Source organism: Enterobacter cloacae complex sp. P40C2 (genome assembly GCF_014930695.1).
Lineage (GTDB): Bacteria > Pseudomonadota > Gammaproteobacteria > Enterobacterales > Enterobacteriaceae > Enterobacter > Enterobacter pasteurii.
The window spans coordinates 286,277-343,309 of sequence record NZ_JADBRP010000004.1 but is presented as its reverse complement, the minus strand read 5'-3'; the positions used below and the strand labels follow the sequence as shown (position 1 = coordinate 343,309).

Genomic DNA, 57,033 nt, shown 5'->3' with positions numbered 1-57,033 from the left:
ATGCGCGCATCGGCAGTCAGCAGCGAGTAGTCGGTGTAAATACGCGCCGTTTTCTCGTTAAAGTTACCGGTACCGATATGGGCGTAACGCACCACGTCGTCGCCCTCTTTACGGGAGATCAGGAACAGCTTGGCGTGAATTTTCAGCCCCGGCGCGGAGAAGATGACGTGCACGCCCGCTTCCGTCAGGCGGCGCGCCCAGTGGATGTTGGCTTCTTCGTCGAAACGCGCCTGGAGTTCAACCACAACGGTGACTTTTTTGCCGTTGTGCGCCGCGTGGATCATCGCGTCGATGATGCGGGAATCTTTCGCCACGCGATAGATGTTGATTTTAATCGCCAGCACGTTCGGGTCGAACGACGCCTGCCGCAGCAGTTCCAGCACGTGTTCAAAGGTGTGGTACGGATAGTAGAGCAGCACATCGCGCTCGCGGATGGCGTCGAACCCGTTGCGGAACTTATCGAACCAGATATGGCGCAGCCGCGGCAGCGGTTTGTTTACCAGATTGGCTTTGCCGACGTTCGGGAAGCCGATGAAATCTTTAAAGTTGTGGTAACGCCCGCCGGGAATAATGGAGTCGTAGCGGGAGATGGTCAGCTTGTCGCGCAGCATTTCGACCATCGCATCCGGCATATCGCGCTGATAGACAAAGCGCACCGGCTCTGCCGTAAGGCGCTGCTTGAGGCTGGAGGACATCAGCTCCATCAGGCTGGCTTCCATCTCATGAACCAGATCGTATTCGGCGTCGCGGGTCATCTTCATCGAGTAGGCGTTTAGCGCGTCGTAATCGAAGAAGCCTTTGAAGATATCGTCCAGGCAGTAGCGAAGGATGTTATCGAGCAAAATCATCGGTTTGCGTCTGCGCGGGGTTTCCGGCGGCAGGTTCACAAAGCGCGGGACTTTATCAGACGGTATCTCCAGCAGCGCGTAGCTAATATTCTCACCGCGAATGATTTCCACGGCCAGATAGGTGTAATCATCCTTCAGGAACTGCACCAGATCGGTTTCACGGTTGATCAGAATCGGGGTGATGTGCTGGCGCAGATAATGTTTGAAATAGTGGCGCAGCCAGTTTTGCTGGTTCGCGGAAAGCTGGCGTTCGTTAATCAGGAAGATTTGGTTACGCGCCATTTCCAGCAGCAGCTCGTTATAGAGGCCATCAAATTCCTGATCGGCTTTCATTACGCGAGACTGGATTTTGCCCAGCAGGTGGCGCGAATGCGAGTTTAAGCCCTGTTCTTCGCTGATGATGATTCTGCGCTTCAGTTCAGCAAAACGAACCTTATAGAATTCATCCAGATTGTTGGAATAGATGCCTAAAAAGCGCATACGCTCAATCAGCGGGTTGCTTTTATCGGCCGCTTCCTGAAGTACACGTTCGTTGAATGCTAACCAGCTTAGCTCTTTCTCGATGTATAACTTTTCCTGACCCATTACAGCTCACACTCCAGTTCAATCACAGGACGTGGTAAATCCGTCTCGTCCTTATTATGGCGAGCATTTCCACGATATGTCCAACAGTGCCAGAAAAGTATGACAGTTATTTTTTTTGTTGGGGATTTTAGAGGGTTGGAGAAGGGGATATCGGGTAATGCCGCGTGCAGGTCGGGTGAGCGCGGCACCACCCGACACGATAAACTACGCTTCGGCCGCATAGCCCTGCGGGGGCAGCTTCACGCCGTCCAGCCAGGCTGCACCGTCGCGCATTGCCAGACGCCCGTCGACAAACCAGCTTACCACCAGCGGGTAAATGGCGTGTTCCTGCGTCTGCACGCGTTCGGTTACGTCATCTTCGCTGTCGCCCTCGAAGACCGGCACTTTCGCCTGCAAAATCACCGGGCCACCGTCCAGCTCGTCGGTGACGAAATGCACGGAGGTACCATGCTCCTCGTCGCCGTTTTCCAGAACCTGACGATGGGTGTACAGGCCGGGATATTTTGGCAGCAGGGAAGGGTGGATATTGAGCAGGCGTCCGGCGTAGCGTTCAACGAACGCCGGGCTCAGGATACGCATGTATCCGGCCAGCACCACCACGTCGGGCGCGCAGGCGTCAATCTCCTGCATCAGCTCGCGGTCAAATGCCTCGCGGCCGGCAAACTGGCTGGCTTCCAGCGCGTGCGCCGGGATGTTCGCTTCCCGCGCACGCTCAAGGCCGAACGCATCGGCCTTGTTGCTGAATACTGCCCGAATGGTGCCATTGATTTTCTTCTGCCTGCAGGCGTCGATAATTGCCTGCAAATTGCTTCCGTTACCGGAAATGAGCACCACGATGTTTTTCATTCAATGACCACACGCTGTTCGGAATCGGAGGCTTTAATCGTACCGATTTTCCACGCGTTTTCACCTTTTTCAGTCAGCAGCTTAACCGCTTTATCCGCTTCGCTGGCCGGCAGGGCGATAACCATGCCCACGCCGCAGTTAAAGGTGCGGTACATTTCATGAGAGCTTACGTTGCCTGCGGTTTGCAGCCAGTTGAAGACGGACGGCCACTGCCATGAAGATTCGTCGATTACCGCCTGGGTATTGTCCGGCAGCACGCGCGGAATGTTTTCCCAGAAGCCGCCTCCGGTCAGGTGGGCGATAGCGTGAACGTCAACGTTCGCGATCAGGTCCAGCACGTTTTTCACGTAGATGCGGGTCGGGGCCAGCAGGTGATCGGCCAGCGGTTTGCCGTCCAGCTCGGTGGTCAGCGGGTCACAGCCGCTCACTTCGAGGATTTTACGCACCAGGGAATAGCCGTTGGAGTGCGGGCCGCTGGAGGCCAGCGCAACCAGCACATCGCCGTCGGCCACTTTGCTGCCGTCGATAATTTCTGATTTTTCTACCACGCCGACGCAGAAGCCCGCGACGTCATAATCTTCACCGTGATACATGCCCGGCATTTCCGCGGTTTCGCCGCCGACCAGCGCACAGCCTGACTGCAGGCAGCCTTCGGCAATGCCGTTAATGACGCTCGCTGCGGTATCCACGTCCAGTTTGCCGGTTGCGTAGTAATCCAGGAAGAACAGCGGCTCGGCGCCCTGTACCACCAGGTCGTTGACGCACATTGCCACCAGATCGATACCGATCGTGTCGTGACGCTTAAGATCCATCGCCAGGCGCAGTTTAGTACCCACACCATCCGTACCCGAGACCAGCACAGGTTCACGATATTTTTGCGGCAGCGCGCACAGTGCGCCGAATCCACCCAGGCCACCCATCACTTCCGGGCGGCGGGTTTTTTTCACCACACCTTTGATTCGGTCAACCAGCGCATTACCTGCGTCAATATCAACACCGGCATCTTTGTAGCTGAGAGAAGTTTTGTTGGTCACGGCTTAAATCCCCACGCGATTGCATAGCTAGTAAGAAAAATCGGCGCAATTCTAACAGTCCAGGCAAACGTTTGCGAGCCTATTCTCGGCGCGGGGATCTTTTTTTCACTCTCGCTCGTGCGGGCCGACAAACATGACTCTGTTCACGAAAATGAAACCGGTTTCGGCGAACTGCTTGCAACCGTTATCCCCTTTGCACATCATCGAAATGAAACCGGTTTCTGTAACTGTTTTTGCAGAAAATAACGCAGAATGAGGGAAAGCGAATGTCAGGATTTAAAGCAGGTTTTCTGTGGGGTGGGGCCGTTGCGGCGCATCAGCTTGAAGGCGGCTGGAAAGAGGGCGGCAAGGGCGTGAGCGTTGCCGACGTCATGACGGCGGGGGCCCACGGGGTGCCGCGTGAAATCACCAACGGCGTGCTGGAGGGGAAAAATTACCCTAACCACGAAGCCATCGACTTCTACCACCGCTATAAAGAAGACGTCAAACTCTTTGCCGAGATGGGGTTCAAATGCTTCCGCACCTCTATTGCCTGGACGCGTATCTTCCCGAAAGGCGACGAGCTGGAGCCGAACGAAGCGGGCCTCAAATTCTATGACGATCTGTTCGACGAGTGCCTGAAGCACGGTATCGAACCGGTGATCACGCTTTCCCACTTCGAGATGCCTTTCCACATGGTGACGGAATACGGCGGCTGGCGCAACCGTAAGCTTATCGACTTCTTTGTCCGCTTCGCGACGGTCGTTTTTGAGCGCTACCAGCATAAGGTGAAGTACTGGATGACCTTTAACGAGATCAACAACCAGGCCAACTTCCACGAGGACTTCGCGCCGTTTACCAATTCCGGGCTGAAATACGCACCGGGTGAAGATCGCGAGCCGGTCATGTTCCAGGCGGCGCACTATGAGCTGGTGGCCAGCGCCCTGGCGGTGAAGGCGGGGCGCGAGATCAACCCGTCGCTGCAAATCGGCTGCATGATTGCCATGTGTCCAATCTATCCGCTGACCTGCGCCCCGGACGACATGATGATGGCGATGAACGCCATGCATCGCCGCTACTGGTTCACCGACGTCCACGTGCGCGGCACGTATCCGCAGCACCTGCTTAACTACTTTGAACGTCGCGGCTTCGCGCTGGACATCACCGAAGAGGATAAAGCAGCGCTGGCCCAGGGCTGCGTGGACTACATCGGCTTCAGCTATTACATGTCCTTCGCCACCAAAGCGACGGCGGATAATCCGGAGCTGGATTACGACGAGAGCAAGAGCCTGGTTTCCAACCCGTACGTGCAGAAATCCGACTGGGGCTGGCAGATCGATCCGGTTGGGCTGCGCTACTCCCTCAACTGGTTCTGGGATCACTACCAGCTGCCGCTGTTCATCGTTGAGAACGGCTTTGGCGCGATTGACGTGCAGGAGAGCGACGGCACGGTGAACGACCAGTACCGCATTGATTATCTCTCCGCGCACATCCGCGAGATGAAAAAAGCGGTGGTGGAAGATGGCGTGGATCTGATGGGTTACACCCCGTGGGGCTGTATCGATCTCGTTTCTGCCGGCACCGGTGAAATGAAGAAACGCTACGGCTTTATCTTTGTTGATAAAGATAACGAAGGGAACGGCACGCTGAACCGCAGCAGGAAGAAGTCGTTTGACTGGTACAAGCGGGTGATTGCCAGCAACGGGGAGCAGCTATAATTGCCGGGTGGCGCTGCGCTTGCCGGGCCTGCGGGGTTTCCAGGCCGGAGAAGCGTTAGCGCCACCCGGCAGAACCTCGCACCAAAGCCGGAGCCATGTCTCCGGTTTTTTTATGCGTTAATCATTTTGATTGATATACGTCAAGCAAGATGGGTATGGCGCAATCCGAAAAAAGCGGTATAATCCCGCGATTTTTTTGCGGATGCCACCTCAGAGGAGAAAGAGAATGAAGATTGTGGAAGTGAAACACCCACTCGTTAAACACAAGTTGGGCCTGATGCGTGAGCATGACATCAGCACGAAGCGTTTTCGCGAACTGGCTTCTGAAGTGGGCAGCCTCCTGACCTACGAAGCAACCTCCGATCTGGAAACGGAAAAAGTGACCATTGAAGGCTGGAACGGCCCGGTACAGGTTGAGCAGATCAAAGGTAAAAAAATTACCGTTGTGCCAATCCTCCGTGCGGGTCTGGGCATGATGGAAGGCGTGCTGGAGCATGTGCCAAGCGCGCGTATCAGCGTGGTAGGTATCTATCGTGACGAAGAGACCCTTGAGCCAGTCCCGTACTTCCAGAAGCTGGTTTCCAACATCGACGAGCGTATGGCGCTGGTGGTTGACCCGATGCTGGCGACCGGTGGTTCCATGATCGCCACCATCGACCTGCTGAAAAAAGCAGGATGCAGCAGCATCAAGGTGCTGGTTCTGGTCGCGGCGCCGGAAGGTATCGCGGCGCTGGAAAAAGCGCACCCGGACGTTGAACTCTATACCGCATCCGTCGACCAGGGGCTGAACGAGCACGGGTACATCATCCCGGGGCTTGGCGATGCCGGCGATAAGATTTTTGGTACTAAATAATCGAATAACGATAAAGAAGCCGACTTTGATAGTCGGCTTTTTTTTGAATAAAAACCCATAACAATGACACTCAGAGGAAAACACTATGACGCGCCGTGCTATCGGGGTGAGTGAAAGACCGCCGCTTTTACAGACAATCCCGCTTAGTTTGCAGCACCTGTTCGCCATGTTTGGCGCAACCGTGCTGGTGCCAATCCTGTTTCACATTAACCCGGCTACCGTGCTGCTGTTCAACGGCATCGGAACGCTGCTTTACCTCTTCATCTGTAAAGGCAAAATCCCGGCATATCTCGGGTCGAGCTTTGCCTTTATCTCCCCGGTACTGCTGCTGCTGCCGCTGGGTTATGAGGTCGCCCTGGGCGGCTTTATCATGTGTGGGGTGCTGTTCTGCCTGGTGTCCTTCATTGTGAAGAAAGCGGGTACCGGCTGGCTGGACGTGATGTTCCCGCCTGCGGCGATGGGCGCAATCGTTGCCGTCATCGGCCTGGAGCTGGCGGGCGTGGCGGCGAACATGGCCGGCCTGCTGCCGGCGGACGGTCAGTCGCCGGACACCAAAACCATCATCATCTCGCTGGTGACGCTCGGCGTGACGGTGTTTGGTTCCGTGCTGTTCCGCGGCTTTATGGCAATTATCCCGATCCTGATCGGCGTGCTGGCGGGCTATGCGCTCTCCTTCGTAATGGGCGTTGTGGACACCACCCCCATTGCCGAGGCGCACTGGTTCGCGCTGCCAACCTTCTATACCCCGCGCTTCGAATGGTTTGCTATCTTCACCATTCTGCCTGCCGCGCTGGTGGTGATTGCCGAGCACGTCGGCCACCTGGTGGTGACCGCGAACATCGTTAAGCGCGATCTGATCCGCGACCCGGGCCTGCACCGCTCCATGTTTGCGAACGGTTTTTCCACCATTATCTCCGGTTTCTTCGGCTCCACGCCAAACACCACCTACGGTGAGAACATCGGCGTGATGGCAATTACCCGCGTTTACAGCACCTGGGTTATCGGCGGCGCGGCGATCATCGCCATTCTGCTCTCCTGCGTCGGCAAGCTGGCGGCGGCGATCCAGATCATCCCCGTCCCGGTGATGGGCGGCGTGTCTCTGCTGCTGTACGGGGTGATCGGTGCCTCCGGTATTCGCGTGCTGATTGAATCCAAAGTGGATTACAGCAAGGCGCAAAACCTGATCCTGACCTCCGTCATCCTGATTATCGGCGTGAGCGGCGCCAAGGTACACATCGGTGCGGCCGAGCTGAAGGGCATGGCGCTGGCGACCATCGTGGGCGTCGGCCTGAGCCTGATTTTCAAGCTGATCTCGGTGATCCGCCCGGAAGAGGTGGTGCTGGACGCTGACGAAAGCGAAAAAGCGCCACGCTGATCGTAAAGCCGGGCGACGGATCGCCCGGTTCTCTCCTTGCAGGTTCCGTGTTAAACTCCATTCCGATTTTATGTAAGATCTCTGGTTGAGGTATTTCTGAACGGACCGGCACAGCTCTCTCTGCCACTTTATCTCCCTGACGACGAAACTTTTGCAAGTTTCTGGCCGGGTGATAACCCCTCTTTACTGGCTGCACTGCAAAACGTGCTGCGCCAGGAACACAGCGGATACATCTATATCTGGTCACGCGAGGGCGCGGGGCGCAGCCATCTGCTGCATGCGGCCTGTGCTGAACTCTCCGCGCGCGGTGACGCGGTAGGCTACGTGCCGCTGGATAAACGTACCTGGTTTGTGCCTGAGGTGCTCGAGGGCATGGAACATCTCTCCCTGGTCTGCATCGATAATATCGAATGCGTGGCGGGGGACGAGCCGTGGGAAATGGCGATCTTTAACCTCTACAACCGTATTCTGGAGTCGGGCAAAACCCGGCTGCTGATCACCGGGGATCGCCCGCCGCGCCAGCTTAATCTTGGGCTGCCGGATCTGGCGTCTCGCCTGGACTGGGGGCAAATCTACAAGCTCCAGCCGCTGTCGGATGAAGACAAGCTTCAGGCGCTTCAGCTGCGCGCAAGGCTGCGCGGCTTCGAGCTGCCGGAGGACGTGGGGCGTTTCCTGCTGAAGCGGCTGGATCGCGAAATGCGCACGCTGTTCGATACGCTCGATCAGCTCGATCGCGCCTCCATTACCGCCCAGCGCAAGCTGACTATTCCGTTTGTGAAAGATATTCTCAAGCTTTAGCTGCGCCGGGCCTGAGCTCTTCCATCAGGTGCTCCACCAGTAGCGGAATCGGCCTTCCCGACGCCACGCTTCGTCCGTTCTCACGCCACAGCGCCGTTCCGCTGATGTCCAGATGCGCCCACGGGATCGTCGGCGGACAGAAATGGTGCAGCAGCCACGCCGCCGAGGCGCTGATTGCCGCATTGTTGGGGGGCGTATTGCACAGGTCGGCAATGGCGCTGTCGGTCTGCTTTTTCAGCCGCGCATCCAGCGGCAGCGACCATACCTCGTCACCGCTTCGTTTTCCCGCCTGCGTCAGCGCCTCGCGCAGCGGCTCGTCCTGCGTCATCAGCCCGCTCAGCTCATACCCCAGCGCCTTCACGACCGCGCCCGTTAAGGTTGCCATATCAATGATATAGCGCGCCTGAGGGTGCTTCCGGCTGGCCCAGGCAATGGCGTCCGCCAGCACCAGCCGGCCTTCGGCATCGGTATTGTTGATTTCAACGGTGGTGCCGTTGCAGGCCGTCGCCACCGTGCCGGGCTGCATGGCGTCCGGGCCGATGGCGTTTTCCGCCAGCGCCAGCACGCCCATGAGGCGCACGGGGAGCGCCAGCTCTGCAACGGTCAGCATCAGCCCCAGCACGTTTGCCGCGCCGCACATGTCATATTTCATGGTGTACATGCCTGCGCCTTCCTTCAGCCACAGGCCGCCGGTATCAAAGGTAATGCCTTTGCCCACGTAGCAACGTACCGGGCCGTCGTTCGCGCCATCATAATGAATAGCCAGCAGACGCGGCGGGCAGGTCGCCCCTTTGCCAACGGCGTGCAGCAGCCCAAGGCCCTGCCCAACGATATCCTTTTCATTCAGCACCTCGCAGCGCAGGGCAGGGAAGGCGGCGCAGCGTTTTTGCGCTTCCTCCACCATAAGCTGCGGCGTGCAGCGGTCGGACGGGGTATCCGCCAGCCGCCGCGCCGCGACCATGCCGCGGGCGATGGCCTGCTGCTGGCGGAAGAACGTCTCAAGCCTCGCCTGCTGCTCCGGCACGCAGAGGGCGGTGATGCGCGTAATGCGCGCCGCCGAAGGGTCCGTTTGCTTCAGCCCCAGGTCGCTAAGCCTGTGCGCCTGATTAAAGAGAAAGCGCAGCACCTGCGCCAGCACCACCTCATCAATATCCGTTACGTCCAGCACGATGTCGGCGCTGGCCGGAGCGGCAACCAGCGGCCGCAGCGCGGTGAGCAACCCTTCGGTCAGGGCGTCATGCCAGAGCGCGTCCGGCAGCAGGGTGATGCGGGCAAAGGGCGCGCAGCCAAAGCGCGCGTCCGCAATGCTGTGCTGCTGGCGCATTTCAGCGAGAAGCGTGCTGTCCGGTAAATGGGCGCTGGAAGCGGGCGCAATCAGGTGGCCCTGCGGCGCTGCGTCTGCAAGCGTGGTGATAAACTGATAAGCGATCATCATGACTCCTCAATGGGCGCGCGGATGCGTGCGGCATAGGCCTGCATCCACGCCTCGTCCACGGCGTGATAATGGGTTTTCTCCCGCAGGCGTTCGGTACGAAAAACCGTGAGAGGCTGGCGGGCCGTTGCGACCACAAACGAAAAGGTTTTGATGTTCGTCGCGGCACCGAATTCGCCCCGGTTATTCATGCACACCACGGAGAGGTCGCCAACCCGGCCAAAGCGCGACATCAGCTTGTCCTCCAGTTCAAACACCACCGAATCCGCCGCCTGCTGTGGCGTCATGCCCTGCGCCATCCGGCGCACGATCTCATAGCTGGTACAGCCTTTCATCAGATCTTCACCGACGCCCGTCGCGGTCGCCGCGCCGGTTTCGCTGTCGCAGTAAAAGCCGGAGCCGACGATCGGCGAGTCGCCAACGCGGCCGCGTTTTTTCATAAACAGGCCGCTGGTGGAGGTCGCTACGCTCATGGAGCCCTGCATATCCAGACCGATAATGCCGACGGTGTCGTGCCCGTCGTACGGGCTCAGGCCTTTGTCCAGCGTCTCCCGGCAGCGCTTGCGGTAGTGCTGCATGGCGCGGTCGGTAAGCATGGTTTTGTCGCTAAAGCCCTGGCTCAGCGCCCATTCGCGCGCGCCCTGGCCAACCAGCAGGCTGTTGTAACGCTGGCGGCTGAGCGCATGGGCCACGCGCACCGGGTTGGCAATATCCACCAGATTCCCTACGGCGCCGAACGCCAGCGTGTCGCCGTCCATGTACGCCGCATCCAGCTCCACCTCGCCGTTCTCGGTGGGCAGCCCGCCGTAGCCGACGGATTTATAAAGCGGGAAGTCCTCCACGGCGGCGACGGCGTCAACCACCGACGCAGCGGCCGGTTTTCCCGCCGCCAGGGCAGAAGCAGACTCCGTTACCCCTTCAAGCGCCATTCGCCAGGTTGCGATAATTCCCCACATGCTTTACTCCTGTTTTGCAAGGGTGGTGTCGGTTTGCGCCACCGTGGACAGCTCCGCGGCGCGGTACTGTTTATCCACGATACGCATGAAGGGCAGGTACAGCATGGCGCCAATCAGCAGGTTGATCAGCTGCATCACGCTGCCGCTCAGGTGCCCGGTAACGATAAATCCGCTGATGACCGGCGGCAGCGTCCAGGGAATAAATACCCCGGTAGTGACGGCAACCGCGCCAATTTTCATCGCCGCGTACTGCACGGTGACCAGCACCAGCGGCACCAGGTTGAACGGAATGAGCATAATGGGGTTCATGATCACCGGCAGGCCGAACAGTATCGGTTCGTTGATGTTAAACACCGATGCTCCTGCGCCGAGGCGGGCCACTTCGCGCATGTTTTTACTGCGGGCAAAAATCAGCATCGCGATCACCAGCGACAGCGTGGCCCCGGCGCCCCCCATCCAGATCATGTCGAAGAACTGTTCCGTGATAATGTGCGGCGGCGTCGTTCCCGCCTGAATCGCGGCAATGTTATCGGTCTGGTTCTCCATCCACAGCGGGCGAATAATGCCGTTGATCATCGAGCCGGAGTTGATGCCCACCGACCACAGAATGGTGATGCTGAAGACCGTCATCAGCGCGCCAAAATAAGAGGTGCCATAGTGACGTACCGGCGTTGCAACCACGTCATAAATAAACTGGTGGATAGTGTTGTAGTGGGTATTTTCAAACAGGATGCGGATCGCCAGCACCAGAATCATCACCAGCAGGGCCGGGATCAGCGCGGCGAAGGACTCCTGCACCGCCGGAGGTACCCCGTCCGGCATCTTTATAACCAGCTTTTTGCGCTTCAGCCAGCAGAACAGCTCCGTCCACAGCAGGGAGCCGATCATCGCCACGAACAGCCCCTTACTGCCAATCCACTCTACCGGCATGACGGTAATACCGCCGTTTTCCGCCACCCTGATGAAGGGCGTCAGGATCAAAAAGGCGACAAGCGCGAGGATGCCGCAGGAGATGCGGTCTTCGCCATAATGTTCCGCCAGGCGGTAGGCGACCAGAAAGCTGATAAACAGCGACATGGTCGAGAACACCGCGTTGAACGGGATCTCAATAATTGCACTCCAGCTCTCACCAAAGACCTGAGACATAAACTGCTGGTAGGCCTGGTTCGGGAATGAGGAGATCACCAGCAGAATGGAGCCGACAATGATAAACGGCATGAATGAAACGTAGGCACCGCGAATGGCCCCAAGATGACGCTGCTGGGCGGTCTTCGCCGCCAGCGGCATCAGTTTTGCTTCAAGAAATCCCAGAACATTGTTCATTGTGAACTCCGTACAAGATTGAGAGGTGTTGTTTATGTTATGTCTGTGGATTATCAGTGAAGCGCGGCGAGCGAAAGGTGAAATCGGTCACAAAGCATTCGCTGATGCACTATAAATCTCACAAGGTTGGTTTCGGAGATCTTCGCGATGGAAATTAAGCTGCACGCCAATGCCACCACCACGCCGCGCATCCGCCGCTATCTGCAACGGTCGGATAAAAGCGACAGGGAGCTGGCCGTCGAGCTGGGTATTTCGGTCACGACCGTCAGGCGCTGGCGCAACCGCGAGCAGGTTTCGGACAACCACACCACGCCAAAAGTGATACACAAGGCGCTGAGACAGGAGCAGGTTTCGCTGGTAAACGCCCTGCGGGATATTACCGGCGCACCGCTGGATGAACTGCTGATGATGGTCAATGACGGGCTCGGGATCGCCGTTTCCCGCGCCACCCTGAACCGCTACCTCAAACCGGCCCCTGCCAGACAAAAGGGCGCGTCGCTGCAGGGTAAAAAGGCGCTGAAGGCCGGCATCGTGCCGCAAAAGCTGCTGCTGTGGCACCAGCCGCTGTCGCTGCATATGGACGACGGCGGGGAGCAGCATCTGCTCTGGGCGCGTGAACCCGTCAGCGGCTGGTGCTACGCCCGGCTTTATGCGGGCGTTTCCCCGCAGCTGCTAACCCACTGGGTAAACGCGGCGCTGGCTGCCTGTCCGGCTGATATTCATTGTGTTGAGACTTTTGGGCTGGAGGTGAAGCTGCCGGAGCATAGCGTCACTGTAAGAGTGCATTCACGGTACAATCTCGCCGTTCAGGTCCCTGTGCCGCTACGCGAAATCATTCCGCGCGTGAATAGTGAACCCGCGGCGGAGCTGCTGATCCAGCTGTGCGAGTTTTATAACCGGGGAAAAGCGCAGAAAAAACTGGGAGAGAGTACGCCGCAGGCGTTTCTGGAAGCGCTGCGGCGTAACGATTAGACGATTTCGAGCACGTCTTCCGGCGGCCTGCCGATACGCGCCTTGCCGTTCGCAACCACAATCGGGCGCTCAATCAGCTTTGGATTCTCGACCATGGCCTGGATGAGCCGATCTTCGGTGAGATGCGGGTCGTTCAGGTTGAGCGTCCTGTACAGATCCTCTTTCTGACGCATCAGCTCGCGCGCGCTGCCCATATCAAGCATCTTAAGCAGCTGGCGGATCGTCTGCGCGTCCGGCGGCGTCTCCAGATACAGTACCACCTCGGGGTCGACACCGTTAGACTTCAGCAGGCTGAGGGTATCGCGGCTCTTGGAGCAGCGAGGGTTATGGTAAATTTTTACCGCGTCTGTCATGACTTCTCCTTTAATTACATCTTCTCGTACGGCTTAAAGCGCAGCTGCAGGGCGCGCAGCTGGTCGATTCGCGCATCGTAGCGGGCCTGCTGCAGGCTGCCGAGCTTCACCTGCGAACTGGCGCTGCTTAACAGAGAGATGGCCTGATCGAGCCGTCCCGCCAGCGCCAGCCCTTCCGCACGCGCGGCCAGCTCCTGATCGCGGTTACCCAGTTGCCCCTGAGCCTGGGCGAGCAGCTCCCAGCCGTTCTGGTCATCTTTATTGTTAAAGGTGTAGCGGTTCAGAATGGTCACCGCCGCGCCGGGCTTGCCGCCCTGCAGGTACGCGTTCGCCAGGTTAAGCTGCAGTACCGGGTTATTGCGAATGTCTTTCGCCCCTTTCAGGCGATTGATCGCATCGGTTGCTTTTTTCTGACCCAGATCGATATCGGTGGCGAGGTCGAGGTACCACGGATTATTTGGCTCCGACGCCAGCAGCGGCTGTAGCGCTTTACGCGCTTCATCGTATTTGCTGGCCTCCATCGCCTGGAGCGCCTGACCATATTGCGCCGCGTTTTTCTCGCGGACGTTGCCTTTTGCCAGCGTATCCAGCAGATCGCTGGTGAGCTGGTTACGCCCGGAGTTGTACATGCCGAGCGTTCTCACTTTTGCCATGTAGAAGTCCTGCGATGACTGCACGACTACCGGACGCATCTGGTTGGCGCGGTTACGCGCATCCGAAAGTCGGCTTTCCGGCAGCGGGTGGGTCAGCAGAATTTCCGGAGGACGCGACGAGTAGCGCGCCTGATCGAGCAGTTTTTCCAGGAAGCTCGGCATAGCCTGCGGATCAAAGCCCGAACGCTGCAATACCTGAATGCCGATGCGGTCTGCCTCCTGCTCGTTCTGTTGGGTAAAGCTGATCATCCCCTGGCGCGTACCCGCCAGCGTCCCGGTCAGCGCCGCCATCCCGGCCTGCGGGCTGGCCATGGCCAGCAGAATGGAGCCCAGCGCGCCAACCCAGGTCAGCGGGGCGTTACGCTTCTGGTCTTCCATCGCACGCGCCAGGTGGCGCTGGGTGACGTGTGAAATTTCGTGCGCCATGACCGACGCCAGCTGGCTTTCGTTATCGGAATAGCGGAATAACGCCGAATGCAGCACCACGTTTCCGCCAAAGAAGGCGAAGGCGTTGATCTCGTCGTTATTGATTAAAAAGAAGTGGAAGGGGGTTTTTACCGAATCCGCGTGCGCCACCAGACGCATCCCCAGACCGTTGATGTACTGCACCAGCAAAGGATCGTTGATCAGCGGAGCACTGCCGCGCAGCTGGCGTACGTAATAATCCCCCATCTGCATCTCCTGCCCGATGGAGAGCGTGCTTCCTGCCGTGGTGCCCATGTCCGGCAATGAATCGGACGAGTCTGCGAAAGCGGGCAACACCTGACCCACCGTCACTGCGGCAATCAGTGTCGCAACCAGTGTTTTTCTCAACTGCCTGAACATAACCACTGTCCTGTATTTTGGATGTGCTAATTTGACCGATGAACCCGCATAACGTTCATCTCCGCTGCTCTGCGAGTGTAGCCGTGTTAGGAGATGAAGAAAATCCCATTCATCAGGGTTTTGCGAAACCTGACAGTGATACAAAAAGGAAAGTCTTTTTTGTGACAGTTAGATACAATTCGTCCCTCACTCCCGCTATTCGATTCAGGGAAGGGTTGTATGCTCGAAATGTTAATGCAGTGGTACCGGCGTCGGTTCAGTGACCCGGAAGCCATTGCTTTGCTGGTCATTCTGGTTGCCGGGTTCGGTATCCTGTTCTTCTTTAGTGGCCTGCTGGCTCCGCTGCTGGTGTCGCTTGTCCTGGCGTATCTGCTGGAGTGGCCTACGGCGCGTCTGGAACATATCGGCTGTTCCCGCCGCTGGGCCACCAGCATCGTGCTGGTGCTGTTTGTCGGTATTCTGCTGTTAATGTCCTTCGTGGTTATGCCTATCGCCTGGCAGCAGGGGATTTACCTGATCCGCGACATGCCCGGCATGCTCAATAAGCTGTCTGACTTTGCCGCCACGCTGCCGCGTCGCTACCCTGCGCTGATGGACGCCGGGATCATCGACGCGATGGCCGAAAATATGCGCGCCCGCATCATGACCATGGGCGACTCGGTGGTGAAATACTCTCTGGCCTCGCTGGTGGGGCTGCTGACCCTGGCCGTTTATCTGGTCCTCGTGCCGTTGATGGTCTTCTTCCTGGTGAAGGATAAAGAGCAGATGCTGAACGCGGTGCGCCGGGTGCTGCCGCGCAATCGCGGCCTGGCAGGGCAGGTCTGGCAGGAGATGAACCAGCAGATCACCAACTACATTCGCGGCAAAGTGCTGGAGATGATAGTGGTGGGCGTAGCGACCTGGATTGGCTTCCTGATCTTCGGGCTGAATTACTCGCTGCTGCTGGCGGTGCTGGTCGGATTTTCGGTTCTGATCCCGTACATCGGCGCGTTTGTGGTGACCATTCCGGTGGTGGGCGTTGCGCTGTTCCAGTTTGGCCTGGGCACGGAATTCTGGAGCTGTTTCGCCGTATACCTGATTATTCAGGGGCTGGACGGTAACCTGCTGGTGCCGGTGCTGTTCTCCGAGGCGGTGAACCTGCATCCGCTGGTGATTATCTTATCGGTGGTCATTTTCGGCGGGCTGTGGGGATTCTGGGGCGTGTTTTTCGCTATTCCGCTGGCGACGCTTATCAAGGCGGTAGTTCACGCGTGGCCGGATGTGCCGGCGGTGGAAGAGAAGTAGGCTTAGTGCAGCCTGATGCCCCTCTCTCGCGGGGGGAGGGGGCAAACGCAAAAAACGGCAACCAGGGTTGCCGTTTTGCTGTTTATCAGGCGCTTTGTTTGATCCAGTTCAACACCACGTCGTGGTGATTGCTGGTTTTGAAATCATCAAACACGTGTTCAACTTTACCGTCAGCGTCAATCAGGAAGCTGATGCGGTGAATACCGTCGTAGGTTTTGCCCATAAAGGACTTCTCGCCCCAGACGCCAAACTGCTCGCAGACCTGGTGGTCTTCATCGGAAAGCAGCGTGAAGTTCAGCAGCTCTTTTTCCGCAAAGCGTGACAGCTTCTCTGGCTTATCGGTGCTGATGCCCAGCACTTCTACACCGGCTTTTTTCAACTCATCCATGTTGTCGCGTAATCCGCAGGCCTGTACGGTACAGCCCGGGGTCATGGCTTTCGGGTAGAAATAGACCAGAACACGCTGTCCCTGGAAGTCGGTCAAATTTACTTGCTCACCGTCTTGATCCGGCAAGCTAAATTTCGGTGCGAGATCACCGGCTTTCAGTGGGTTCATTACTCAACTCCATCCTGTTCGTGCTGCGAATAATTGACGACGCTTATACTGCCCTGCGCGTGTAATTCTGTACAGAGGGCTTTGAACGCCTGCTCGATATTTGACGCATCCTGCGAGGCAGGGCTGTGCGCGGTAATTTGAATAAACAGCGTCGGGATTGCGTTTTCATCACCCGGCTGCGTGCGGGACACCAGTTCGGCAATGTTCATCTGATGGCTGTCAAACAGCGCCGTAAAACGTTCAATCAGATGGGGTGAATCAGGCACTTCAACCTGCACCCAGACCGTAGCAGGCAGAGCCGGACGCGGGCGCGCGGTGGTGCGCTTCATCACAATCAGTAAATCCAGCTCTGCGCCTTTCAGCGGCAGGGTAGATTCGATAAGGGTAATGGCATTCCATGTCCCGGAAAGCAGCATAATGAACGTGAACTCTTCGCCAAGCATAGCCAGACGGCTGTCTTCGATATTGCAGCCGCAGCTGCTCACGTGACGAGTGATGGTATTCACGATACCCGGCCTGTCAGCACCCAGCGCAGTGATAACCAGGTAATGTTGTGATGAGGTTGTCAAACCTGTTCTTCCTTTGCATGGTTAAGTCTTCCTAAGGAAAGCATAAAAAAAACATGCATACAACCGCCCGAGCGCCTCAGGTCGCTTGCTTTTATTACAGTTCCAAACGTAACATTGAGACTCTTGTTCGCACAGAGGATGGCCCATGTTCACGGGAAGTATTGTCGCGCTTGTTACACCGATGGATGAAAAAGGTAATGTCTGCCGGTCAAGCATGAAGAAGCTGATTGATTATCATGTCGCCAATGGAACCTCGGCGATCGTTTCGGTAGGGACTACCGGTGAATCCGCAACGCTGAGCCACGACGAGCACGGCGACGTTGTGATGCTGACCCTGGAGCTGGCTGACGGACGTATTCCGGTCATCGCGGGTACCGGCGCAAACGCAACGGCTGAGGCGATTAGCCTGACTCAACGTTTTAACGACAGCGGCATTGTTGGCTGTCTGACGGTCACGCCTTACTACAACCGTCCTACGCAGGAAGGGTTGTTCCAGCATTTCAAAGCCATCGCAGAACATACTGACCTGCCACAAATTCTGTATAATGTGCCGTCCCGTACCGGTTGCGATATGCTGCCGGAAACCGTTGGCCGTCTCTCGAAAGTAAAAAATATTATCGGGATTAAAGAGGCGACAGGGAACTTAAGCCGCGTTCATCAGATCAAAGAGCTGGTTTCAGACGACTTTATCCTGTTGAGCGGTGATGATGCGTCCGCGCTGGACTTTATGCAGCTCGGTGGTAACGGCGTGATTTCCGTGACGGCGAACGTTGCGGCGCGCGATATGGCTGACATGTGCAAACTGGCCGCAGCCGGTCACTTTGATGAAGCTCGCGTGATTAATCAGCGTCTGATGCCGTTGCACAATAAATTATTTGTCGAACCCAATCCGATCCCAGTGAAATGGGCATGTAAGGAGTTGGGGCTTGTAGCAACCGACACGCTGCGTCTGCCAATGACACCGATTACCGACCACGGTCGTGAAATCGTCGCTGGCGCGCTGAAGCATGCTGGTTTGCTGTAAAGTTTAGGGAGATTTGATGGCTTATTCAGTACAGAAGTCGCGCCTGGCGAAGGTTGCGGGTGTTTCGCTTGTTATGCTCCTCGCTGCCTGTAGTTCAGACTCGCGCTACAAGCGCCAGGTGAGCGGTGATGAATCCTATCTGGATTCGCCGCCGCTTGCTGAACTTCACGCGCCTGCCGGCATGATCCTGCCGATTCAGAACGGTGATTATAATATTCCGGTCACTAACGGCAGCGGTCTGGTAGGGAAAGCGCTTGATATTCGTCCGCCAGCTCAGCCTCTGGCGCTGGTGAGCGGTGCGCGCACCCAGTTTACGGGTGACACCGCCTCTCTGCTGGTGGAAAGCGCACGCGGCACCACGCTGTGGCCGCAGGTAGTGAGCGTGATCCAGTCGAAAAATTACGCGATTGATAAACGCGACGACGCCAGCCAGACGTTAACCACCGACTGGATTGAGTGGAACCGTCTCGATGAAGATCAGCAGTATCGCGGTCGTTATCAAGTCTCCGTTAAGCCGCAGGGTTATCAGCAGGCGGTTACCGTTAAGCTGTTGAATCTTGAGCAGGCGGGTAAACCGGTTGCCGATCCGGCCGCCATGCAGCGCTACAGCACCGAAATGCTGAACGTGATTGCGGCGGGTCTCGATAAAAATGCCACCGACGCCGCGAACGCCGCGCAGAACCGTAACGGCTCAACGTTTGACGTGCAGAGCGGTGCGGATGATACCGGTCTGCCAATGCTGGTGGTCCGCGCGCCGTTTAACCAGACCTGGCAGCGTCTGCCAGCCACGCTGGAAAAAGTGGGCATGAAGGTGACCGACAGCACCCGTTCAACGGGCAGCATCACAGCGACCTATAAGCCGCTGTCTGAGAGCGCCTGGCAGGAACTGGGCGCGCGCGATCCGCAGCTGCCTTCCGGCGATTATAAAATCCAGGTCGGCGACCTCGATAACCGCAGCAGCCTGCAGTTTATCGATCCGAAAGGACACACGCTGACCCAGGCGCAGAACGACGCGCTGGTCGCTGCCTTCCAGGCCGCATTCAGCAAATAAAAGCGAGGGCTGGTGAATCCAGCCCTTTTTATTTTCGTGCCACGCAAACGTGTGCGTGGCATAATATGCCCAGTTTTGAATACAAATCATCACACCAGGAGTAATGAAGATGCAGAAGCAAGCTGAGTTGTATCGTGGCAAAGCGAAAACCGTATACAGCACGGAAAACCCGGATCTGTTGGTGCTCGAGTTCCGCAATGATACGTCAGCAGGAGACGGCGCGCGCATTGAGCAGTTCGATCGTAAAGGCATGGTGAACAACAAGTTCAACCACTTCATTATGACCAAACTGGCCGAAGCCGGTATCCCGACTCAGATGGAAGCGTTGCTGTCCGATACGGAATGTCTGGTAAAAAAACTGGATATGGTGCCAGTTGAGTGCGTTGTCCGTAACCGTGCCGCAGGCTCCCTGGTGAAGCGTCTGGGCATTGAAGAGGGTATCGAACTGAATCCGCCGCTGTTCGACCTGTTCCTGAAAAACGATGCCATGCACGACCCGATGGTTAACGAATCCTACTGCGAAACCTTCGGCTGGGTGAGCAAAGAGAACCTGGCGCGTATGCAGGAGCTGACCTACAAAGCGAACGACGTGCTGAAAAAGCTGTTTGATGACGCGGGCCTGATCCTGGTCGACTTCAAGCTGGAGTTCGGTCTGTACAAAGGTGAAGTGGTGCTCGGTGACGAGTTCTCACCGGACGGCAGCCGCCTGTGGGACAAAGAGACGCTGGATAAGATGGACAAAGACCGTTTCCGTCAGAGCCTGGGCGGCGTGGTAGAAGCGTACGAAGCGGTTGCTCACCGTTTAGGCGTTAAGCTCGACTAATCTCCTCATTTGCCAAAGGATGTTTGCATCCTTTGGCGTCTTATCCTTGTTTACTATGGTAATCCTTTCATTAACCGCCTACGATCATAGCTATTATTAATGGAATAGTTCGAGGTGGTTATGCGCTGGCAAGGGCGTCGTGAAAGTGACAATGTAGAAGACAGACGCAGCAGTGGTGGCGGTGGTCCGTCCATGGGCGGGCCAGGGTTCCGTTTACCCGGCGGCAAGGGCGGTATTATTCTGCTGGTGGTGGTCCTCGTGGCGGGCTACTACGGCGTCGACCTGACCGGCTTAATGACCGGTGAACCGATGCAACAGCAGCAGTATTCTCAGCGCTCCATCAGCCCGAATGAAGATGAGGCCGCGAAATTTACCTCCGTGATCCTCGCGACCACCGAAGATACCTGGGGTCAGCAGTTCGAGAAAATGGGCCGCACCTATCAGCCTCCAAAACTGGTGATGTACCGTGGCGCAACCCGCACCGGCTGCGGCACCGGGCAGTCCGTTATGGGGCCGTTCTACTGCCCGGCGGACAGCACCGTCTATATCGATCTCTCCTTCTATGACGACATGAAAAGCAAGCTGGGCGCCGATGGTGATTTTGCCCAGGGCTACGTGATCGCGCATGAAGTGGGGCACCACGTGCAGAAGCTGCTCGGCATTGAGCCTAAGGTGCGTCAGATGCAGCAAAATGCCTCGCAGGCGGAGGTGAACCATCTCTCCGTGCGCATGGAGCTTCAGGCCGACTGCTTCGCTGGCGTCTGGGGACACAACATGCAGCAGCAGGGCGTGCTGGAGACGGGCGATCTCGAAGAGGCCCTGAATGCCGCACAGGCAATTGGTGACGATCGTTTACAGCAGCAGAGCCAGGGGCGCGTTGTGCCGGACAGCTTCACCCACGGCACCTCCGAGCAGCGCTACAGCTGGTTTAAGCGTGGCTTTGACAGCGGCAACCCGTCGCAGTGTAATACCTTCGGCAAAGCTATGTGATGCCGGGGTTTGAACGGCTGAGCCATCAGCTTGAGCGTACCGGGCACCGCCGGCTGGTGGTGCTCAGTGGCGATGAACAGTGGACGCTGAGCCAGGCCAGTCGCCTTCGCGAAACGTTGCCGGGAGACTGGCCGTGGCTTTCGGAAGCGCCCTCTAAAGCCATCAGCGGGCTGCTGGGGCGCGAGTACCGGCATGCTGTTTTTGATGCGCGCGCCGGCTTTGACGTCTCGGCCTTTGCCGCCCTCAGCGGAACCCTGCGCGCCGGCAGCCTTCTGGTGCTGCTGGTGCCGCCGCTCTCCGACTGGGCCGACCGGCCCGACAGCGATTCCGTTCGCTGGAGCGACAGCGCCGAGCCGATTCCCACCCCGCGCTTCGTTCACCATTTTTGCCGGACGCTGGCCGCCGATTCGGATGCCATCGTCTGGCGACAGCATTGTCCCCTGTCTCTTCCCGCTGCGCCGGATTTACCCGCCTGGCAGCCCGCCTGCGGTGAGCCGCAGCGCGAGCAGGCTGCGATCCTCGACGCGCTTCTGGCCATGCCAGCGGGCGTGGCTGCCGTTACGGCCCCGCGCGGGCGCGGAAAGTCAGCGCTGGCAGGCATGCTGCTCAACGGCATTCGCGGCAATGCGGTAGTGACCGCACCGGCAAAAGGGGCTACGGACGTCATCGCCCGTTTCGCAGGCGAGCATTTTCACTTTATGGCCCCGGATGCGCTGCTGGCCTCCGCGACGCAGGCCGACTGGCTGATTGTCGATGAGGCGGCCGCTATTCCCGGCCCGCTGCTGGACAAGCTGGCGTCGCGTTTTCCACGCGTGCTGTTGACCACTACGGTGCAGGGTTATGAAGGCACGGGCAGGGGATTTCTGCTTAAATTCTGCGCCCGGTTCAGCGGGCTGCGGCGGTATACCTTATCAACCCCGGTGCGCTGGGCGGCCGGATGTCCCCTTGAGCGAATCGTGGCGAATACGCTGCTGTTTGACGATGCGCTTATCGACCGCAGGCCGGAAGGTGAGGTGCGTTTAACGTCGCTGGCGCCCGGGGTGTGGAAGAGCGATCCAACCCGCGCGGCGGGCGTGTATGAACTGCTGTGCGCCGCGCACTACCGGACCTCTCCGCTCGATTTACGCCGCATGATGGACGCGCCCGGCCAGCACTTTGCGGTTGCCCAGGCCGGCGCGGACATCGCGGGCGCGCTCTGGCTGGTGGAGGAAGGGGGGCTACGTCCTGAACTTAGCCGGGCGGTGTGGGCGGGCTTTCGCCGTCCGCGCGGAAACCTGGTGGCGCAGTCGCTGGCGGCGCACGGCGGATCGCCTCTCGCGGCGACGCTGAAGGGCCGACGCGTCAGTCGCATTGCGGTTCATCCCCATCGCCAACGGGAAGGCATCGGCCAGCGGCTCATTCGCAGCGCCAGCGGTGAAGACTATCTCTCGGTTAGCTTTGGATATACCGACGAGCTGTGGCGCTTCTGGCAGCAGTGCGGTTTTGTGCTGGTGCGGATGGGCAGCCATCGGGAGGCCAGCAGCGGCTGCTACACGGCGATGGCGCTGCTGCCGCTAAGCGAGGCCGGGGAGCGGCTTTGCGAACGGGAACACCGGCGTTTATGCCGCGATATGCGCGTCCTGTCGGCCTGGAATGGTGAAAAGATTCCGGTGGCTGACGCCTGGGAAGCTACCCTTAACGGTGACGACTGGCTGGAGCTGGCGGGGTTTGCCTTTGCTCACCGGGCGTTTGCCACCTCGGTTGCCGCACTGACGCGATTATTGTCAGCCGTGGATGCGCCGCTCCCGGCGCTGCGTGGAAAAATGGAGGGGAGCACGCACGACGTCGGGCGAAAAGCGCTGCTGGCGAAGCTGCGCGAAGAAACTGCACGCGCGCTTGAAGAACTAGACTCTTCCCGCTGCCAGCAGCTGAAAGCCGACATATTGCAATGGCAATTTTTTCAATGACTTCTTCAGTAAAGCGGCATGGTCATTACCCCGCAGAGGCGTAAAATCCTGCTCATCAATTAAGGAGACCGCCATGACACACGATCATTTTGTTGTACAAAGCCCGGATAAGCCGGCTAAACAGTTACTGCTCCTGTTTCATGGCGTTGGCGATAATGCCGTAAATATGGGACAGATTGGCAGCTGGTTTGCCCCCGTTTTCCCACAGGCGCTGATCGTCAGCATTGCGGGCCTGGATCCATGCGGCCCTGACGGGCGGCAGTGGTTTTCCGTTGAGGGCGTGACGGAGGAGAATCGTCAGGCGCGCATCGATGCCGTCATGCCTGCGTTTATCGATACCGTGCGCTACTGGCAGCAGCAGAGTGGCGTAGGGGCCGACGCGACGGCGCTGATTGGCTTCTCGCAGGGGTCAATCATGTCACTTGAGAGCGTTAAAGCGCAGCCCGGGCTGGCGTCCCGCGTGATTGCCTTTAACGGTCGTTTTGCGACGCTACCGCAAAGCGCGACGACGCAGACCACGATCCATCTGATCCACGGTGGTGAAGACCGGGTGATTGAGCTTTCTCATGCGGTTGCCGCGCAGGATACGCTGATCCGCGAAGGCGGGGATGTGACGCTGGATATCGTGGACGATCTGGGGCACGCCATTGACGATCGCAGCATGCAGTTTGCGCTCGATCGTTTACGCTATACCGTACCGAAGCACTACTTTGATGAAGCGCTCAGCGGCGGTAAGCCAAATGACGATGATATCGTAGAGTTTATGTGACTTTTCCCCTCACCCCCAGCCCCTCTCCCCAGAGGGGCGAGGGGGGTTTTGTTCCCTCTCCCCTTTGGGGAGAGGGTCAGGGTGAGGGGTGAGCACAATTACTTCTTCTGGTCCTTCTTCGGCCAGTCGTCCTCATCGTCCCACTTGTCGTTAAAATCACGATGCGGCGGCAGATCCGGCTTGTTGGCAAGAAACTTTTTATGGTCAACGCGCTTGAGATCTTTAATCACGTTAAGCAGCACGCCTACCAGAAACACCAACACCAGAATCCACCAGTACTTTGAAAGCCAGTCCATTCGCTAATCCTCTAAAAGCACCCGTCAGGCGACGAGCTGCTCCATAATACGTTGATACATGCGGGCCAGCAGTTGTAAATCCGCTGCGTTCACACACTCGTTGATTTTGTGAATCGTCGCGTTAACCGGACCCAGTTCGACAACCTGTGCACCCATCCGGGCGATAAAGCGTCCGTCAGACGTGCCGCCCGTTGTCAGCAGCTGTGGCTTAATTTCATTATAGTGCGCAATGGCGTTCACCACCGCATCCACCAGCTTACCGCGCTGCGTCAGGAATGGCTGCCCGGAAAGCCACCAGTCGATGGTATAGCGCAGCTGATATTTCTCCAGCAGCGCAACCACGCGCGCTTTAATCATCTCGTCGGTCAGTTCGGTGCTGAAGCGGAAGTTAAACTGGACGAAGAGATCGCCGGGAATGACGTTGTTGCTGCCGGTGCCGGCCTTGACGTTGGCAATCTGCATGCTGGTTGGCGGGAAGAACTCGTTGCCTTTGTCCCACTCAATGCCTACCAGCTCGTTCAGCATCGGCGCCGCGCGATGAACCGGGTTATCCGCCAGGTGCGGATAGGCAACGTGGCCCTGCACGCCATGGACGGTCAGGTTGCAGGTTAGCGAACCACGACGGCCATTTTTCACTACGTCGCCCACCACTTCGGTGCTGGACGGTTCACCTACCAGGCAGTAGTCCAGACGCTCGTTGCGGGCCATCAGCGCCTCAACGACCTTCACGGTGCCGTTGTGGGCGCTGGCTTCTTCATCAGAGGTGATCAAAAACGCAAGACGGTTTTTATGATTCGGATGCTGGGCCACAAAGCGCTCTGCCGCCACGACCATCGCGGCCAGTGAACCTTTCATGTCAGCCGCGCCGCGTCCAAACAGCATGCCATCGCGGATGGTTGGCTCAAACGGCGGGTTGATCCAGCGGTCCGCGTCACCTGCGGGAACCACGTCGGTATGTCCGGCAAACGCCAGCGTCTCCCCCTGACCGCGCCATGCCCAGAAGTTTTGCGTATCGCCAAAATCCATATGCTCAACGGTAAACCCGATGGCACGCAGGCGCTCAATCATTAATGCCTGACAACCCGCGTCGTCCGGGCTCAGGGAAGGGCGGCGAATAAGCTGCTGAGTCAGCTCAATGACCGGGCATGACATAGACTACACCTCAACGAAAAAATCTGAATAAAGGGTTTCACTGAAACCCAGCAGCATAGGCTGACCTGGCTTGCAGAGCAATGGGCGTTTGATAATTGCTGGCATTTCAAGCATCAGTCGCGCAGCGCTGTCGGCGTCGCCGATCGTGGCCCGCAGGGATTCATCCAGCTTTCGCCAGGTGGTGCCACGGGTGTTCAGCAGCGCTTCCCACCCCAGCTCCTGAATGGCGGAATGCAGAAACGCCGGGTCGAGCCCGTCGGCACGGTAATCATGGAAGCGATAATCAATGTTATGGGCTTCCAGCCAGCGGCGGGCTTTTTTAATCGTGTCACAATTCTTAATGCCGTACATCACAACCATGGTGAATCCTTTTGTTGTTTTGAGGAGTAAACGTTCAATATTTTCGAAGATATATCCTTAAGGGGAATATAACACATTCGGATTTTTTCCTGATTTACAATTCTCCTTAATTCAACGAACAGCTGTAAGCTGAATAGTCTTTCATCTTTTAAGCATAGTTGTCCACCGTGTTTAAATTGCCAGTAAACTCAACGCGAAAAATAAAAGGCTTCCTCTCGTCTGACTATTTCAAAATATTGCTGTAGGTCACATAAAATTTACCCGGCAGCGCTCATAGTGAGGCTAAACCCAACAGCATAGCGGGGCTCAATCACAGCAATCGGATAAAGTGGCTTCACAATGATGATACGTTTTCGTAGAATGCGCATAATAATAAGAGAGGTTGTTATGATTGAACGTGAAATGGGGAACTGGAAAGACTTTATCGAAGGGATGCTTCGTAAATAATTTCCGGTAAGTAATGCAAGAGCACTTATTTAACTAAAATAACCATAGTGTGAAAGAATCACACAATAAAAAGGCGGCCCTCAAAGCCGCCTTTTTTATTTCAGCCGGTTATTCCGGCTTCTCCTTCAGCGGAAAACGGCGACGTACCAGCACAAAGAACAGCGGTACGAAGTAGATGGCCAGCACCGTCGCTGAAATCATTCCTCCCATCACGCCCGTTCCCACCGCATGCTGGCTGCTGGAACCCGCGCCCGAGCTGGTTGCCATCGGCAGGACGCCAAATACAAACGCCAGAGAGGTCATCAGGATCGGGCGCAGGCGCTGGCGACAGGCGTACAGCGTGGCGGCCGTCAGCTCTTGTCCTTTGGCATTCATCTCGTTGGCAAATTCGACGATCAGAATGGCGTTTTTTGCCGACAATCCGATAACGGTGAGCAGCCCGACCTGGAAATAGACGTCATTTTCCAGGCCGCGCATCCAGGTTGCCAGCAGCGCGCCGATAACCCCGAGCGGCACCACCAGCATCACCGAGAACGGCACTGACCAGCTCTCATACAGCGCCGCCAGACAGAGGAACACCACCAGCAGGGAAAGCGCATACAGGGCTGGCGCCTGAGCGCCTGAGAGCCGTTCCTGGTAGGACATCGCCGTCCACTCCAGGCCAAAGCCCGTGGGCAGCTGCTGAACCAGTTTCTCCATAATATCCATTGCGGTACCGGTACTAACGCCCGGTGCGGCCTCGCCGACAATCTCCAGCGCCGAATAGCCGTTATAGCGCTCCAGGCGCGGCGAGCCGGTCTCCCAGCGTGAGGTCGCGAAGGCCGAGAACGGCACCATGCCCCCGGTTTTATTTCGCACGTACCAGCGGTTGATATCGTCCGGCAGCATGCGGTATTTGGCGGCAGACTGGACGTAGACCTTCTTCACGCGGCCACGATCCATAAAGTCATTCACGTAGCTAGAGCCCCATGCCGTTTGCAGGGTGTCGTTGATGTCGTCGATGGAGACGCCCAGCGCCTGCGCTTTACGCTGGTCAATGTCCACCTGCAGCTGAGGGCTGTCATCCAGGCCGTTATGACGAACGCGGGTAAGCTGCGGATCTTTCCCGGCCAGCTCCAGCAGCTTGTCGCGTGCAGCCATTAACGCGTCGTGCCCGGCACCCGCGTGATCCTGAAGCTCCATATCGAACCCGGCTGAACTGCCCAGCCCGCTGATGGCCGGCGGGCTGCTGGCGAACACGCGCGCTTCCTTAATTTTGCTGAACGCTTTGGTCGCGCGCTCAATGATGGCAAATGAGGAGCCGGTATCGCTGTCGCGCTGGTCCCAGTCCTTCAGGCGCACAAACATGCGCGCCACGTTCTGCCCGTTACCGCCGGGGCCAGAGCCGACGGTAGCGAAGACCGAAACGACGTTATCCTTCTCCTGCGTATGGAAGTAGTTCTCGACCTGCTGCACCACTTTCAGGGTCTGCTGCTGGGTCGAGCCGCTCGGCAGCTGTACGGAGGTGATAAACATTCCGCGATCTTCCAGCGGCAGGAAGGACGTCGGCAGGCGCAGGAATAAAAAGACCATGCCGCCGAGCAGCAGAACGTAGATCGCCATCCAGCGCACGCTGCGGTGCAGCACCTTGCCCACGCCCGCCTCATAGCGCGCCGCATTGCGGTTGAACATGCGGTTAAACCAGCCGAAAAAGCCTTTCTGCCCGTGGTGCTCGCCCTTGTGCAGCGGCTTAAGCAGCGTCGCGCACAGGGCAGGGGTGAGGATCATCGCCACCAGCACCGAGAGCACCATCGCTGAAACGATGGTGATGGAGAACTGACGATAAATCGCGCCCGTGGTGCCGCCAAAAAAGGCCATCGGGATAAATACCGCCGAGAGCACCATGGCGATCCCCACCAGCGCGCCCTGTATTTGCCCCATCGACTTGCGCGTTGCCTCGCGCGGGGAGAGCCCTTCCTCGCTCATGATGCGCTCAACGTTTTCCACCACCACGATGGCATCATCCACCAGCAGGCCGATTGCCAGCACCATGGCGAACATGGTCAGGGTGTTGATGCTGTAGCCAAAGGCATACAGCACCGCAAAGGTTCCCAGCAGCACCACCGGCACGGCAATGGTAGGAATAAGGGTGGCGCGGAAGTTTTGCAGGAACAGGTACATCACGAGGAATACCAGCGCGATGGCTTCGAGCAGGGTTTTTACCACATCCTCGATGGAGGCCTTAACGAACGAGGTGGTTTCGTAGGCGACCTTGTACTCCAGGCCGTGCGGGAAATAGTGCGAAAGCTCATCCAGCCGGTCTAGCACCAGCTGCGCGGTAGCCATTTCGTTGGCGCCGGAGGCCAGCTTCACCCCTAACCCGGACGCGGCCTTGCCGTTAAAGCGGCTCAGGTAATCATATTTTTCCGCACCCATCTCCACGGTAGCGACATCACCCAGCCGCACTTCCGATCCGTCCTGATTTACCCGCAGGGTGATATTACGGAACTGTTCTGGCGTCTGGAGCAGCGACTGAGAGTTAATGGTGGCATTGAGCGCCTGGTTATCCACGGACGGCGTACCGCCCAGCTGACCCACGGCGATCTGCGCGTTCTGCGACTCAATCGCGTCGGTGACGTCTTTGGCGGTCATCTGCACGCTGTTCAGCTTGTTCGGATCCAGCCAGATGCGCATGGAGTACTGCGAGCCGTAGGCGTCGATATCGCCCACGCCGTTGATACGGCTGAGCGGATCCTGAATATTGCTGGCAACGTAGTCGGCGATGTCCTGCTTATCCATCGAGCCGTCGGTTGAGACAAACGCGATGGTCAGGATGTTGGTATCGCCGGTTTTACGAACGGTAACCCCCTGATTCTGCACCGCCTGGGGCAGCTTACGCAGGGCCGACTGCAGCTGGTTTTGCACCTGCTGCACCGCCTCATCCGGATCCGTGCCCGCCGTAAAGCTCAGGGTTACCGTCGCCTGGCCCGTGGCGCTGCTCTGGGAGGACATATACATCAGGTTATCGAGGCCGGTCATGTTCTGCTCGATAACCTGCGTAACGGTATTTTCCAGCGTCTGTGCCGAGGCGCCAGGGTAGTTAGCGGTGATGCGCACGTTAGGCGGGGCGAGGTCAGGGTATTGCTCAACCGGAAGTGATGTAATCGCCAGGACACCCGTCAGACACAGCAGGATTGCAAGCACCCAGGCAAAAATGGGGCGATCGATGAAAAAATTCGCCATGAAAAAATGACCTCGTTATGCAGCACGTCGTTATTGTCTATTGCCCGCATCACTTTAGCGGCAAGGCACAGGTCAAACGTGGAGAAATAAAGGAGATAATGTAAATTATCATGCGCTTTTCCCAGCGCGCCCGCGTTATGACCATTTTTCAGCCTGCGGCGCCGGCGTCCTGAACGTCACGCTGACCTGCGTACCGCCCTGCGGCGGCTGGGAGAAGCGTAACGTCCCGCCGAGCCGCTCTGCGCGTTCGCGCATGATGTTCAGCCCGTAGTGCCCAGGCGGTTCACTTGCGTCGCCGATACCAATACCGTTATCGCAGACCGTGACCGTGTGGGTGCCATCCGCCGCGGTAATGCAGCTGACGACGATCTCGCTCGCCCCGGCATGTTTAATTGCATTCAGCACCGCCTCGCGCACGATCTGCAGAAGGTGAACCTGCTTTTGCGCGTCCAGCGCCAGCGATGAGAGGCGGCAGTCGAGCACCAGCTTCGCGCTGGTCTGGCCCTGCAGTCCGTCGAGAGACTCCTGAAGGGCGGCGGGAAGATTGGCGTGATTCAGCGTCAGGCGGAAGGTGGTAAGCAGCTCGCGAAGCTGATGCCAGGCGTTATTCAGCTCGCGGGAGAAGTCCGTAATAATGCTCTGCGCCGGGGCGTTATCGCCCGGCACGGCGTGCTTCAGCAGCGTAAGCTGAATGCGTAAATAGGAGAGCACCTGCGCCAGCGAATCATGCAGCTCGCGGGCAATGGTGGCGCGCTCCTCCATCAGCAGCAGCTGTTGATAGTGCTTTTGCGCCTGGTTGAAATAGAGCCCGCGGCCGAGCATCGTCGCCACGCTTTCCATCAGCGGCAGGGGAACATGCCCCGTCGCGCTCTGCCAGCGCAGTTCGCCGTAGAGGGTGTCCTGCATTAACACCGGTAAATTGTGCATCTCCGCGCCGGTCGTTTCCTGCCCTTCGCACAGCTGCCAGTCGTCGCTGGTGCGCAGCTGCAGGTAATTCATTCGGGTGTATTCATGCACAATCTGCAGCATATTCCGGAAGCAGTGGCTGTCTATCTGCCCGGTATTCAGCGCCTGCGAGCATTTAAACAGCATGTCGAGCTGCTGGTGCGCTTCATTCAGGTGGCGGGTTTTTTCGGCAACGGAGGCTTCAAGGGAGCGATACAGGGTGTGCAGCTCCGCCGACATATGGTTGAAGGCGCGGGAAAGCTGGCCCAGCTCGTTGGGCAGCGCGGTGTCCGGCGCGGGCGTGTCGAACTGCCCCTGCTCGATACGCTCGCTCGCCGCCACCAGGTTGTTCAGCGGCAGCACGACCTGACGCCGGATCCGCCGCAGGGTGACTACCGCCAGCAGCAAAATGGCCAGCCCGCCCGTCAGCGAGACTAAAACCACCAGCTGAATTTTATGTTCGGTGTTGTGCTGTAGCGCCAGCACGAAGGCGTCGATGCGGCCAACGAAGTCCTCAATGTGGGTCTGATACCACCCGGCATCGCCGCTGGCGATGCGTTTATCCATCTCCTGCCAGGCAAGGTGAAGCTGCCGGTAACGCTGCTTGACGTCCTCCGGCACATACCAACGGGTTAACTTCTGCAACGCGGGGGCGCCCAGCGTTTGCTGCCAGACCGCGCGGTGCTCTGCAAGCGACGGGCTGGCGCGCTGCAGTTCGTAGCCCAGGCGGTAGCTCTGCATGCGCAGCGATCCGGCGATGTTAATCGCCTCGGCGTCGCGCTGGCTGCTGGCGAGCGTAACCAGCGCAATGGCGCTGATGAGGACGGACAGCACAATCATCAAAAAGAAAGCCCGGGCCAGGCTTCCCGAAACGGGGCGTTTAACGGTCACAAATCAGCTTCCTGAATAAAATTGATCTGCCACAGGTTCACTGGAAATAGTTCGGCTTCCTGGGCATTTGAACATTGCGTCGCCATGCCGCTGTGGGTAAATACGGTAACAATAGAAAGAATAAGGTTATTGAACCAAAAACAGGTGTTGTTATGAATCGTTTTATTATCGCCAGCAGTGAGCAGTGCATCGGTTGCCGCGCCTGCGAAGTCGCCTGCGTGATGTCGCACAATGGTGAACAGCACGTGCTGAGCGAGCGTCATTTTCATCCCCGCATTACGGTCCTGACCTCTGGCTCCCGAAAAAGCCCCGTCACCTGCCACCACTGTGAAAACGCACCCTGCGCGCAAAGCTGCCCGAACGGGGCCATCGCTAAACAGGGCGACAGCGTACAGGTCAATCAACAAAAATGCATTGGCTGTAAGGCCTGCGTGGTGGCCTGCCCCTTCGGCACCATGGAGATAATAGTTACCCCGCTGGATAACGGCAGCGTGAAGGCCTCGGCGCACAAGTGCGACCTCTGTCAGGGAAGGCCACAGGGCCCGGCCTGCGTTGAAAACTGCCCCGCTAACGTGCTCACGCTCGGCACTCCCGCCGTGCTGGATAACCTGGCGAAGCAGCGCCGCCAGCGCAGCGCAGGGCTTGAAGCGCAGCCGTGGCACAGCGAGGCGGTACAGGCGGTACGTCCGCAAAGCAAACTGCAGCAGATGCAACACACCCCGGCGCGCGGTGAGCCGGATAAGCTCAGCCCCGAAGCGCGCGCCTGCCATTTTAACGAGATTTACCAGCCGTTTCGGCCGGAACAGGCGCAGCGCGAAGCGTCCCGGTGCCTGAAATGCGGCGAGCACAGCATCTGCGAATGGACCTGCCCGCTGCACAACCACATCCCGCAGTGGATCGAACGGATTGGGGCGGGTGATATCGCCGGGGCGGCCGAGCTTTCTCACCAGACCAACTGTTTACCGGAAATTACCGGCCGCGTCTGCCCGCAGGATCGATTATGTGAAGGCGCCTGCACCCTGCGTGACGCGTCTGGTGCCGTAACCATCGGTAATATCGAACGGTATATCTCGGATCGGGCGCTGGCGATGGGCTGGACGCCGGACCTTAGCAACGTCGTGCCGGTCGATAAGCGTGTCGCCATCATCGGCGCCGGTCCGGCAGGGCTGGCATGCGCCGACGCGCTGGTGCGCAGCGGCGTGAGCGTGACGGTTTACGATCGTCATCCGGAAATCGGCGGGCTGCTGACCTTTGGCATTCCTTCCTTCAAGCTGGATAAATCGCTGCTGGCGCGGCGCAGGGAGATCTTCAGCGCGATGGGCATCCGCTTCGAGCTGAACTGCGAGGTGGGTAAAGACGTGTCGATGGACCGGCTGCGGAGCGACTTCGACGCCATTTTTATCGGCGTTGGAACCTATCGCTCCATGAAAGCGGGTATTCCCAATGAGGACGCGCCGGGGGTCTATGACGCGCTGCCGTTTTTAGTGGCAAACACGCGGAACGTCATGGGGCTTGAGCCCTCCGCGGACGAGCCGTTTATCGACACGCGGGGGTTAAACGTGGTGGTGCTCGGCGGGGGTGATACGGCGATGGACTGCGTGCGCACCGCGCTGCGCCATGGTGCGGCAAAAGTGACCTGCGCCTATCGGCGGGACGAGGCCAACATGCCGGGCTCAAAAAAAGAGGTCAAAAACGCGAAAGAAGAGGGCGCGGCGTTTGAGTTTAACGTCCAGCCGGTTGAGCTAACGCTGGATGAGGACGGGAAGGTCAACGGCGTCAGGATGCTGCGCACCGTGCTGGGCGAGCCGGATGCGCAGGGGCGTCGGCGCCCTGTCCCGGTGGCGGGCAGCGAGTTTGTGATGCCTGCTGATGCGGCGATCATGGCGTTTGGGTTTAATCCGCACGCCATGCCGTGGCTGCAGGCGCAGGGGGTCGACACCGACGACTGGGGCCGCATCAGGGCCTCCGTGGAGAGCCGCTATCGCTACCAGACCTCGAATCCGCAGATTTTTGCCGGCGGGGATGCGGTACACGGTGCGGATCTGGTGGTCACCGCCATGGCGGAAGGGCGCCATGCCGCGCAGGGGATCGTGGAGTGGCTCGGCGTGCAGCCGCGCAGGATGCATTAACGCTCGCGGGCGACAAAGCGGGCTTCACGGCGTAATATAAGCAGACTCATTTTGCCGTGGAGCCCGTATGTCCCTGAACATCACCGTTATTAAAGACAAAATCCTTTCCGAAAATTACTTTGTCCTGCGTAACATCACTTACGATTTAACCCGTAAGAACGGAGACGTCATTCGCCACAGGCGCGAGGTCTACGATCGGGGCAATGGCGCAACCATTCTGCTGTATAACCGTGAAAAGCAAAGCGTGGTGCTGATCCGCCAGTTTCGTGTGGCGACATGGGTCAATGGCAATGCGGACGGTCGCCTGATCGAAACCTGCGCGGGCCTGCTTGACGACGATGAGCCGGAAGTGTGCATCCGCAAAGAGGCTATCGAGGAGACGGGGTTTGAGGTGGGCGCGGTGCAAAAGGTCTTCGAGCTTTTCATGTCCCCTGGCGGGGTAACCGAGCTGGTTCACTTCTTCATTGCGGAATACACCGACGCCCAGCGCACTCACCGGGGCGGCGGCGTGGAGGACGAAGATATCGAAGTGCTGGAAATGCCCTTCAGTCAGGCCGTCGCGATGATGAAAAGCGGCGAGATCCGCGACGGTAAGGCGGTGATCCTGTTGCAGTACCTGCAAACCAGCGGGCTGATGAACGCCGCGCAGGCGTCGTGAGAAGTTGTATTTCAGATAAATCTATCCGATAAATCCGATTGAGCCAGCCCGCCCGGGGCACGAAGATACGCCCCAGATTGACCTTTTCGCTTCCGGGGCTGTGCCATTCATGCGCTACTGCGTTTTACTTCTCTTCGTTTTTAGTGGGCTACCCGCGCCGCTGGCGTGGGCTGCGCCCGCGCAGCAGTCCTTCTCGGACTGGCAGGTTACCTGCAACAACCAGAATTTTTGCGTAGCGCGGAATACCGGCGAGCATCGCGGCCTGGTCATGACCCTGAGCCGCAGCGCCGGAGCAAAAACGGACGCCAGCCTGCGCATCGATCTCGGCGGGCTTTCGGCCCCTCCGGTGAAAGAGCCAGACGTCGCCCCGCGCCTGCTGCTCGACAATGTCCCGCTAAAACTCAATTCGCAGCGCTGGCTGCTAACCCCCTGGCACCTTAAAACTGACGATACGGGCACCATCACCACGTTTCTGAAAACCATTCAGGAAGGGCAGGCGATAACCCTGCGCGGGGGGAAGCAGACGATCTCTCTGGTCGGGCTGAAGGCGGCGCTGCTGTTTATCGACGCCCAGCAGAAGCGCGTCGGCAGCGAAACGGCATGGATCAGGAAAGGGGATAGCCCGCCGCTGAGCGTGCCGCCCGCGCCGCCTTTAAAAAAGGTGGCCGTGGTGAACCCGACGCCAACGCCGCTGACGCATAGCGAGCTGAACGATCTGCTGGATTACGGTGCCTGGCGGATGAACCGCAGCCAGTGCTCCCTCGATCCGAACCGGCGCGAAGTGCGCGTCACCGCGCTAACCGATGATAAAGCGCTGATGATCATCAGCTGCGAAGCGGGGGCGTACAATACCGTCGACCTGGCGTGGCTGGTGTCGCGTAAAAAACCGTTTTCGGCCAGAAGCGTCAGGCTGCGTCTGCCGTTTACCCCGTCCAGCCAGACCAGCGACATGGAGCTGATGAATGCCAGCTTCGATGAAAAAACGCGCGAGCTGACGACGCTGGCGCTGGGGCGAGGGATTGGCGACTGCGGGATCCAGACCCGCTGGCGCTTTAACGGCCAGCGCTTCCGCCTGGTGCGCTATGCCGAAGAGCCAAGCTGTGATAACTGGAATGGGCCAGACGCCTGGCCCACGCTGTGGATCACGCGGTAGTGCCCGCCAAGCGTAGCGCCACCGGGCACGCAGAGCGCACTACATCACGCTCAAGGCCTTCTCTACCACGTTCTCAACGGTAAAGCCGAAGTACGGGAACAGCTTGTCGGCAGGGGCGGATTCACCGTAGCCCCGCATACCGACAATCGCCCCCTTCAGCCCGACGTATTTGTACCAGTAGTCGGCGATGCCCGCCTCGACAGCCACGCGTGCCGCGACGTTGGAAGGGAGCACCGATTCCCGGTACGCCTCATCCTGCGCGTCGAAGATATCCGTGGAAGGCAGGGATACCACCCGCACCGCGTGTCCTTCGGCGGTCAGCTTCTCCGCCGCTTTCACCGTGATTTCCACCTCGGAGCCGGTGGCAATCAGGATCACGTCCGGCTTGCCGCCGCTGTCCTTGAGGACGTAGCCGCCGCGGGCGATGTTTTTCACCTGCTCCGGCGTGCGCTCGATCTGCGCCAGGTTCTGGCGCGACAGGATCAGCGCCGTTGGCCCGTTATGGCGCTCAACGGCCAGCTTCCAGCCTACCGCCGCTTCAACCTGATCGCACGGGCGCCAGGTGCTGAAGTTCGGCGTTAAGCGCAGGCTTGCCAGCTGCTCCACCGCCTGGTGGGTAGGGCCATCTTCCCCCAACCCGATGGAGTCGTGGGTGTACACCATGATCTGCCTTGCCTTCATCAGCGCAGCCATACGCGCCGCGTTACGGGCATATTCGACAAACATCAGGAAGGTGGCGGTGTACGGCACGAAGCCGCCGTGATGGGCGATGCCGTTGGCAATCGCGGTCATCCCGAACTCGCGCACGCCGTAGTGGATGTAGTTCCCGGCGATATCTTCCTTCAGCGATTTCGAGCCGGACCAGATGGTCAGGTTGCTTGGTGCCAGATCCGCCGAGCCGCCGAGCAGCTCAGGCAGGATCGGGCCAATGGCGTTTAGGGTGTTTTGCGAGGCCTTACGGGTGGCGATTTTCGCCGGACTGGACTGCAGGTTTTCAATCAGCGCCTGGGTTTTCTCTTCCCAGTCCTCCGGCAGGCCGCCGCTCATGCGGCGGGTAAACTCGGCCGCCAGCTCAGGATACGCTTTTTTGTAGGCGGCAAACTTTTCGTTCCAGGACTGCTGCGCTTTTTCACCGGCTTCGCGGGCATCCCAGGCCCTGTAGATCTCTTTTGGGATCTCAAATGCCGGGTGTTTCCAGCCCAGCTTCTGACGGGTCAGCGCCACTTCCTCTTCACCCAGCGCCGCGCCGTGCGCCTCTTCCTTGCCCGCTTTGTTCGGCGAGCCGAAGCCGATGGTGGTGCGGCAGATAATCAGGGACGGTTTGTCCGTCACGCTCTGCGCTTCCTGAATCGCTTTTTTCACCGCTTCCGGGTCGTGGCCGTCGATTTCATGCACCACGTGCCAGTGGTAGGCCTCAAAGCGCTTCGCCGTGTCGTCGGTAAACCAGCCCTCGGTTTCGCCGTCAATGGAGATGCCGTTGTGGTCGTAGAAGCCAATCAGCTTGCCCAGCCCCAGCGTGCCCGCGAGAGAGCAGACCTCGTGGGAGATCCCCTCCATCAGACAGCCGTCGCCCATAAAGACATACGTGTAGTGATCGACAATGTCGTGGTCCGGCTGGTTAAACTGCGCGGCCAGCGTGCGTTCGGCAATCGCCAGCCCGACGGCATTCGCCAGCCCCTGGCCCAGCGGCCCGGTGGTGGTTTCTACGCCCGGCGTATAGCCGATCTCCGGGTGGCCCGGCGTTTTGGAGTGCAGCTGGCGGAAGTTTTTTAGCTCCTCAAGCGGCAGATCGTAGCCGGACAGGTGCAGCAGGCTGTAAAGCAGCATCGAGGCGTGGCCGTTGGAGAGAATAAAACGGTCGCGGTCGTACCAGGTCGGATCGGTAGGGTTGTGCTTCAGGAAATCATTCCACAGCACTTCGGCGATATCGGCCATACCCATGGGGGCGCCAGGGTGGCCGGAATTGGCTTTTTGTACGGCATCCATGCTCAGGGCGCGAATGGCGTTGGCGAGCTCTTTACGGGACATAGTTCACTCCGTGGCAAGGTTAAAGTTTGGCAGCAAGAAGATCTTCAAGTTTGCGCTGGTCGACGGCGAACTGGCGGATGCCGTCCGCCAGTTTTTCCACGGCCATCGGGTCCTGATTGTGCTCCCAGCGGAATTCCGCTTCGGTCATGGCTTTCGGTTTCGGCAGTACGGTAGAGGTCGGCACCAGCTTGCGGATCACCGTCTCTTCGCTCTCCTGAAGCTTTTTCAGCAGATCGGGGGAGATGGTCAGGCGGTCGCAGCCCGCGAGCGCCAGGATCTGCTCGGTGCGGCGGAAGCTGGCCCCCATGACGATGGTCTCGTAGCGGTGCTGCTTGTAATAGTCGTAAATATTACGTACCGACTTCACGCCTGGGTCTTCCTCCACCACGTACGGATCCATCGGCTGTTTCGCCTGATACCAGTCGTAAATACGCCCGACGAAGGGGGAGATCAGGAACACGCCCGCTTCGGCACAGGCGCGCGCCTGCGCAAAGGAGAACAGCAGCGTCAGGTTGCAGTGGATCCCCTCTTTTTCCAGCACTTCCGCCGCGCGGATGCCTTCCCAGGTGGAGGCGAGCTTAATCAGAATGCGCGATTTGTCGATCCCCTGCTCCTGGTAAAGCTCCACTATGCGGCGGGCTTTGTTAATGCTTTTTTCCCGATCGAACGAGAGGCGGGCATCCACCTCGGTGGAGACGCGCCCCGGTATGCTTTTCAGAATTTCCGCACCGATGTTAACCGCCAGCTTGTCGCTCGCTTCGGCGACCTGCTGCTCCTGGGTCTTCCCGCGCTGTTTGCCGTAGGCAAGGGCGTCGTCAATCAGATGGCTAAAGTGCGCCAGCCCGGCCGCCTTGAGCAGCAGAGAAGGGTTGGTGGTCGCGTCTTCCGGCTGGTAGTGACGAATCGACTCGATGTCGCCGCTGTCCGCAACCACGGTGGTAAATTGTTTGATGCCGTCTAGCTGGTTCATAATTACTCCTTGGAAATAAAAGAGTTAGTCGAGTGCGTTAGTTCACACTTCTGAGAAAATCATGATGGACTTAACAAAAAAGCATAGCAGACGGGGGAGGCATTGCTCCCTGAGACGGGTAACATGGTTGCTATAAGTTGATAACAATTTTTATTCTGCAATGGTGAGAGTTTGGCAGCCTTCAAAGTTTGTGGACCTGCCTGCGGCGATACTATGCGGCACACCAGGGTGTGCATAGGAACGTCAACATCACCCTTTTTGACCGAAACGTGAAAGGAATAACAAGATGGACGATCAGTTAAAACAAAGTGCTCTCGATTTTCACGAGTTTCCTGTTCCGGGTAAAATCCAGGTTTCCCCCACCAAGCCGCTGGCAACCCAGCGCGACCTGGCGCTGGCCTACTCGCCGGGCGTGGCGGCCCCGTGCCTTGAAATCGAAAAAGATCCGCTGGCGGCCTACAAATACACCGCGCGCGGCAACCTGGTTGCGGTGATTTCTAACGGCACGGCGGTGCTCGGGCTGGGGAACATCGGCGCGCTGGCCGGCAAGCCGGTAATGGAAGGCAAGGGCGTTCTGTTTAAGAAATTCGCCGGTATCGACGTGTTCGATATCGAGGTGGACGAACTGGATCCTGATAAATTCATCAACGTGGTGGCGGCGCTGGAGCCGACCTTCGGCGGCATCAACCTGGAAGACATCAAAGCGCCGGAATGTTTCTATATCGAGCAGAAGCTGCGCGAGCGTATGAACATTCCCGTGTTCCATGACGACCAGCACGGCACCGCAATTATCAGCACCGCCGCCATTCTGAACGGCCTGCGCGTGGTGGAGAAAAATCTTTCCGACGTGCGCATGGTGGTGTCCGGCGCGGGGGCAGCGGCGATTGCCTGTATGAACCTGCTGGTGGCGCTGGGAATGCAGAAGCACAACATCGTGGTCTGCGACTCCAAGGGCGTTATCTACAAAGACCGCGAGCCGAACATGGCGGAAACCAAAGCGGCCTACGCGGTGGAAGATGACGGCAAGCGCACGCTTGAGGATGTGATTGACGGTGCGGATATCTTCCTGGGCTGCTCTGGTCCGAAGGTGCTGACCCAGGAGATGGTGCAGAAGATGGCGCGCGCCCCGCTGATTCTGGCGCTGGCGAACCCCGAGCCTGAAATTTTGCCGCCGCTGGCGAAAGCGGTGCGTGAGGACGCCATCATCTGTACCGGCCGTTCTGACTACCCGAACCAGGTCAACAACGTGCTCTGCTTCCCGTTCATCTTCCGCGGCGCGCTGGACGTCGGCGCAACGGCGATCAACGAGGAGATGAAGCTCGCCGCCGTTCACGCCATCGCGGAGCTGGCGCACGCCGAGCAGAGCGAAGTAGTGGCCTCCGCCTACGGCGACCAGGATCTGAGCTTCGGCCCGGACTACATCATTCCAAAACCGTTTGACCCGCGTCTGATCGTGAAGATCGCGCCTGCGGTGGCTAAAGCGGCGATGGATTCCGGCGTGGCGACGCGCCCGATTGAAGACTTCGATGCCTATGTCGATAAGCTCACCGAGTTTGTCTACAAAACCAACCTGTTTATGAAGCCGATCTTCTCCCAGGCGCGTGCCGACGCGAAGCGCGTGGTGCTGGCGGAAGGGGAGGAGGCGCGCGTTCTGCACGCGACGCAGGAGCTGATTACCCTGGGACTGGCGAAACCGATCCTGATCGGTCGCCCGAGCGTGATCGAGATGCGCATTCAGAAGCTGGGCCTGCAAATTAAGCCGGGCGTGGATTTTGAGATCGTTAATAACGAATCCGATCCGCGCTTCAAGGAGTACTGGAACGAATACTATGCGATCATGAAGCGTCGCGGCATCACCCAGGAGCAGGCGCAGCGTGCGGTGATCAGCAACACCACGGTGATCGGCGCGATTATGGTTCATCGCGGTGAGGCGGATGCGCTGATCTGCGGCACCATCGGTGAGTACCACGAACACTTCAGCGTGGTGCAGGAGATCTTCGGCTATCGCGAGGGCGTCCATACGGCCGGGGCGATGAACGCGCTGCTGCTGCCGAGCGGTAACACCTTTATCGCCGATACCTACGTCAACGACGATCCTACCCCGGACGAGCTGGCGGAAATCACCGTGATGGCGGCAGAAACCGTGCGTCGCTTCGGGATTGAGCCGAAAGTGGCGCTGCTGTCGCACTCTAACTTTGGGTCATCTAAGTCCGCGGCGGCCTGCAAAATGCGCCAGACGCTGGAGCTGGTGCGCGAGCGCGCGCCGGAGCTGATGATCGACGGCGAGATGCACGGCGACGCCGCGCTGGTGGAGAGTATTCGTAATGAACGCATGCCTGACAGCCCGCTGAAAGGCTCGGCGAACGTGCTGATTATGCCGAACGTGGAGGCGGCGCGTATCAGCTATAACCTGCTGCGCGTCTCAAGCTCTGAAGGGGTGACCGTTGGACCTGTGCTGATGGGCGTGTCGAAGCCCGTCCATGTGTTAACGCCGATCGCATCCGTGCGCCGCATCGTGAACATGGTGGCGCTGGCGGTGGTTGAGGCGCAGACGCAGCCGCTGTAATTTATTGACCTCGCCCCTCACCCTAACCCTCTCCCCATAGGGGAGAGGGGACTGCTCTGAGCCGTCTTTTCACCCTCGCCCCTTTGGGGAGAGGGCCGGGGTGAGGGGTAAAGGTTAAACCCAGTCCCGAACCTTAATAAACTCACTCAGGGCAGCCTCCGGGCTGCCTTCTTTTGGCTCGTAGCAGTACTCCCAGCGCACCAGCGGCGGCATCGACATCAGGATCGACTCCGTGCGCCCGCCGGTCTGCAGGCCAAACAGCGTCCCGCGATCCCACACCAGGTTGAACTCCACGTAGCGCCCGCGACGGTAAAGCTGGAACTCGCGTTCGCGCACGCCGTAGTCGGCGTTTCTGCGCCGTTCAACAATGGGCAAATAAGCGTCGGTAAAGCCCTCGCCCACCGCGCGCATAAAGCTGAACGCGGTATCAAAATCAGGCGTGTTCAGATCGTCAAAGAACAGTCCGCCGATGCCGCGCTGCTCGTCGCGGTGCTTCAGATAGAAGTAGTCATCGCACCACTTTTTGTATTTCGGGTAAACGTCTTCGCCAAACGGCAGGCAGAGGTCGCGCGCGGTGGTGTGCCAGTGCACGGCATCCTCTTCAAAGCCGTAGTAGGGGGTCATATCAAAGCCGCCGCCAAACCACCAGACCGGATCGGCCCCCGGTTTTTCCGCAATGAAAAAACGCACGTTGGCGTGGCTGGTCGGCACAAACGGGTTATGCGGATGCACCACCAGCGAGACGCCCATCGCCTCGAAGCTGCGGCCCGCCAGTTCAGGACGGTGCGCCGTGGCGGAGGCTGGCATGGCGTCCCCGTGAACGTGGGAAAAATTCACCCCCGCCTGCTCAAAAACACCGCCGTTGCGCAGCACGCGGCTGCGCCCGCCGCCGCCGGCTTCGCGCTGCCAGGTGTCCTCCTGAAACTCACCGCCGTCTGCGGCGGCCAGTTTTCGGCAAATCTCGTCCTGTAGCTGCATCAGGAAGGTTTTGACCAGCTGTGCATTCGGTTTCATCAACGTTTCCTGGAGTGCGCTTTTTGGTTATCGAACCAGTTGAAATAACTGATTACCCCTGAGGCGATGGCGTTAGCGATTTTCTGACGAAACGCCTTAGTACCGAGCAGGCGTTCTTCTTCCGGGTTGGTTATGAACGAGGTTTCAACCAGCACGGACGGAATTGACGGTGACTTCAGCACCACAAACGCGGCCTGCTCGGTGCTTTTACTGTGCAGGCGGTGCACTGGCTTAATCCGTTTGAGGATATGCGAGCCGAGCGTCAGGCTGTTTTTGATGGTGTCGGTCTGAACGAGGTCAAACAGCACCTGCTGCAGCAGATGATCTTTGTCGGTCGCTTTTTTCCCGGCGACCTCATCCGCGCGGTTTTCGCGATCGGAGAGGTACTTCGCCATGGCGCTACTGGCGCCACGGTTGGAGAGGGCGAACACCGAGGCGCCCGCGGCGGACGGGTTGGTGAAACCATCCGCGTGAATGGACATAAACAGATCGGCACCGTGCTTATGGGCAATCTCCACGCGATCGTACAGCGGGATAAACGTGTCGCCAGTGCGCGTAAGGCGGGCGTCAATGCCGTTGCTGCGTAAAATTGCGCGCACATTTTTTGCAATTGCCAGCACGACGTGTTTTTCTTTCGAACCGTTTCTGCCAATGGCGCCGGTGTCGATCCCGCCGTGGCCCGGATCGAGCATGACCAGACGCTTTGCGCCGGCTTTTTTGGCTTTCGGTTTGCTGTGTCCGTTGCTGGTTTTAAGCGTGCTCTCCTCTTTTGCCTGAGCCTGCTTAGCGATGCCGGTTAACGTTAAGGCCGCCAGCCCCGCTTTGAGAACCTGACGACGCGATGTGAGTGCTTTTAATGGTTTGAATGTGCTCATGCGGCCTGAATACTAAAAAATGAGGTCCTGGTGTTATATCGTATCGTGTTTCCCGTTACGACAGTCCTTATTGAGAATTGTTTTACTTTTCATTTCAATACGTGACAAAGTGACATTATGCCAAATTCAGGCGAGTTTTTCCCCGGTTATTGGCTAAATGCCCTGTTCACGCCATAATCACTGTTTTTAAACCCGAAAAGGCGGTTAATACCATGGAGATACGCGTTTTTCGCCAGGAAGATTTCGAAGAGGTGATCACCCTTTGGGAGCGCTGCGATCTGCTGCGTCCGTGGAACGATCCGGAAATGGATATCGAACGCAAGCTGAATCATGACGTCAGCCTGTTTCTGGTCGCCGAAGTGAATGGCGAAGTGGTGGGAACGGTGATGGGCGGTTACGACGGCCATCGCGGGTCGGCCTATTATCTCGGCGTGCACCCGGAATATCGCGCGCGCGGCATTGCTAACGCGCTGCTCAACCGTCTGGAGAAGAAGCTGATTGCCCGCGGTTGCCCGAAAATTCAGATTATGGTTCGGGAAGATAACGACGTGGTGCTGGGCATGTATGAACGCCTGGGCTACGAGCATGCTGACGTGCTGACGCTGGGTAAGCGCCTGATCGAAGATGAAGAGTACTGAGTTCCACCCCGACGACTATGATGCTCAGGGTCGTCTGCGTCTGCCTTTTCTGTTCTGGTGCGTGTTGCTGTTGCAGGCCAGAACCTGGTTTTTGTTCGTGATGGCTGGCGCGTCGCGCGGGCAGGGCGATACGTTACTGAATCTTTTTTATCCCGATCGCCAGGCCTTCTGGCTGGGGTTGCTGCCCGGCGTCCCGGCGGTGCTGGCGTTTCTGTGCAGCGGTCGGCGCCAGAAAATCCCGCGCTTCTGGCGCGCGCTTCGCTGGCTGCTGATCCTGGCGCAGGTTGTGCTCCTGTTCTGGCAGCCCGTGCTGTGGCTGTACGGCGAGCCGCTCTCCGGTATCGGAATTGCGCTGGTGGTGGCGGATATCGTTGCGCTGCTGTGGCTGCTCACGCACCCCCGCCTGCGCGCCTGTTTTACGCAACAGCCAGATTAGCACGGCACTTTTTGCCGATGTCGTACTCCAACAAGCGTTGATTTACTACGTAAGGACGTCTCAATGAAATCGCTGCGTTTACTTTTATGCGCTCTCCCGCTGGCGTTAACCGGCTGTTCCACGCTCTCATCCATCAACTGGTCTGCGGCCTATCCGTGGAACTGGTTCGGCTCCTCGACGGAAGTGACCGAGCAGGGCGTAGGCAAAATTACCGCCTCAACGGCGCTGGATCAGGATGCCATTCAGGATGCCATCGGCAGCGATTATCGCCTGCGCAGCGGCATGAAAACCGAGAACGGCAACATCGTGCGCTATTTCGAAGCGTTGAAGGGCGACAGGGTGGCGCTGGTCATCAACGGCGACAAAGGCACGGTAAACCGCATTGCGGTTATGGATGAAGATATTCCAGCCTCGGGGGGCGTGAAGGTGGGAACGCCGTTTAGCGATCTCTATCAGAAAGCCTTTGGCAACTGCGCCAGCGCGCCGTCAGAAGACAGCGTGGCGGTCGAGTGTAAAGCCGAAGGCAGCCAGCACATCAGCTATCTGTTCACCGGCACCTGGAACGGCCCTGAAGGGTTAATGCCGTCTGACGACACCCTGAAAAACTGGAAAGTGAGCAAGATTATCTGGAAGCAGTAATTTGCGCCTGAGCAAGCCGCCTCGCTGAAATCCGGGTATAATAGCCGCCATCAATGCCACGCTGACGTGGCATCTTTATTTCAGGAGGAGCGATGTCTCAGGTTCAGAGCGGCATTTTGCCAGAACATTGCCGCGCGGCGATTTGGATTGAAGCCAATGTTAAAGGGGATGTGGATGCCCTGCGTGCGGCCAGTAAAGTTTTCGTGGATAAGCTGGCAACCTTCCAGGCCAAATTTCCGGATGCCCATCTGGGGGCGGTGGTTGCCTTTGGCCACAACGTCTGGCGCCAGCTGAGCGGCGGGCAAGGTGCCGAAGAGCTGAAAGACTTCGTTCCTTATGGCAAAGGCCTTGCACCTGCCACCCAGTACGACGTGCTCATCCATATTCTTTCCCTGCGTCACGACGTGAATTTCTCGGTAGCGCAGGCGGCGGTTGAGGCGTTCGGCGACAGCATCGACGTGCAGGAAGAAGTGCACGGATTCCGCTGGGTGGAAGAGCGCGATCTGAGCGGCTTCGTTGACGGCACCGAAAACCCGGCCGGGGAAGAGGTTCGTCGCGACGTGGCGGTCATTAAGGATGGCGTGGACGCGGGCGGCAGCTACGTGTTCGTCCAGCGCTGGGAGCACAACCTCAAGCAGCTTAACCGCATGAGCGTGCATGACCAGGAGATGATGATTGGCCGCACCAAAGACGCCAACGAAGAGATCGACGGCGATGCCCGTCCGGTGACGTCCCACCTGACCCGCGTTGACCTTAAGGAAGACGGCAAAGGGCTGAAGATTGTCCGCCAGAGCCTGCCGTACGGCACCGCGAGCGGCACGCACGGCCTGTACTTCTGCGCCTACTGCGCGCGCCTCTACAACATTGAGCAGCAGCTTCTGAGCATGTTTGGCGACACCGACGGCAAGCGCGACGCTATGCTGCGCTTCACGAAGCCGGTAACCGGCGGCTACTACTTCGCGCCGTCCGTTGAGCGTCTGCTGGCGCTGTAATCACCTTTCGCCCTCTCCCTTCGGGAGAGGGCATCAGGCCGCACCCTTATTCCCTTTTCTGCTTCTAAATCACCAAACGGTATATAAAACCGTTACTCCTTTGGTCCTCGTTATAAATATTATGACTATAAGATAGTCATCACATTTATAAGGGTGCGCAATGGCCGTTACTGTACTGAAAAAAGGATCGCTGGCGCTGGCAGGTTTACTGCTGGTGGCGCAGGCGCAGGCAACCGAGTTGCTGAACAGTTCATATGATGTCTCGCGCGAGCTGTTTGCCGCCCTTAACCCCGCCTTTGAGCAGCAGTGGGCGAAAGAGAATAACGGCGACAGGCTGACCATCAAGCAGTCCCATGCCGGTTCATCCAAGCAGGCGCTGGCGATTTTGCAGGGGCTGAAGGCGGATGTGGTGACCTACAATCAGGTCACTGACGTACAGATCCTGCACGACAGGGGCAAGCTGATCCCGGCGGACTGGCAGAGCCGCCTGCCTAACAACAGCTCGCCGTTCTACTCCACCATGGGCTTCCTGGTGCGAAAGGGCAACCCTAAGAATATCCACGACTGGAACGACCTGGTGCGTTCTGACGTAAAACTGATTTTCCCGAACCCGAAAACCTCCGGTAATGCGCGCTATACCTATCTGGCGGCGTGGGGCGCGGCGGACAAAGCTGACGGTAACGATAAGGCGAAAACCGAACAGTTCATGACCCGGTTCCTGAAGAATGTCGAAGTGTTTGATACCGGCGGCCGCGGCGCGACCACCACCTTCGCCGAGCGCGGGCTGGGTGACGTGCTGATCAGCTTTGAATCCGAAGTGAACAATATCCGCAAGCAATATGAAGCGCAGGGTTTCGAGGTCGTGATCCCGAAAACCAACATTCTGGCCGAGTTCCCGGTGGCGTGGGTGGATAAAAACGTCAAGGCCAACGGCACCGAGAAAGCGGCAAAAGCCTACCTTAACTATCTGTACAGCCCGCAGGCCCAGACGGTGATTACCGACTATTACTACCGCGTGAACAATCCTGAAGTCATGAGCAAGCTGAAAGACAAATTCCCGCAGACCGAGCTGTTCCGCGTGGAAGACCATTTCGGCGCCTGGCCTGAGGTGATGAAAACGCATTTTGCCAGCGGCGGTGAGTTAGACAAATTGCTGGCGGCGGGGCGTAAGTAATGTTTGCAGTCTCCTCCAGACGCGTGCTGCCGGGCTTTACCTTAAGCCTCGGGACCAGCCTGCTGTTCGTCTGCCTGATTTTGCTGTTGCCGCTCAGCGCGCTGGTAGTGCAGCTTTCTGAAATGAGCTGGTCCCAGTACTGGGAAGTGGTCACTAACCCGCAGGTGGTGGCCGCCTATAAGGTCACGCTGCTGTCCGCGTTTGTGGCCTCAATATTTAACGGCGTGTTTGGCCTGCTGATGGCGTGGATCTTAACCCGCTACCGCTTTCCGGGCCGCACGCTGCTCGACGCGCTGATGGATCTGCCTTTTGCGCTGCCGACGGCGGTGGCCGGTTTAACGCTGGCGTCGCTGTTTTCCGTGAACGGCTTTTACGGCGAATGGCTGGCAAAGTTTGATATCAAAGTCACGTATACCTGGCTCGGCATCGCGGTGGCGATGGCCTTTACCAGCATCCCGTTTGTGGTGCGTACCGTGCAGCCGGTGCTGGAAGAGCTGGGCCCCGAATATGAAGAGGCCGCAGAAACGCTCGGCGCCACGCGCTGGCAGAGTTTTCGCAGGGTGGTGCTGCCGGAACTGTCGCCGGCCCTGCTGGCGGGCGTGGCGCTCTCCTTTACCCGCAGCCTCGGTGAATTTGGCGCGGTTATTTTTATCGCCGGGAACATCGCGTGGAAAACCGAAGTCACCTCGCTGATGATTTTTGTGCGTTTGCAGGAGTTTGATTATCCGGCCGCGAGCGCGATCGCCTCGGTGATCCTTGCCGCGTCGCTGCTGCTGCTGTTCTCGATTAACACTCTGCAAAGTCGCTTTGGTCGACGTGTGGTAGGTCACTGATGGCGGAAGTTACGCAATTGAAGCGCTATGACGCGCCCCGCATCAACTGGGGCAAATGGTTTCTGATTGGTACCGGCGTGCTGGTTTCCGCCTTCATCCTTGTTGTGCCAATGGTATACATCTTCGTTCAGGCCTTCAGCAAGGGGATCATGCCCGCACTGCAAAACCTGGCCGATCCCGACATGCTGCACGCCATCTGGCTGACGGTGATGATTGCCCTCATCACCGTCCCGGTGAATCTGGTGTTTGGCGTATTGCTCGCCTGGCTGGTGACGCGCTTTAACTTCCCGGGGCGTCAGCTGCTGCTGACCCTGCTGGATATCCCGTTTGCGGTTTCGCCGGTAGTGGCGGGTCTGGTTTATCTGCTCTTCTACGGATCCAACGGCCCGCTGGGCGGGTGGCTTGATGAGCACGACCTGCAGATCATGTTCGCCTGGCCGGGCATGGTGCTGGTGACGGTCTTTGTGACCTGCCCGTTCGTGGTGCGCGAGCTGGTGCCGGTGATGCTGAGCCAGGGCAGCAACGAGGATGAAGCGGCCGTTCTGTTAGGCGCTTCCGGCTGGCAGATGTTCCGCCGCGTGACGCTGCCGAATATCCGCTGGGCGCTGCTTTACGGCGTGGTGCTGACCAACGCCCGCGCGATTGGCGAATTTGGTGCGGTGTCGGTGGTATCCGGCTCGATTCGCGGCGAAACGCTGTCGCTGCCGTTACAGATTGAACTACTGGAACAGGACTACAACTCCGTCGGTTCCTTTACTGCCGCAGCGTTGCTGACGCTGATGGCGATTTTGACCCTGTTTTTGAAGAGTGTGGTGCAGTGGCGTTTAGAGAATCAGGAAAAACGTCAGCATCAGGAGGGAAATCATGAGCATTGAGATTGCCAATATTAAGAAGTCTTTTGGTCGCACCCAGGTGCTGAACGATATCTCGCTGGATATCCCTTCCGGACAAATGGTGGCGCTGCTGGGGCCGTCGGGATCCGGTAAAACCACGCTGCTGCGTATTATCGCCGGCCTTGAGCACCAGAGCAGCGGTCATATCCGCTTCCACGGCACCGACGTGAGCCGTCTGCATGCCCGCGACCGCAAGGTGGGCTTTGTGTTCCAGCATTACGCCCTGTTCCGCCACATGACGGTTTTCGATAACATCGCCTTTGGCCTGACGGTGCTCCCGCGTCGCGAGCGTCCGAATGCCGCAGCCATCAAAGCGAAAGTGACCAAACTGCTGGAGATGGTGCAGCTTGCTCATCTGGCCGATCGCTTCCCGGCGCAGCTTTCCGGCGGGCAGAAACAGCGCGTGGCGCTGGCGCGCGCGTTAGCCGTTGAGCCGCAAATCCTGCTGCTGGATGAACCGTTCGGCGCGCTGGATGCGCAGGTGCGCAAAGAGCTGCGCCGCTGGCTGCGCCAGCTGCACGAGGAGCTCCAGTTCACCAGCGTCTTCGTGACCCACGATCAGGAGGAGGCGATGGAAGTGGCCGACCGCGTGGTGGTGATGAGTCAGGGCAATATCGAGCAGGTTGACGAGCCGGAACAGCTCTGGCGTGAACCGGCGACCCGCTTTGTGCTGGAGTTTATGGGCGAAGTAAACCGCCTGAAGGGCACCATCCGCGGCGGCCAGTTCCACGTCGGCGCGCATCGCTGGCCGCTGGGCTACACCTCCGCGCATCAGGGGCCGGTCGATCTGTTCCTGCGCCCGTGGGAAGTGGACGTCAGCCGCCGCACAAGCCTGGATTCCCCGCTGCCGGTGCAGGTGCTGGAGGCTAGCCCTAAAGGCCACTACACCCAGCTGGTGGTACAGCCCCTGGGCTGGTACACCGAGCCGCTGACCGTTGTTATGCGCGACGACGAGCCGCCGCATCGCGGTGAACGCCTGTTTGTGGGGCTGCAGCATGCCCGTATTTATCACGGCAGCGAGCGCATCGAGACGCGCGAGGATATTGCTCTGGCGGAGTCAGCCTGATAGGTTAGTAGGATGTTTATCGCCCGGTGGCACCGCGCCTGCCGGGCGTACAGTTATCACTGCGTCTTGTAGGCCGGGATCGCTACGCGTCACCCGGCTTTTTTATTGAGTAAAAATCGTGAATACACTCGAACACACCATCGGCAACACTCCTCTGGTCAAGCTTCAGCGCATGGGGCCGGACAACGGCAGCGAAATCTGGGTCAAACTCGAAGGCAATAATCCCGCAGGCTCGGTAAAAGACCGCGCGGCGCTGTCGATGATTGTCCAGGCCGAAAAGCGCGGCGAGATAAAGCCCGGCGACGTGTTAATTGAAGCCACCAGCGGTAACACCGGGATCGCGCTGGCGATGATTGCCGCCCTGAAAGGCTACCGCATGAAGCTGCTGATGCCTGACAACATGAGCCAGGAGCGCCGTGCGGCTATGCGCGCCTACGGGGCCGAGCTGATTCTGGTGACCAAAGAGCAGGGGATGGAAGGGGCGCGCGACCTGGCGCTGGCGATGGCCGAGCGCGGGGAAGGCAAGCTGCTCGACCAGTTCAATAACCCGGACAACCCGTACGCGCACTACACCACCACCGGCCCGGAAATCTGGCAGCAAACCGACGGGCGCATTACCCACTTTGTCTCCAGCATGGGCACCACGGGCACCATCACCGGCGTGTCGCGTTTTCTGCGCGAGCAGGCAAGCCCGGTGACGATTGTCGGCCTGCAGCCGGAGGAGGGGAGCAGCATTCCAGGAATTCGCCGCTGGCCTGAGGAGTATATGCCGGGCATCTTTAACGCGCAGCTGGTTGACCAGGTGCTGGATATTCACCAGCGCGAGGCGGAGAATACCATGCGTGAGCTGGCCGTGCGTGAAGGCATCTTCTGCGGCGTCAGCTCTGGCGGTGCCGTAGCGGGCGCGATCCGGGTGGCAGAGTCCACGCCGGGGGCGGTTGTCGTGGCGATTATTTGCGATCGCGGCGATCGTTACCTGTCTACCGGCGTCTTTGGTGAAGAGAGTTATTCGCAGGGGGCGGGGATTTAAGCGTCATGGAGATGATTTTATTCCGGGATAAAACCCGGGCGCAGCAAACCGATATTGTCGCCGTACAGTCGCAGGTGGTGTACGGCAGCGTGGGTAACAGCATTGCGGTACCGAATATTCGTACCCACCGGCTTAACGTGACCGCCGTGCCGACGGTGCTGTTCAGCAATACGCCGCACTATGACACCTTCTACGGCGGCGTAATCCCGGATGAGTGGTTCAGCGGCTACCTTAAGGCGCTGGAAGAGCGCGAAATCCTGCGCGAGCTTAAGGCGGTGACCACCGGCTATATGGGCAGCGCCAGCCAGATCGTTTTGCTGGCCCAGTGGCTGAAGGCGATCAAAGTGCAGCATCCGGAACTGCTGGTGCTGGTCGATCCGGTGATCGGCGATATCGACAGCGGCATGTACGTGAAACCCGATATTCCTGAGGCCTATCGGGAGCATCTGCTGCCGCTGGCGCAGGGCATTACGCCCAACGTGTTTGAGCTGGAAGTGTTAAGCGGAAAGCCGTGCCGCACGCCGGAGAGCGCCATTGCCGCCGCGCAGGGGCTGCTGTCTGATACGCTGAAGTGGGTGGCGATCACCAGCGCGCCCGTGGCCGACGATCCGCAGAATATTCACGTCGTGCTGGTGAGTAAAACGGGCGTTACCGTAAGCGCGCACCCGCGCGTCGAGACGGATCTCAAGGGAACCGGCGATCTGTTCTGTTCAGAACTGGTGAGCGGTATCGTGGGGGGAAAAACCGTTGCTGACGCCATCCGCATGGCAGGCGATCGGGTGACTGACGTCATGATTTACACGCAGTCGAAAGGCTATGATGAGCTGATCCTGCCCGCATAAACAAAAATGGCGCCCGAAGGCGCCATTTTTCTGTGCGGTAAGAATTACTTCTTGATGCGGATAACCGGGGTTTCACCCACGGTGACGCTGCCGGACAGTTTGATCAGCTCTTTGATTTCGTCCATGTTGGAAATAACAACCGGAGTCAGGGTAGACTTCGCTTTTTCTTCCAGCAGAGGCAGATCGAATTCAATCACCGGGTCGCCAACCTTAACACGCTGGCCTTCTTCCGCGATACGTTTGAAGCCTTCGCCTTTCAGTTCAACGGTGTCGATACCGAAGTGAACGAACAGTTCGATACCGCTATCGGACTCGATAGAGAACGCATGGTTGGTTTCAAAAATCTTACCAATGGTGCCGTCAACTGGAGCAACCATTTTGTTGCCAGTTGGTTTGATAGCAATGCCATCACCAACGATTTTCTCAGCAAACACTACATCCGGCACGTCTTCGATGTTGACGATCTCGCCGGAGAGCGGAGCAACAATCTCAATAGTTCCGGAGTCGCTATTGCTTTTGTCACCGAACAGTTTACTAAATAAACCCATTAGACTTATCTCCTAAGCAGTAATTTGGGCCGCATCTCGTGGATTAGCAGATTGTTTTTTCTTCAATGAACTTGTTAACCAGCGTCATTAACTCGTCCGTTGTCGGTTGAGCAAGAGCCTGCTCTGCTAATACCTTCGCATCTTCGAAGTTCGTGTTACGGATAATCTTCTTGATGCGCGGGATGGAAATGGCGCTCATAGAGAATTCGTCCAGACCCATACCCAGCAACAGAAGTGTAGCACGTTCGTCGCCTGCAAGCTCACCACACATGCCAGTCCATTTACCTTCTGCATGAGAAGCATCAATAACTTGCTTGATCAAATTCAGTACAGACGGTGACATTGGCTGGTAGAGATGTGAAATCATATCATTACCACGGTCAACTGCCAGGGTGTACTGCGTTAAATCATTGGTACCGATACTAAAGAAATCAACTTCTTTGGCTAAATGACGCGCAATCGTCGCGGCTGCCGGTGTTTCCACCATCACGCCGATCTCGATTGACTCGTCAAACGCTTTACCTTCGTCACGCAGTTCCTGCTTGTAGATTTCGATCTCTTTTTTCAGTGCACGCACTTCTTCAACAGAGATGATCATCGGGAACATGATGCGCAGCTTACCGAAAGCGGAGGCACGCAGGATAGCGCGAACCTGGTCACGCAGGATCTCTTTGCGATCCATAGCGATACGCACGGCACGCCAGCCCAGGAACGGGTTCTCTTCTTTCGGGAAATTCATGTACGGCAGCTCTTTGTCGCCGCCGATGTCCATGGTACGGACGATAACTGCCTGAGAGCCGCAGGCTTCAGCAACAGCTTTGTACGCCGCAAACTGCTCTTCTTCAGTTGGCAGGGCGTCGCGGTCCATGAACAGGAATTCAGTACGATACAGACCTACGCCTTCCGCACCGTTGCGCTCAGCGCCATCAACGTCGCGTACGGTACCGATGTTGGCACAAACTTCAACCTGATGGCCGTCCAGCGTGATGGCTGGCAGGTCTTTCAGTTTAGCGAGTTCTGCTTTCTCGGTAGCAACCTGCTCCTGAACGGCGCGCAGTTGCTCGATCACATCGTTAGTTGGGTTGACGTAAACCACGTTGTTTACGGCATCCAGAATCAGATAGTCGTCGTTTTTAACCTGAGAGGTAACGCTACCGGTACCCACGATGGCTGGCAGCTCCAGAGAACGCGCCATTATTGAGGTGTGGGAGGTACGTCCACCTGCGTCAGTAATGAAACCCAGCACCTTGTTCAGGTTCAGCTGTGCGGTTTCAGACGGGGTCAGGTCAGCGGCAACCAGGATCACTTCGTCCTGAATCGCGCTCAGATCGATGATGGCCAGACCCAGGATGTTGCGCAGCAGGCGCTTACCGATGTCGCGTACGTCAGCCGCACGCTCTTTCAGGTATTCATCGTCCAGCTCTTCCAGGGCAGATGCCTGACCTTCGATAACTTCATGCGCAGCCGCGTCGGCCGTCATGCCTTTATCTTTAATCAGGGCTATGATTTCCTGCTCCAGCTCCTCATCTTCGAGCAGCATAATGTGCCCTTCGAAGATGGCTTCTTTTTCTTCACCGAAAGTTTCGCCAGCTTTAGTTTTGATCGCTTCCAGTTGCGCAGATGCCTTGGCACGACCGCTCAGAAAACGTTCAACTTCCTGATCAACCTTGTCGGCAGAAATTTTTTTCCGGTCAATGACGATTTCGTCTTCTTTCAGCAGCAGTGCTTTGCCGAAAGCGATACCCGGGGATGCTAAAATGCCTGAAATCATAACCCTACCTTACTTGTGACTGATATTGAAAAGAACCCGGAAAACTTACTCGAGCTCAGCCATCAGCTTAACCAGATGCTCAACTGCTTTCTGCTCATCTTCACCTTCTGCGGAGATGGTCACAACGGTACCCTGAGTCAGACCCAGAGTTTGCAGTTTGAACAGGCTTTTCGCGCTAGCGCTTTTGCCGTTAGAAGTCACAGTGATTTCAGAAGTGAAGCCTTTCGCTTCTTTAACAAACTGAGCAGCAGGGCGGGTGTGCAGACCGTTCGGAGCGGTAATGGTAACTTCTTGCTGGAACATTGTATTTCCCCAACTTATAGGTTTAGTGTTGTGGAACTAAAGTCTAGCCTGGCGACTTAACTTTAGCCTGTATAGTTAGCGCTGACGTTTCAATCGTCATTAAACATTATGCAGTGAAAGCAAGACTTGAACCAAATCATAAAATCGATTCAGCAGCGCTATTTCGTTCACTGATTAATTTCGCGCATCAAAATAATTGCTGGTTTAAATACCAGACCCAACGGGGTGAAGCAATGCCAGGAGGGGTAAAAGTTTGAAGCAGGCCACAAAAAAGCACCTGAAAAGGTGCTTTTTTACGCGTTTTTAACATACTGGCATCACTGTTGCAGCTCTTTCTCTGTGAAGAGATCGGCAAACAGTGCGGTGCTCAAGTAACGCTCACCCGAAGACGGTAGGATAACCACAATATTCTTGTTGGTAAAGGTTTCATCTTCCAGCAGCTTAAGGGCTGCCGCAACTGCCGCACCGGAAGAGATGCCTGCCAGAATACCCTCTTCGTCCATCAGGCGACGCGCCGTGGAGATAGCTTCTTCATTGGTAATGGCCACGACTTTATCAATCAGCTTAAGATCCAGGTTGCCTGGAATAAAGCCCGCGCCGATACCCTGAATTTTGTGCGGGCCTGGTTTGATCTCTTCACCCGCCAGCGCCTGCGCTATAACCGGAGAATCGGTTGGCTCAACGGCAACGGTAATCAGATCTTTTTTACCCTTCGTGCCTTTAATATAGCGAGACACGCCGGTCAGGGTGCCGCCGGTGCCGACGCCGGAGATAAACACATCGACCTGGCCGTCGGTATCTTCCCAGATTTCCGGGCCCGTGGTTTTCTCGTGGATTTCCGGGTTAGCCGGGTTGCTGAACTGCTGAAGCAGCAGATATTTTGCCGGATCGCTGGCGACGATCTCTTCCGCTTTCTGAATCGCGCCCTTCATGCCCTTCGCGCCTTCGGTCAGGACCAGATTTGCTCCCAGCGCCTTCAGCAGCTTACGGCGTTCAATGCTCATGGTTTCAGGCATGGTCAGCGTCAGCTTATAGCCACGCGCCGCCGCAACATAGGCCAGCGCGATACCGGTATTGCCGCTGGTTGGTTCAACCAGCTCAACGCCCGGCTTCAGCACGCCACGTTTTTCAGCATCCCAAATCATATTCGCACCGATACGGCACTTAACGCTGAAGCTCGGGTTACGTGATTCGACCTTCGCCAGAATGCGTCCATTACCGATACGGTTCAGTCGAACCAGGGGCGTATGACCGATAGTCAGCGAGTTGTCTTCATAAATCTTACTCATGGCCTGTCCTTAACTGTATGAAATTGGGATACCGACCCAGCATACCTGTTGAACAGGTATGGGGAAGTAAGGAAATCGCATATCTATATGCTGCAAGGAAATAATGGGGATCAGTATGGAATAAGGGATAGCATAAGCTACCCCTTGTTTACACATTTTTGCATTATTTCCATAACGCGTGCTTTGCACGATAGCAGTCAACCCACATCGCCGTCGCACCGCATACCGCAACCGGCATGATGAACAAGTTGAGGAAAGGAATCATGGTGAACAGGCTGGTGAGCGCGCCGAACTGCATATTGGCGACCTTCCGGGTGCGCAGAGCCGTGCGCATCTCCTTAAACGGCACCTTATGGTTATCGAACGGGTAGTCACAGTACTGGATGGCAAGCATCCAGGCGCTGAACAGGAACCACAGCACGGGCGCGACCGTCTGGCCGATGCCGGGCACAAAATAAAGGATAAGCAGCACGACCGCGCGCGGCAGGTACCAGGCAAACTTTTGCCATTCGCGCTTCATAATGCGGGGGATGTCTTTCATGATCCCCAGTACGCCCGTGTCGGGTGGCGTTGCACCGGTAAGGCGCGCTTCCAGCTGTTCGGCCAGCAGGCCGTTGAACGGCGCGGCTATCCAGTTCGCAATCGTCGAGAAGAAATAGCCGAAGACCAGCAGCACGGAGATAACCGCAATTGGCCAGAGCAGGTAGTTAAGCCACTGTAACCAGTCCGGCACATAGCTCATAAGGGACGGGATCCAGCTTTCCAGCCTGGTGAACAGCCACCAGAAGGCGCCGCCCATCAGAATAATGTTGATCAGCAACGGCAAGATCACGAAGCGCCGAATGCCCGGCAGGGAGACCAGTTTCCAGCCCTGAGAAAAATACCAGACCCCGCTGCGTGGGGCAGAAGAAGATGTTGAAACCATACCAGGCTGTACTCCTTTTTACACAACCAGTGGAATTGCCCGCCTATATTATCCAGTTACGGGACAATGACCAGTTCGGAAATGTTCGAAAAACCAGCAAAAAGCACGATTTAGTTCATCTTTATGCTGTGAATGCTCTGCACACACTTGCACTTGACGTAAACGGCAAATACTCTTAGTGAGTAAATGTTTGCCGTGGTGGCAAGGTGTTAGAACAACAGAGAATATAATGATGCAGGATTTGCGTCTGATATTAATCATTGTTGGCGCGATCGCCATAATCGCTTTACTGGTACATGGTTTCTGGACCAGCCGTAAAGAGCGTTCCTCAATGTTTCGCGATCGTCCACTGAAGCGCATGAAGTCCAGTCGTGATGACGATGACGTGGAAGACGACATCGACGGGCTGGACGATGACGGCGTGGGTGAAGTTCGTGTTCATCGGGTCAATAGTGCGCCCGGCGCGGCTCAAGGGGAGCATGAAGCCCCCCGCGCTCCGCAGCACCAGTATCAACCGCCGTACGCCTCTGCCCAGCCGCGCCAGCCAGCGCCGCAGCCGGTGGAAGAGCCTGTGCGTCAGGCGCCTCCGCAGCCTGTGCAGCAGCAGCCCGTGGCGCCACAGCCGGTACAGCCGCAACCCGTGCCACAACCTGCGCCGCCAGTTCAGCAGCCGCAGCCGGTGCAGCCGTCGCATCCTGAACCCGTGCAGCCTGCGCCACAGCCCGCACCTGCTCCGCGCGTAGAGCCTGAGCCGGTCGCAGAGCCAGAACCGGTTGTTGAAAAGCCGCAGCGTAAAGAAGCGGTGATCGTCATGAACGTGGCCGCCCATCATGGCACCCATCTGAACGGCGATGTGCTGCTTAACAGCATTCAACAGGCGGGCTTCAAATTTGGCGATATGAATATTTTCCATCGTCATTTGAGTCCTGACGGCAGCGGTCCGGCACTGTTTAGCCTGGCCAATATGGTGAATCCAGGAACGTTTGACCCGGAAATGACCGGTGATTTCGTCACGCCGGGCGTAACCATCTTTATGCAGGTGCCGTCCTACGGTGACGAACTGCAAAACTTTAAGCTGATGCTCCAGTCCGCTCAGCACATTGCCGACGAAGTGGGCGGTGTGGTGCTCGACGATCAGCGTCGAATGATGACGCCGCAGAAGCTGCGCGAATATCAGGACCGCATCCGCGAAGTTAAGGAAGCTAACGCGTAATCGTCGCGTTTACTACAACTCCTCCTCAACCCCCGCCTGTCGGGGGTTTTTCTCATTGATGGTGCGATATGGACTCAATCGAACAACAACTTACTGAACTGCGAACCACGCTTCGCCATCATGAATATCTGTATCATGTTATGGACGCCCCGGAAGTGCCGGATGCGGAATAT

53 protein-coding genes (2 of these 53 only partly in view) are annotated in these 57,033 nt (G+C 57.8%); 29 read left to right on the top strand and 24 right to left on the bottom strand.

Annotated features, from left to right (window positions below; genetic code table 11):
- The 3 genes from ppk1 to purM form a co-directional block, all read right to left on the bottom strand.
- Positions 1–1,433, bottom strand: the 5' portion of a protein-coding gene (gene ppk1, locus IM304_RS10955; protein WP_148420696.1) for a polyphosphate kinase 1. It extends 628 nt beyond the left edge of the window; 1,433 of the gene's 2,061 nt are visible here — the first part of the coding sequence; it begins with the start codon at positions 1,431–1,433; the stop codon falls past the left edge of the window.
- A gap of 204 nt (positions 1,434–1,637) precedes the next feature.
- Positions 1,638–2,279, bottom strand: coding sequence for a phosphoribosylglycinamide formyltransferase (gene purN / locus IM304_RS10950; protein WP_193356046.1), 642 nt, complete (start codon positions 2,277–2,279; stop codon positions 1,638–1,640).
- Complete coding sequence (gene purM / locus IM304_RS10945; protein WP_148420698.1) at positions 2,276–3,313, bottom strand: phosphoribosylformylglycinamidine cyclo-ligase; 1,038 nt, start codon at positions 3,311–3,313, stop codon at positions 2,276–2,278. Before purM ends, purN begins: the two co-directional genes overlap by 4 nt.
- A gap of 266 nt (positions 3,314–3,579) precedes the next feature.
- Between purM and IM304_RS10940 the strand changes: the two genes are divergently transcribed.
- From IM304_RS10940 to IM304_RS10925, 4 genes are all read left to right on the top strand, one after another.
- Entirely contained in the window at positions 3,580–5,010 is a 1,431-nt protein-coding gene (locus tag IM304_RS10940; RefSeq protein ID WP_193356045.1) for a 6-phospho-beta-glucosidase, read from the top strand.
- A 226-nt stretch (positions 5,011–5,236) separates the two neighbouring features.
- The gene (gene upp, locus IM304_RS10935; protein WP_040074548.1) at positions 5,237–5,863 is read left to right on the top strand and encodes a uracil phosphoribosyltransferase; all 627 of its coding nucleotides are present in this window, start codon (positions 5,237–5,239) and stop codon (positions 5,861–5,863) included.
- Between the two features lie 85 nt (positions 5,864–5,948).
- Entirely contained in the window at positions 5,949–7,238 is a 1,290-nt protein-coding gene (gene uraA / locus IM304_RS10930) for a uracil permease (RefSeq protein WP_148420700.1), read from the top strand.
- A 96-nt stretch (positions 7,239–7,334) separates the two neighbouring features.
- A complete protein-coding gene (locus tag IM304_RS10925) occupies positions 7,335–8,036 on the top strand; it encodes a DnaA inactivator Hda (protein WP_211482948.1) in 702 nt (233 codons plus the stop codon).
- Here the strand turns inward: IM304_RS10925 and IM304_RS10920 are convergent.
- Genes IM304_RS10920 through celB form a run of 3 tightly spaced genes read right to left on the bottom strand, consistent with a single transcriptional unit; the run spans position 8,026 to position 11,747 of the window.
- Complete coding sequence (locus IM304_RS10920; protein WP_193356057.1) at positions 8,026–9,468, bottom strand: M17 family metallopeptidase; 1,443 nt, start codon at positions 9,466–9,468, stop codon at positions 8,026–8,028. The two genes, IM304_RS10925 and IM304_RS10920, sit on opposite strands and share 11 nt — an antisense overlap.
- Positions 9,468–10,424, bottom strand: a complete 957-nt coding sequence (locus IM304_RS10915; protein ID WP_193356044.1) for a N(4)-(beta-N-acetylglucosaminyl)-L-asparaginase — start codon at positions 10,422–10,424, stop codon at positions 9,468–9,470. Before IM304_RS10915 ends, IM304_RS10920 begins: the two co-directional genes overlap by 1 nt.
- A 3-nt stretch (positions 10,425–10,427) precedes the next feature.
- Entirely contained in the window at positions 10,428–11,747 is a 1,320-nt protein-coding gene (celB, locus tag IM304_RS10910; protein ID WP_193356043.1) for a PTS cellobiose transporter subunit IIC, read from the bottom strand.
- A 147-nt stretch (positions 11,748–11,894) separates the two neighbouring features.
- Between celB and IM304_RS10905 the strand changes: the two genes are divergently transcribed.
- Positions 11,895–12,719, top strand: coding sequence for an XRE family transcriptional regulator (locus IM304_RS10905; protein WP_193356042.1), 825 nt, complete (start codon positions 11,895–11,897; stop codon positions 12,717–12,719).
- On the opposite strand, the gene arsC is transcribed toward IM304_RS10905, so the two are convergent.
- Positions 12,716–13,072, bottom strand: a complete 357-nt coding sequence (gene arsC / locus IM304_RS10900) for an arsenate reductase (glutaredoxin) (RefSeq protein WP_176609782.1) — start codon at positions 13,070–13,072, stop codon at positions 12,716–12,718. The genes IM304_RS10905 and arsC overlap by 4 nt on opposite strands.
- Positions 13,073–13,086: 14 nt before the next feature.
- Positions 13,087–14,550 (bottom strand): beta-barrel assembly-enhancing protease, encoded by a 1,464-nt coding sequence (gene bepA, locus IM304_RS10895; protein WP_193356041.1) that lies wholly within the window; start codon positions 14,548–14,550, stop codon positions 13,087–13,089.
- A 219-nt stretch (positions 14,551–14,769) separates the two neighbouring features.
- On the opposite strand from bepA, the gene IM304_RS10890 reads away from it, so the two are divergent.
- On the top strand, positions 14,770–15,834 hold the full coding sequence (locus IM304_RS10890) for an AI-2E family transporter (RefSeq protein WP_148420706.1): 1,065 nt from the start codon (positions 14,770–14,772) through the stop codon (positions 15,832–15,834).
- Positions 15,835–15,919: 85 nt separating this feature from the next.
- On the opposite strand, the gene bcp is transcribed toward IM304_RS10890, so the two are convergent.
- Together bcp and IM304_RS10880 are read right to left on the bottom strand one after the other, a co-directional pair.
- Positions 15,920–16,390, bottom strand: a complete 471-nt coding sequence (bcp, locus tag IM304_RS10885; RefSeq protein ID WP_148420707.1) for a thioredoxin-dependent thiol peroxidase — start codon at positions 16,388–16,390, stop codon at positions 15,920–15,922.
- Positions 16,390–16,959: a glycine cleavage system transcriptional repressor gene (locus tag IM304_RS10880; RefSeq protein ID WP_148420708.1), complete on the bottom strand. Its 570-nt coding sequence runs from the start codon at positions 16,957–16,959 to the stop codon at positions 16,390–16,392. The genes bcp and IM304_RS10880 overlap by 1 nt, the downstream gene beginning before the upstream one ends.
- Before the next feature lie 145 nt (positions 16,960–17,104).
- Between IM304_RS10880 and dapA the strand changes: the two genes are divergently transcribed.
- From dapA to ypfH, 6 genes are all read left to right on the top strand, one after another.
- A complete protein-coding gene (dapA, locus tag IM304_RS10875; RefSeq protein ID WP_193356040.1) occupies positions 17,105–17,983 on the top strand; it encodes a 4-hydroxy-tetrahydrodipicolinate synthase in 879 nt (292 codons plus the stop codon).
- 16 nt (positions 17,984–17,999) lie between these two features.
- Positions 18,000–19,034, top strand: coding sequence for an outer membrane protein assembly factor BamC (gene bamC / locus IM304_RS10870; protein ID WP_148420710.1), 1,035 nt, complete (start codon positions 18,000–18,002; stop codon positions 19,032–19,034).
- A gap of 109 nt (positions 19,035–19,143) precedes the next feature.
- A complete protein-coding gene (purC, locus tag IM304_RS10865; RefSeq protein WP_148420711.1) occupies positions 19,144–19,857 on the top strand; it encodes a phosphoribosylaminoimidazolesuccinocarboxamide synthase in 714 nt (237 codons plus the stop codon).
- 120 nt (positions 19,858–19,977) lie between these two features.
- Positions 19,978–20,847: a neutral zinc metallopeptidase gene (locus IM304_RS10860; protein WP_176609784.1), complete on the top strand. Its 870-nt coding sequence runs from the start codon at positions 19,978–19,980 to the stop codon at positions 20,845–20,847.
- A complete protein-coding gene (locus tag IM304_RS10855; protein ID WP_193356039.1) occupies positions 20,847–22,793 on the top strand; it encodes a tRNA(Met) cytidine acetyltransferase TmcA in 1,947 nt (648 codons plus the stop codon). The genes IM304_RS10860 and IM304_RS10855 overlap by 1 nt, the downstream gene beginning before the upstream one ends.
- A 73-nt stretch (positions 22,794–22,866) precedes the next feature.
- Positions 22,867–23,562 (top strand): esterase, encoded by a 696-nt coding sequence (ypfH, locus tag IM304_RS10850; RefSeq protein WP_193356038.1) that lies wholly within the window; start codon positions 22,867–22,869, stop codon positions 23,560–23,562.
- Positions 23,563–23,660: 98 nt separating this feature from the next.
- On the opposite strand, the gene IM304_RS10845 is transcribed toward ypfH, so the two are convergent.
- From IM304_RS10845 to IM304_RS10835, 3 genes are read right to left on the bottom strand one after another with little or no spacing between them, the layout of a single operon-like run.
- Positions 23,661–23,858, bottom strand: coding sequence for a YpfN family protein (locus IM304_RS10845; protein WP_000383991.1), 198 nt, complete (start codon positions 23,856–23,858; stop codon positions 23,661–23,663).
- 24 nt (positions 23,859–23,882) lie between these two features.
- Positions 23,883–25,010, bottom strand: a complete 1,128-nt coding sequence (gene dapE, locus IM304_RS10840) for a succinyl-diaminopimelate desuccinylase (protein WP_148420714.1) — start codon at positions 25,008–25,010, stop codon at positions 23,883–23,885.
- 3 nt (positions 25,011–25,013) lie between these two features.
- Positions 25,014–25,370 carry an ArsC family reductase gene (locus IM304_RS10835; protein WP_176609787.1) on the bottom strand — a complete coding sequence of 119 codons (357 nt, stop codon included), beginning with the start codon at positions 25,368–25,370 and terminating at the stop codon, positions 25,014–25,016.
- 387 nt (positions 25,371–25,757) lie between these two features.
- On the opposite strand from IM304_RS10835, the gene ypfM reads away from it, so the two are divergent.
- Complete coding sequence (gene ypfM, locus IM304_RS10830; protein ID WP_102751470.1) at positions 25,758–25,817, top strand: protein YpfM; 60 nt, start codon at positions 25,758–25,760, stop codon at positions 25,815–25,817.
- A 108-nt stretch (positions 25,818–25,925) separates the two neighbouring features.
- On the opposite strand, the gene acrD is transcribed toward ypfM, so the two are convergent.
- Together acrD and narQ are read right to left on the bottom strand one after the other, a co-directional pair.
- Positions 25,926–29,039: a multidrug efflux RND transporter permease AcrD gene (acrD, locus tag IM304_RS10825; RefSeq protein WP_193356711.1), complete on the bottom strand. Its 3,114-nt coding sequence runs from the start codon at positions 29,037–29,039 to the stop codon at positions 25,926–25,928.
- Between the two features lie 135 nt (positions 29,040–29,174).
- A complete protein-coding gene (gene narQ / locus IM304_RS10820) occupies positions 29,175–30,875 on the bottom strand; it encodes a nitrate/nitrite two-component system sensor histidine kinase NarQ (RefSeq protein ID WP_193356710.1) in 1,701 nt (566 codons plus the stop codon).
- Between the two features lie 152 nt (positions 30,876–31,027).
- Between narQ and aegA the strand changes: the two genes are divergently transcribed.
- From aegA to IM304_RS10805, 3 genes are all read left to right on the top strand, one after another.
- Entirely contained in the window at positions 31,028–33,004 is a 1,977-nt protein-coding gene (aegA, locus tag IM304_RS10815) for a formate-dependent uric acid utilization protein AegA (protein WP_193356709.1), read from the top strand.
- A gap of 67 nt (positions 33,005–33,071) precedes the next feature.
- Positions 33,072–33,662 carry a GDP-mannose pyrophosphatase NudK gene (gene nudK / locus IM304_RS10810; protein WP_148420719.1) on the top strand — a complete coding sequence of 197 codons (591 nt, stop codon included), beginning with the start codon at positions 33,072–33,074 and terminating at the stop codon, positions 33,660–33,662.
- Positions 33,663–33,771: 109 nt separating this feature from the next.
- Positions 33,772–34,815, top strand: coding sequence for a DUF1176 domain-containing protein (locus IM304_RS10805; protein WP_193356708.1), 1,044 nt, complete (start codon positions 33,772–33,774; stop codon positions 34,813–34,815).
- Positions 34,816–34,854: 39 nt separating this feature from the next.
- Here IM304_RS10805 and tkt read toward each other — a convergent pair whose 3' ends face one another.
- Together tkt and tal are read right to left on the bottom strand one after the other, a co-directional pair.
- Positions 34,855–36,843 carry a transketolase gene (tkt, locus tag IM304_RS10800; protein ID WP_193356707.1) on the bottom strand — a complete coding sequence of 663 codons (1,989 nt, stop codon included), beginning with the start codon at positions 36,841–36,843 and terminating at the stop codon, positions 34,855–34,857.
- A 19-nt stretch (positions 36,844–36,862) separates the two neighbouring features.
- The gene (tal, locus tag IM304_RS10795) at positions 36,863–37,813 is read right to left on the bottom strand and encodes a transaldolase (protein ID WP_193356706.1); all 951 of its coding nucleotides are present in this window, start codon (positions 37,811–37,813) and stop codon (positions 36,863–36,865) included.
- 286 nt (positions 37,814–38,099) lie between these two features.
- On the opposite strand from tal, the gene maeB reads away from it, so the two are divergent.
- Positions 38,100–40,379 (top strand): NADP-dependent oxaloacetate-decarboxylating malate dehydrogenase, encoded by a 2,280-nt coding sequence (gene maeB / locus IM304_RS10790; protein WP_193356705.1) that lies wholly within the window; start codon positions 38,100–38,102, stop codon positions 40,377–40,379.
- A gap of 114 nt (positions 40,380–40,493) precedes the next feature.
- Here maeB and hemF read toward each other — a convergent pair whose 3' ends face one another.
- Both hemF and amiA read right to left on the bottom strand, forming a co-directional pair.
- Positions 40,494–41,393 carry an oxygen-dependent coproporphyrinogen oxidase gene (gene hemF, locus IM304_RS10785; protein WP_193356704.1) on the bottom strand — a complete coding sequence of 300 codons (900 nt, stop codon included), beginning with the start codon at positions 41,391–41,393 and terminating at the stop codon, positions 40,494–40,496.
- Positions 41,393–42,268, bottom strand: a complete 876-nt coding sequence (gene amiA / locus IM304_RS10780; RefSeq protein WP_176609798.1) for an N-acetylmuramoyl-L-alanine amidase AmiA — start codon at positions 42,266–42,268, stop codon at positions 41,393–41,395. The genes hemF and amiA overlap by 1 nt, the downstream gene beginning before the upstream one ends.
- A gap of 212 nt (positions 42,269–42,480) precedes the next feature.
- Between amiA and IM304_RS10775 the strand changes: the two genes are divergently transcribed.
- The 10 genes from IM304_RS10775 to pdxK all read left to right on the top strand — a co-directional run bounded on the left by IM304_RS10775 (position 42,481) and on the right by pdxK (position 50,811).
- A complete protein-coding gene (locus IM304_RS10775) occupies positions 42,481–42,906 on the top strand; it encodes a GNAT family acetyltransferase (protein WP_148420004.1) in 426 nt (141 codons plus the stop codon).
- Positions 42,893–43,342 carry a DUF2919 domain-containing protein gene (locus IM304_RS10770; protein ID WP_193356703.1) on the top strand — a complete coding sequence of 150 codons (450 nt, stop codon included), beginning with the start codon at positions 42,893–42,895 and terminating at the stop codon, positions 43,340–43,342. Before IM304_RS10775 ends, IM304_RS10770 begins: the two co-directional genes overlap by 14 nt.
- A gap of 63 nt (positions 43,343–43,405) precedes the next feature.
- Positions 43,406–43,981: an RpoE-regulated lipoprotein gene (locus IM304_RS10765; protein ID WP_148420002.1), complete on the top strand. Its 576-nt coding sequence runs from the start codon at positions 43,406–43,408 to the stop codon at positions 43,979–43,981.
- 92 nt (positions 43,982–44,073) lie between these two features.
- On the top strand, positions 44,074–44,973 hold the full coding sequence (locus tag IM304_RS10760; RefSeq protein ID WP_193356702.1) for a Dyp-type peroxidase: 900 nt from the start codon (positions 44,074–44,076) through the stop codon (positions 44,971–44,973).
- A 160-nt stretch (positions 44,974–45,133) separates the two neighbouring features.
- Complete coding sequence (locus tag IM304_RS10755) at positions 45,134–46,147, top strand: sulfate ABC transporter substrate-binding protein (RefSeq protein WP_148420000.1); 1,014 nt, start codon at positions 45,134–45,136, stop codon at positions 46,145–46,147.
- Positions 46,147–46,980, top strand: coding sequence for a sulfate/thiosulfate ABC transporter permease CysT (gene cysT / locus IM304_RS10750; protein WP_193356701.1), 834 nt, complete (start codon positions 46,147–46,149; stop codon positions 46,978–46,980). The genes IM304_RS10755 and cysT overlap by 1 nt, the downstream gene beginning before the upstream one ends.
- Entirely contained in the window at positions 46,980–47,855 is an 876-nt protein-coding gene (gene cysW / locus IM304_RS10745; RefSeq protein ID WP_148419999.1) for a sulfate/thiosulfate ABC transporter permease CysW, read from the top strand. Before cysT ends, cysW begins: the two co-directional genes overlap by 1 nt.
- A complete protein-coding gene (gene cysA / locus IM304_RS10740; protein WP_193356700.1) occupies positions 47,845–48,939 on the top strand; it encodes a sulfate/thiosulfate ABC transporter ATP-binding protein CysA in 1,095 nt (364 codons plus the stop codon). The genes cysW and cysA overlap by 11 nt, the downstream gene beginning before the upstream one ends.
- Positions 48,940–49,057: 118 nt before the next feature.
- Positions 49,058–49,969: a cysteine synthase CysM gene (cysM, locus tag IM304_RS10735; RefSeq protein WP_176609804.1), complete on the top strand. Its 912-nt coding sequence runs from the start codon at positions 49,058–49,060 to the stop codon at positions 49,967–49,969.
- Positions 49,970–49,974: 5 nt separating this feature from the next.
- Positions 49,975–50,811, top strand: a complete 837-nt coding sequence (gene pdxK / locus IM304_RS10730; RefSeq protein WP_193356699.1) for a pyridoxine/pyridoxal/pyridoxamine kinase — start codon at positions 49,975–49,977, stop codon at positions 50,809–50,811.
- A gap of 44 nt (positions 50,812–50,855) precedes the next feature.
- On the opposite strand, the gene crr is transcribed toward pdxK, so the two are convergent.
- The 5 genes from crr to cysZ all read right to left on the bottom strand — a co-directional run bounded on the left by crr (position 50,856) and on the right by cysZ (position 55,647).
- Entirely contained in the window at positions 50,856–51,359 is a 504-nt protein-coding gene (gene crr, locus IM304_RS10725) for a PTS glucose transporter subunit IIA (protein WP_022648946.1), read from the bottom strand.
- A gap of 43 nt (positions 51,360–51,402) precedes the next feature.
- Positions 51,403–53,130, bottom strand: coding sequence for a phosphoenolpyruvate-protein phosphotransferase PtsI (gene ptsI / locus IM304_RS10720; RefSeq protein WP_023314613.1), 1,728 nt, complete (start codon positions 53,128–53,130; stop codon positions 51,403–51,405).
- A gap of 45 nt (positions 53,131–53,175) precedes the next feature.
- Positions 53,176–53,433: a phosphocarrier protein Hpr gene (gene ptsH / locus IM304_RS10715; RefSeq protein WP_000487600.1), complete on the bottom strand. Its 258-nt coding sequence runs from the start codon at positions 53,431–53,433 to the stop codon at positions 53,176–53,178.
- Between the two features lie 317 nt (positions 53,434–53,750).
- Positions 53,751–54,722: a cysteine synthase A gene (cysK, locus tag IM304_RS10710; RefSeq protein WP_006811453.1), complete on the bottom strand. Its 972-nt coding sequence runs from the start codon at positions 54,720–54,722 to the stop codon at positions 53,751–53,753.
- 163 nt (positions 54,723–54,885) lie between these two features.
- On the bottom strand, positions 54,886–55,647 hold the full coding sequence (cysZ, locus tag IM304_RS10705; protein WP_148419995.1) for a sulfate transporter CysZ: 762 nt from the start codon (positions 55,645–55,647) through the stop codon (positions 54,886–54,888).
- Between the two features lie 229 nt (positions 55,648–55,876).
- On the opposite strand from cysZ, the gene zipA reads away from it, so the two are divergent.
- The gene (gene zipA, locus IM304_RS10700) at positions 55,877–56,860 is read left to right on the top strand and encodes a cell division protein ZipA (protein WP_193356698.1); all 984 of its coding nucleotides are present in this window, start codon (positions 55,877–55,879) and stop codon (positions 56,858–56,860) included.
- Positions 56,861–56,928: 68 nt separating this feature from the next.
- A protein-coding gene (gene ligA, locus IM304_RS10695) for an NAD-dependent DNA ligase LigA (protein WP_193356697.1) crosses the window boundary here: on the top strand, positions 56,929–57,033 show its 5' portion. It continues 1,911 nt past the right edge of the window; only the first 105 of its 2,016 coding nucleotides appear in the window; the start codon lies at positions 56,929–56,931; its stop codon lies beyond the right edge, outside the window.

Excerpts from the sequence above, each read along its gene's own strand:
- IM304_RS10920 (WP_193356057.1), bottom strand. The coding sequence starts at position 9,468 with ATGATCGCTTATCAGTTTATCACCACGCTTGCAGACGCAGCGCCGCAG.
- cysW (WP_148419999.1), top strand. The coding sequence starts at position 46,980 with ATGGCGGAAGTTACGCAATTGAAGCGCTATGACGCGCCCCGCATCAAC.
- IM304_RS10835 (WP_176609787.1), bottom strand. The coding sequence starts at position 25,370 with ATGGTTGTGATGTACGGCATTAAGAATTGTGACACGATTAAAAAAGCC.
- purN (WP_193356046.1), bottom strand. The coding sequence starts at position 2,279 with ATGAAAAACATCGTGGTGCTCATTTCCGGTAACGGAAGCAATTTGCAG.
- bepA (WP_193356041.1), bottom strand. The coding sequence starts at position 14,550 with ATGTTCAGGCAGTTGAGAAAAACACTGGTTGCGACACTGATTGCCGCA.
- ptsH (WP_000487600.1), bottom strand. The coding sequence starts at position 53,433 with ATGTTCCAGCAAGAAGTTACCATTACCGCTCCGAACGGTCTGCACACC.
- hemF (WP_193356704.1), bottom strand. The coding sequence starts at position 41,393 with ATGAAACCGAATGCACAGCTGGTCAAAACCTTCCTGATGCAGCTACAG.
- crr (WP_022648946.1), bottom strand. The coding sequence starts at position 51,359 with ATGGGTTTATTTAGTAAACTGTTCGGTGACAAAAGCAATAGCGACTCC.
- IM304_RS10890 (WP_148420706.1), top strand. The coding sequence starts at position 14,770 with ATGCTCGAAATGTTAATGCAGTGGTACCGGCGTCGGTTCAGTGACCCG.
- uraA (WP_148420700.1), top strand. The coding sequence starts at position 5,949 with ATGACGCGCCGTGCTATCGGGGTGAGTGAAAGACCGCCGCTTTTACAG.
- IM304_RS10915 (WP_193356044.1), bottom strand. The coding sequence starts at position 10,424 with ATGTGGGGAATTATCGCAACCTGGCGAATGGCGCTTGAAGGGGTAACG.
- aegA (WP_193356709.1), top strand. The coding sequence starts at position 31,028 with ATGAATCGTTTTATTATCGCCAGCAGTGAGCAGTGCATCGGTTGCCGC.
- amiA (WP_176609798.1), bottom strand. The coding sequence starts at position 42,268 with ATGAGCACATTCAAACCATTAAAAGCACTCACATCGCGTCGTCAGGTT.
- acrD (WP_193356711.1), bottom strand. The coding sequence starts at position 29,039 with ATGGCGAATTTTTTCATCGATCGCCCCATTTTTGCCTGGGTGCTTGCA.
- cysA (WP_193356700.1), top strand. The coding sequence starts at position 47,845 with ATGAGCATTGAGATTGCCAATATTAAGAAGTCTTTTGGTCGCACCCAG.
- tal (WP_193356706.1), bottom strand. The coding sequence starts at position 37,813 with ATGAACCAGCTAGACGGCATCAAACAATTTACCACCGTGGTTGCGGAC.
- bcp (WP_148420707.1), bottom strand. The coding sequence starts at position 16,390 with ATGAACCCACTGAAAGCCGGTGATCTCGCACCGAAATTTAGCTTGCCG.
- IM304_RS10940 (WP_193356045.1), top strand. The coding sequence starts at position 3,580 with ATGTCAGGATTTAAAGCAGGTTTTCTGTGGGGTGGGGCCGTTGCGGCG.
- purC (WP_148420711.1), top strand. The coding sequence starts at position 19,144 with ATGCAGAAGCAAGCTGAGTTGTATCGTGGCAAAGCGAAAACCGTATAC.
- IM304_RS10760 (WP_193356702.1), top strand. The coding sequence starts at position 44,074 with ATGTCTCAGGTTCAGAGCGGCATTTTGCCAGAACATTGCCGCGCGGCG.
- pdxK (WP_193356699.1), top strand. The coding sequence starts at position 49,975 with ATGGAGATGATTTTATTCCGGGATAAAACCCGGGCGCAGCAAACCGAT.
- cysZ (WP_148419995.1), bottom strand. The coding sequence starts at position 55,647 with ATGGTTTCAACATCTTCTTCTGCCCCACGCAGCGGGGTCTGGTATTTT.
- upp (WP_040074548.1), top strand. The coding sequence starts at position 5,237 with ATGAAGATTGTGGAAGTGAAACACCCACTCGTTAAACACAAGTTGGGC.
- zipA (WP_193356698.1), top strand. The coding sequence starts at position 55,877 with ATGATGCAGGATTTGCGTCTGATATTAATCATTGTTGGCGCGATCGCC.
- dapA (WP_193356040.1), top strand. The coding sequence starts at position 17,105 with ATGTTCACGGGAAGTATTGTCGCGCTTGTTACACCGATGGATGAAAAA.
- IM304_RS10905 (WP_193356042.1), top strand. The coding sequence starts at position 11,895 with ATGGAAATTAAGCTGCACGCCAATGCCACCACCACGCCGCGCATCCGC.
- ypfH (WP_193356038.1), top strand. The coding sequence starts at position 22,867 with ATGACACACGATCATTTTGTTGTACAAAGCCCGGATAAGCCGGCTAAA.
- nudK (WP_148420719.1), top strand. The coding sequence starts at position 33,072 with ATGTCCCTGAACATCACCGTTATTAAAGACAAAATCCTTTCCGAAAAT.
- IM304_RS10765 (WP_148420002.1), top strand. The coding sequence starts at position 43,406 with ATGAAATCGCTGCGTTTACTTTTATGCGCTCTCCCGCTGGCGTTAACC.
- celB (WP_193356043.1), bottom strand. The coding sequence starts at position 11,747 with ATGAACAATGTTCTGGGATTTCTTGAAGCAAAACTGATGCCGCTGGCG.
- cysK (WP_006811453.1), bottom strand. The coding sequence starts at position 54,722 with ATGAGTAAGATTTATGAAGACAACTCGCTGACTATCGGTCATACGCCC.
- IM304_RS10775 (WP_148420004.1), top strand. The coding sequence starts at position 42,481 with ATGGAGATACGCGTTTTTCGCCAGGAAGATTTCGAAGAGGTGATCACC.
- IM304_RS10860 (WP_176609784.1), top strand. The coding sequence starts at position 19,978 with ATGCGCTGGCAAGGGCGTCGTGAAAGTGACAATGTAGAAGACAGACGC.
- ptsI (WP_023314613.1), bottom strand. The coding sequence starts at position 53,130 with ATGATTTCAGGCATTTTAGCATCCCCGGGTATCGCTTTCGGCAAAGCA.
- IM304_RS10805 (WP_193356708.1), top strand. The coding sequence starts at position 33,772 with ATGCGCTACTGCGTTTTACTTCTCTTCGTTTTTAGTGGGCTACCCGCG.
- IM304_RS10855 (WP_193356039.1), top strand. The coding sequence starts at position 20,847 with ATGCCGGGGTTTGAACGGCTGAGCCATCAGCTTGAGCGTACCGGGCAC.
- IM304_RS10755 (WP_148420000.1), top strand. The coding sequence starts at position 45,134 with ATGGCCGTTACTGTACTGAAAAAAGGATCGCTGGCGCTGGCAGGTTTA.
- dapE (WP_148420714.1), bottom strand. The coding sequence starts at position 25,010 with ATGTCATGCCCGGTCATTGAGCTGACTCAGCAGCTTATTCGCCGCCCT.
- tkt (WP_193356707.1), bottom strand. The coding sequence starts at position 36,843 with ATGTCCCGTAAAGAGCTCGCCAACGCCATTCGCGCCCTGAGCATGGAT.
- IM304_RS10845 (WP_000383991.1), bottom strand. The coding sequence starts at position 23,858 with ATGGACTGGCTTTCAAAGTACTGGTGGATTCTGGTGTTGGTGTTTCTG.
- IM304_RS10770 (WP_193356703.1), top strand. The coding sequence starts at position 42,893 with ATGAAGAGTACTGAGTTCCACCCCGACGACTATGATGCTCAGGGTCGT.
- bamC (WP_148420710.1), top strand. The coding sequence starts at position 18,000 with ATGGCTTATTCAGTACAGAAGTCGCGCCTGGCGAAGGTTGCGGGTGTT.
- cysT (WP_193356701.1), top strand. The coding sequence starts at position 46,147 with ATGTTTGCAGTCTCCTCCAGACGCGTGCTGCCGGGCTTTACCTTAAGC.
- arsC (WP_176609782.1), bottom strand. The coding sequence starts at position 13,072 with ATGACAGACGCGGTAAAAATTTACCATAACCCTCGCTGCTCCAAGAGC.
- maeB (WP_193356705.1), top strand. The coding sequence starts at position 38,100 with ATGGACGATCAGTTAAAACAAAGTGCTCTCGATTTTCACGAGTTTCCT.